We start from the raw sequence: 53230 nt of genomic DNA, 5'->3' as shown, positions 1-53230 counted from the left end.
ACTGCACCAAGGTGAGAGCCACCACGGCCGCCGTATCCGCCCTTAGTATCCGAGGTCCGAGGGATAGCGCGACCGTGTTGGGCCGCGCCGCGATCATTTCCCTCTCCTCTGCCGAGAACCCACCCTCAGGCCCGATCAGAACCGCCAGGGGCGGCGGCATCGCCGGGTCGGCGGCGCCACGCAGGGCCGCGACAGGATCGGCCACCGCGGCCTCCTCGTCGCAGAAGACGAGGAGGCGTTCGGGCGCGAGTTCCGCGAGCGCTACGGGGAGCCGGACCGCATCGGGAAGATCGGGAATCGCCAGGATGCCGCATTGCTCGGCCGCTTCGATGGCGTTGGCGCGCAGGCGATCGAGATTGATACGCTCGCCTTGCGTGTAACGGGTGAAGACCGGCCGGATGGTGCCGGCTCCCATCTCCACGGCCTTCTGCGCCAGATAGTCGAGCCGGGCGGTCTTCAGTGGCGCGAAGAGGTAATGCAGGTCGGCATGCTCGGATTGAGGCCGTACCTGCTCGACGGCGATCAGTTCTGCGCTTTTGCGCCCGCTCTGGGCGATGCAGGTGCGCCATTCGCCGTCGCGGCCGTTGAAGACGAGGACGGGATCGTCCGGGCCACGCCGCAGGACGTTCAGCAGGTAGTTCGCCTGGGCGCGTTCCAGGGGAAGGACAGTGCCTTCACCAAGGTCGGATTCGACGAAAAGGCGGGGGGCGGTAAAGTCGTATGCTGCCATGGCTCAGCGTGGTCGCCCGCGTCCGCAGGCCTGTCAACGCCGGCGCCCGATTGCGGGTGATGCGCCGGGGCAACAGCGCTGGATTTTGTCGAGTTTCCCCAAACGCAAACCTTACCGGCCATTTACGTCTTGAAAGACGCCACATTCCTATGGCGAGACGTCAACGAGGTTCGGCAATCGCTCCGGCAGCCACGGCAAGGCACCGGTGTAGATTGGGGGAGAGGGAAATCCAACTCATGTCATCGAAGATCATCGCGGCCGTCGCCGGAGCTGCATTCGGCTCCGTTCTCATCGCTGGTCCCGCCTTCGCGCAGAACGCGGAATGCGGTGAGATCCAGAAGACGCTCCAGTCGCGTAAGGATCTCGTGGCCAAGGCGAATGCCGCGTCGAACTCCAAGAAGAAGATGACCCCCGCCGAAGCCTGCGCGCTGTTCGGCAAGCTGCAGACCAACGGCAACGAAGGCGTGAAGTGGATCGCCGCCAATAAGGAATGGTGTTCCATTCCCGATTCCTTCGCCGAAGGCTTCAAGGCCGACCATCTGAAGGTCGCCGGCATCCGCACCAAGATCTGCGGCGTCGCCGCCCAGGCCGCGAAGATGGAAGCCCAGGCGCGGGCGCAGGCCCAGAACGGCGGCGGCGGTAGCGGTGGTGGCATGCTCGGCGGGCCAGGCCTGACGGGCAGCTTGAAGATGCCCCAGGGCGCGCTCTAGGCCTTGGCTGCCATTTCGGTCCACGGTTGCGCCCGCCCATGGCGGGCGTGACCTCGCCAGACGGCGCAGACGGGAAGGTCGCGGATGCTGTCGTCGGCCACTGGGTCGATCGTCTCGCCCCGCGCGGCCTCCGTCCCTATCTCCGCCTCGCCCGCATCGACCGGCCGATCGGCTGGTGGCTACTGCTCCTGCCGTGCTGGTGGTCGGCCGCCCTGGCGGCGCTCGCCGGTCACAAGCCGTTTCCGGAGCCGGCGCATCTGCTCCTGTTCCTGATCGGCGCCATCGCCATGCGAGGGGCGGGCTCGACCTACAACGACATCGCCGACCGTGATCTCGACGCGCAGGTGGAGCGCACGCGCTCGCGCCCCCTCCCCTCCGGGCAGGTGAAGACGCGGTCCGCCGCCATCTTCCTCGTGATGCAGGCGCTGGTCGGTCTGGCCGTGCTACTGCAATTCAACCCTACCGCCATCTGGGTCGGCATGGCGTCCCTTCTACCAGTGGCGATCTATCCGTTCATGAAACGGGTGATGTCGATGCCCCAGGCGGTGCTCGGCCTCGCCTTCTCGTGGGGAGCGCTGATGGGCTGGGTCGCCGCCTTCGGCACTCTCGGTGCGCCGGCCTTGGCTCTCTATGTCGGCGCGTTTGCGTGGATCGTCGGCTACGATACGATCTATGCGGTTCAAGACATCGAGGATGACGAGATCGCCGGCATCCGCTCGTCGGCCCGTCTGTTCGGCCGTGGTCTGAAGCCCGCCATCGGCCTGTGCTACGCGGTCTCGGCCGCCGCCATTGCCACAGCTGCGGCACTGGCTGGTGCGGGCCCTGTCGGGTTTCTCGGCGTTGCCTTGTTTGCCACCCATCTCGGATGGCAGGTTTTCCGTCTGAAACCCGGTGACGGGCGCGGGGCATTGCTGCTCTTCCGCTCTAACCGCGATGCCGGGTTGATACTTTTCGCTGGCCTGTCGGCCGATGCCCTGTGGCAGGCCCTCTTCTGAGGCCGGTCCGGCCTCAGGACAGCGCGCCTCCGACGATCTCGCTCTCACCGCGATAGATCAGGGGACGCACCGGCAGCACGCCGGTCTTACGACGGACGAGGAAGCGCGGGCGGCGGCCATTGAGCAGGCCGTGACGACGGCGGGTGCGGGTCGTTCCGAGAGCGACACGGCCGAGCTGACGCGACACGGTTGCGAGGGTGCCGTCCTCCCGCACGATCATCCGCGGCAGGCCGGTCCGGGCCGAGCAATCACGCCAGATCGCGACCACATCGTCATCGCCATAAGGTCCGAGACGACCCAGCGTGGCGCCGGTCTCGTCCACGAGCAAAAGGGCGAAGCGATCCTCGTCGCAGGCATCGGAATCCTCGGAGGCGAAGGCCAGGGCGACACCGACGGCCATGGTACCACCGGCGACGCCGCCGGTGATCGGCAGAACTGAAGCAGTGAACGCCACGGAGCTCAGCGCGACGCCATCCTGCAGGCAGTGATCGGTGGCGATGCCGACGTTTGTCTCGGTTGGATTCATGTTTGAGAAAGTGTTCATTGGTCCGATGCCCTGTTGGTGTGATCGGCCTCTGTCGGGCCGTCTCTTATGACAAGCAGATTTGCGTCTAACCTCCTCAAACCGCCTTAATAGCCACAGTTAAGCGATCGTGGACGGCGGGGAAGCGATTGGGATGCTCAACACTTCCTTGCTTCATTCCTCAGGATCGCGGTGCATCTCCGGATTCTCGATCCTTGTGGGCATGGGATGCCCGCCCTACAACGGTATCAGTCTCTTCCCGCCGCAGGGCGCGGAAAGGCCCGATTCGCATCCCTTCTCGAGAAAACCCGAAGATTCGGAGACGCATGTCCGACACGATGTCGATCGAAGCCGCCAAGGCCCTCGTCCCTGATCTGCGGGCGGCGATCCGCGAAGCTGCCTCCCTCGCCCTTCCCTACTTCCGGGCGGACGGACAGACGACGGCCCGGACATGGTCGAAGGCCGGTGGCTCTCCGGTAACGGAAGCCGATGTGGCGGTGGATACGTTTCTGAAGATCAGGCTGAGTGCTTTGCTGCCAAAAGCCGCCTGGCTTTCGGAGGAAACGAGCGACGATCCAATTCGCCTGGGCTCCGACCTCGTCTGGATCGTCGATCCCATCGACGGCACCCGTGCCTTCCTCACAGGCCATCCCGATTGGTCGATTTCGGTGGCGTTGCTCTCGCAGGGGCAGCCGGTTCTCGGCTTCGTCCATGCTCCCGTCAGCGACAAGTTCTACGAGGCGGTGGCGGGTGCTGGCGCGACGTGCAACGGCGTTTCGCTGTCGGTCTCGCGACAGGCCGGGCTCGCTGGTGCGCGGGTGACAGGACCGAAACCGATGGCCGATAAGCTTGCACGGGGCGGCTCCGTTGACGGAAAAGCGGTCGATTTCGAGATCATCCCGCGTGTGCCGTCCCTTGCTTTGCGGGTGGCCAGGGTCGCGGAGGGATCGATCGATATCGGCCTCGTTTCGTCCGACGCGCGCGACTGGGACCTCGCCGGGGCCGACCTGCTCCTGCGCGAGGCGGGAGGATCGGTGAGCGACCTGCGGGGAAATCGCACGACCTACAATAGACCAGATCCCGTCCACGGGGCCCTGATCGCGATGTCGGACGCCCTGCGCGACGATGTCGTTGCCGCCCTGACGCGGGTCTGAAGCGTTCGCCATCGCGACGACGCGTCATTCCCTTCGCAGCCTGGCGAAGCGTCGATTGCGTGTGGATGCGGCGGTGAAATCGACCGGAATCGAGCCGGGTTTCGACCGCCATCGGCGAGGCTTTCGAGGTCTCCGGGCCGATCGACGAATCCGGCCGCGTTGCGGTGCTCCGTGGCGCCAACGACCGAGCGTTCACCCTGGTAAGCGCGGGCATCCGGCGACGTGCGGGACACCCGATGGTCGAGACGACCGAAGGTGATTCTCCCCCGCCCCCATGCCGGCGCGATGGGCCCGGACACGCAAACGCCGAGCCCTGTGAGGAACTCGGCGCGAAACGTCCATCAGCGCGGGGACGATGCCCTCCACGCAGGATAAGCCCGATCAGGCGTGTTCGCGAACCGCGACCACTTCGGGAGCCACTCCGAGCCGCTCGGCGAGGTGCCAGCGCAGTTCACGGGGCGAATGGTAGTTGTAAGAGGTGTCGATGAGGTGGCTGAGATCGATGTCCTGCGCATCACGCGACGTCGTCTGCTTCAGCTTTCCTACCTTGAATGTCGCCGCATCGGTGATGGGCGAACGGACGCCGCGGCGCCGGGTGTATTCGAACAACATGTTTTCTTGTGATCTTTCAGATTTTCTTGGTGTGCAGAACAACGAGCTTAGCTCCCTGTTCCGTAAGTCAGAGGTTTGAAGGGTGGGAGGGATGCCATCCTCAGCGAACTCGTCTCCCCAGAGGAGATCGTCGGGATGGCGGCGGACACGGCGCTCGATGGCCGATGGTGACGCCAGCCCCGAGGGCTGGCGCCGGGGGCGTCAAGCCGCCTGGAGGTTGCCAGCCGAGTCCTTGCCGCTGCGCTTGTCGGTCTGGATCTCGTAGGAGACCTTCTGACCTTCAATGAGATTGCGCATTCCCGCGCGCTCGACGGCGGAGATGTGAACGAACACGTCCTTGCCGCCGTCATCGGGCTGAATGAAGCCGTAGCCTTTGGTTTCGTTGAACCACTTAACAGTGCCGGTATTCACGAATAGAACCTCGTATCGTTCGTTGACCAAAGACGTGCATCTGCTCGAGATACCCGGCGCCGGTCCTCTTTTACATTTGACGGGATCAGCAGGTCGTGAGACGTGCGATGCACGTTGCGTTCGGCTCACTGATGCCCGCTGTCCTCCATGTAGGCTGATTGTGCGGCGGCAACAAGGCACCCGGCTCGATCTTGCCTGCCGCACCGGCACGCCGCACTCTCAAGGGACTCCGAGCGGACCCCGTGTTTTTCGGTCCGCGACATGCATATATGGGACCTGTTCCAGGCAGTTAGGCGACGCAATCAGGCGGTTCATGGCGGGCATCTCGGTTTCCCTCGAAGGCGCGAACATCCAGCTCTCATTCCAGAAGGACGATCAGGCCACGGCCGTCGTCATGGATGCGCGGGCGGCCCGTGCGCTCGTGCGTGCGGTGGGACAGCTGCTGACCGCGATCGACGAGCCGGACGATGTCGACCTGCCGGACGATCTGAGCGACGAGGATATCGCCATGCTCGAAGTCACCTCGTCCGCCATCGAGGTCGGCACCGACGAGCAGGGACAGGCCGTGGTCGCCTTGCAGGCCGGGGCGCTTCCCCCCTTCCAGCTGCGCCTGACGGACGAAGAGGCCCGCCACGTGGTGACGAGCCTCTCTGAAATCCTCAGTGCGCCCCGGGACGTGCGCGCGTCACACGGGGATCACTAGACCCCTCGATCACATCCTGACGCCGGGGTCGGTCGGTCCGCCCGGCAGATAATCGGGCTCGGAGCCCGGCCCCTTCGGCTCGTCGACGCCGGGATCGTCGACAGGATACGGGGTCCGTGGTCCGGTCGGGCCGATATCCGGCCCTTCATCGGGCGGCAGCGGCGGCGGTGGCAGGTCACCGGGGATTCCGCCCGGCAGCGGCTCGGGGATCGGTAGGCCTGGATTGGCCATTCAGCGTCTCCTTCGCTTCTAGGTGGATCGCGCTCCGACGTTAAGTCGGTCGTCTGTCGGACCAACCCGCCCCGATCGTCGCCAGTTCCAGCAAAGCATGAATTCGAGCCTTGTGCTGCCGCCTTGGCTGCATTGCGCCTCGGCCCGCCCAGGAACCTGCCCCAGCCGCCACCGGTTCTTCCGCTACCTCTTTGAACACATGCGGAGATCTGCCATGGCCGACATCAAGCAGTCGAAGGTTCTCATCGTCGCGACAGACGGTTTCGAGGAAACCGAGCTCACCGTTCCGCTGCAGAATCTCAGGGGGGCCGGAGCGAGCGTCGTCGTCGCATCGCCGAAATCACGCGAATCGCGGGAATCCATTCGCGGCTGGGACAAGACGGATTGGGGCAAGAACGTTGCGGTCGACAAGGATCTCGAAGACATCGACCCGGCCGATTTCGACGCGCTCGTCCTCCCCGGCGGTCAGATCAACCCGGACAAGCTGAGGCTCGAGCCGAAGGCCCTGGAGGTCATCAAGGCCTTTCTGACGTCCGGCAAGGTCGTGGCCGCCATCTGCCACGCGCCCTGGCTGTTGATCGAGGCCGGTGCCGTGAAGGGCCTGAACCTGACCTCATTCTCATCGATCAAGACGGACATCATCAATGCCGGCGGCCAGTGGCACGACGAGGCGGTGGTGACCGACAAGGGGATCGTCACCAGCCGCAATCCGGGCGACCTCGACGCGTTCTGCGCCAAGATCGTCGAAGAGATCCAAGAGGGTAACCACGGCGCTCGCCAATTGGCCGCCTGACACCGGGCTTACGCTCCGCCCGCCCCGAAACGGGCGGGCTGTCCGACTCAGCCGCGCGATGACCCGACTTCGCCGGTGACTTCGAGCACCAGGCCGGAGGAGAGCGGACGACCGTACTCGTCCTCGACATCCACGGTGATGCGGTGACTGCCGGCCGGGATGTCGCCGTCGAGACGTGCCACCCAGATATGGCTCGAGGGCTCCGCCTTCACCCAGGGTTTCTTCGCCTCGGGATAGCGGAGGTAGACCTCGTTCACGAACGGATCGGGGCGTCGCGTCCGCACCATCGCGACGGCCGGGCCGCTGCCGATCCGATAGGAGACCCGCGTGCGCGGGCCACCGTCGAAGACGTTCACCACCAGATTGGTGGCGGAGAGGCTCTCTCGCGGCACCGGCGACCGCAGGGTCTGCATCGGCCGGTAATCGCGCACGACCTCGCCCGCGCCGCCGCGATACTGGCTCTCCAGAACGATCCGCATCCCCTCGTCCGGCTCGCCCTGGGCCGGGCGGTAGCGGGTCGTGTAACCGGCGCCGTCCACCGACAGGACATGGAAGCCATTCGGTGTTCCGTCGCGGCTGTCGGCCGAGGGGATCCCGGTGCGGGAAGAGGGGCCGCTCCACCACGAGCCCGAGACAGCGGTGAGGACGTGGTGATGGTGGCTCCCCGCGCCGCCCGCACGGGGATAATGATGCTCCGTCGTGTGGGTATGGCCGGCGAGGCTCAATACCGGGCGGTCACCCAGAAGGTCCAGCAGGCGCTCGCGGTCCATCACGTTCTGGCGCGGATCGTCCGGGTTGAGGTCGGTGTAGAGCGGGATATGCATCGCGATGACCACGAGGCGATCCTTGGGCGTCTGCGCCAGCATGTTGGCCACGAAGGCGAGCTGGCGTTCGCCGATGCGCCCTTCGTAGCGCCCTACCCCATCGCCCGCCCCCGATGCGGCGCCGAGATAATGGACAGTGTCCAGCATCAGGAACAGCGCCTTGCCGTGGTGGAAGGCGTAGTACGGCGCTCCGTAGACCCGCTTGAAGGTCTCGCGGCTGTAGCGTGCGTCGGGCGCCTCGAAATTGAGATCGTGATTGCCGCCGATATGGAACCAGGGAATGCCGATGCGCCCCATGATGCGGTTCGAGCGGCCGTAGAACGAAAGATCGTCGAACAGGATGTCGCCCGTGGTCATGCCGAAGGCGGCTTTCGTCCCCAGGACGCGCGTCACCGCCGTATCGCGGACATGGCCGAGTTCCACCGGGCTCTCGGGCTGAGGATCAGTGAACAGGATCAACTCGAAGGCATCCGGTTCCGCCTGACGCGACAACGCGAAATCGATGGAGGCGGGAAGCGGTCCCGTCGGGTCGATGCCCCGATAGCGCAGCCGCAATTCGGGGGGCGTCCCTTGCGGTTGGTGGAGGTAGCTGAAGCGCGGGATGTTGTTCTCGTCGCGCGGCAGGGCAAAGCCCGACGGCTTGACCACGAAGACGGTGTCGCCATCCGACACATCGAGGCCGTAGCGGCCCTGACGATCGGTGAGGACCACGTCCCGGCCGTTGGAGACGGCGACATCCGGGATGCCGATCCGTTCGCCGGAGACACTCTCGTAGACCATGCCCGTCGCACGCTCCGACGCCCGGGCGGAACTGGCCGACAGCGCCAGTGCGGCGGCGCCTGCCATGGTCTGGCGGCGGGTCAGAGCGGATCGGTCCATCATGCGAAAGCCTGTTGCAACGGGTCGGCCACACCGAACCACGTGCCTTTGACCATCGCGTGACGCTTCCGGCGAGCGTCGCCCGTTCAGTGCGTGGCGACGGTCTTCTCGACTTTGGGCTTGGTCACGGCGGCCCCCGAGATCAACTCGCCGAGACGCTTCTGGTCGAGCCCGCGTGTGACGTCCACGAGGCGATCACCGGCGGGGGATTCGACGGCTCTCACGGGGATCGACCCCGTCGCCACCGGGTCCTTCATCGCTGCCACCGGCACGGCGGACAGCGCGGGCTCGCGTTGGAGGCGCATGGCCCAATGGGCGGCGGTGGAAAGCGCGGCAATGGCGACGATCGCCTTGGTGCCGTTGGTAAGAAGGCGGCGCATGAGGAGGAGCCCGAGACTACGCGGAGGAACCTGGCCGGTTCCCCGGCCCGTCTCACTTGTGCGTGAAGTCGGTAAACCAATCCGCTCAAGCACTCGTCCGGCACTTGTCCTGAAATGGCTCGACAAGCTGAGCGCGCAATGAGCGTGGGCCATCAGCCACGGCGACGGTTCCTGTTCCCCGCACTCGTGACACACCTGACGCGACCCGGCCCACCAGGCCTCACAGGATCGACGCAGAGAACTGGTCCGCATCGCCCCGTCACGGCAGGCCCTGCAGCCACGCAAGTCCGAGAGGGTTCGCGAAACCGTCGAACGCATTAGCCGCGGGGACCGCCGATGTAGACATCCTACACCGAGCCGGCAACCGATCCGGCTGCATAGGGCCCTTCCGCCGCAGGCTCGTCCGCTGGCGGAACACGGGACAGGATGGGATCGGCCTCGGCGAGGCTCGTCAATGCCGGCATTCCCGGCTCACGCCGGGGATAGTGTCATTGCAGGTCGGAACGGTGAGGATATTCCCACCGCTCCGATCGAAGCGGGTTTCGACCGCGCTGCCTCATGGCACCGGGTTGGTGTTGGTCGTCGCTCGACGTCTCAGCTCAGCGAGCCGCAGAAGCGCTGGATGCGGGTGCAGGCCTCTTCCAGCGCCGTGTTCGACGTGGCGTAGGAGATGCGCAGGTTCGGTCCGAGCCCGAAAGCCGAGCCGTGAACGGCGGCGACACCTTCGGCCTGGAGCAGTTCCAGCACGAAATCCTCGTCCGATTCGATGACTTTGCCCGAAGGCGTCTTGCGCCCGATCGTCTCCGCGCAGGACGGGTAGACGTAGAAGGCGCCTTCCGGCGTCGGGCATTTGAGGCCCTTGGTCTGGTTCAGCATGGAAACCACGAGGTCGCGGCGCTCATGGAAAGCGGCGCGGAAACGGGCGAGATGCTCCTGCGTACCGTCGAGGGCCGCCACCGCCGCCCATTGGGAGATCGAGGAGGCGCCGGAGGTCTGCTGGCCCTGGACGAAATCCATTGCCTTGATGAGGTGCTCGGGACCGGCGGCGTAGCCGATGCGCCAGCCGGTCATCGCATAGGCTTTCGAGACGCCGTTCATGGTCAGCGTGCGGTCGTAGAGGCCGGGCTCGACCTGGGCCGGCGTGACGAACTCGAAATCGCCGTAGCAGAGGTGCTCGTACATATCGTCCGTGAGCACCCAGACATGGGGGTGGCGCATGAGGACGTCGGTGATCTTCTTCAGCTCGTCGCGGGCATAGGCCGCGCCGGAGGGGTTCGACGGCGAGTTGAGGATGATCCACTTGGTCTTCGGCGTGATCACCCGCTCCAGTTCTTCCGGCTGGAGCTTGAAATCATGCTCCATGTCCGTCTCGGCGAAGACCGGCGTGCCGCCGCACAGCACCACCATCTCCGGATATGAGACCCAGTAGGGGCGTGGGATCACTACCTCGTCGCCGGGGTTCAGCGTGGCGAGAAGGGCATTGTAGATGACGTGCTTGCCGCCGGTGCCGACGATGGTCTGCGCCGCTTTATAATCGAGGCCGTTCTCGCGCTTGAACTTCCGCACGATCGCTTCGCGCAGGGGCACGATCCCGGAGACCGGCGTGTACTTGGTCTCGCCGCGACGGATCGCGTCGATCGCCGCTTCCTTGATGTGGTCGGGCGTATCGAAATCCGGCTCGCCCACCGACAGGCTGATCACGTCCATCCCGCCGGCTTTCAGCTCACGGGCCTTCTGCGTCATCGCGATGGTGGCGGACGGCTTCACCTTGGACAGGGCGTCGGCGAGAAAGCCCATGATGGTCTACTCCGATCACGTCAGATGGGCGCCGATACGCGCCTCTTCAAAAAGCGCGCGGACCCTAATCCCGGAGCTGTGAGCCGGCAAGGCTGAGTCGCAGACGGTACTGTGTCGATAACGGCTCGATCTCGCCCTGCGGGTCGAAACGGTCGCTATCCCCCATTCACCACCTCATCCTGAAGTGCTGCGAAGCAGCCTCGAAGGAGAGCTCCAGCATCCACGGCGCCAACTGGAGCCCTCCTTCGAGGCCTCCGCTCCGGCGCCTCAGTATGAGGTGATGGGTGGGAGGAACGGTGTCACCCGTAAGTTTCGCGACCGTCGATCACCGGACCGTCTGTCGTGCGAGGCGAAAGACGCCTTTGAAAACAAAGCCGCCACCCGCCCCGCTCTTGGCGGGCCGGATGGCGGTTCGATTCACTGGTGGTGCGTCCGTTCAGATGCCGCCGAAGACCCACCGGAGCTTCGACAGGAACCCTCCGCCGGATTTCGCAGCGCGGGTCGCCTCCGGCTCGTCCTTCTCCGCTGCGGAGGCCTTGTCCGCATGGATCAGCCCGAGGGCCGCCGTATCGGTGGTCTCGCGATCGATGAGGATGAACCCGCCGGTATCGCGGTTCGCCGCGTAGGCATCGATGGCCACGGCGCGGTCCAGGCTCAGGGTCACGTCCGCGATGTCGTTGGCCACGAGACGGGCGGCCGGAACGGGATTGCCGCTCTCGGGATCGATCCGCGTATGGATGGTCGTGACGGTGGCGTTCACCGTCACGGTGCCGATCTTGGCGAGCAGGGTGGCGCCGGGCAGGAGTTCGGTCTCGGCCGCCCAGAAGAGACGGGCGTCGAAACGGTCGCTCACCCGCATCGGGGCATCGGCCGTGACGATCACCGAACCGCGCGAAGCGTCGATCTCGTCGGCGAGGACCAGGGTGACGGACTGACCTTCCACGGCATGCGGCAGGTCGCCATCGGCGGTGTAGATGCGGGCGATGGTGGAGGTCCGGCCCGAAGGCTCGACGATGATCGCGTCGCCAGGGGCGACGCGGCCGCTTGCGATCAGGCCCGAGAAGCCGCGGAAGTCGGAGTTCGGACGGTTCACCCACTGGACCGGAAGACGGAACGGAGCGGCCTGCTCCTCGACCCGAACCGGCACTTCTTCGAGGTACTGGAGGAGCGGCGTTCCCGTGTACCAGGGCACGGCGGCGCCGGGCAGGACGACGTTGTCGCCGTTCTTGGCGGAAAGCGGGATGGGCCGAATCTCGGTGAAGCCGAGGGGCGCGGCGAACGCGTCGAACGCCGCCGTGATCTCCTCGAACTTGCCCTGCGACCAGCCGACCAGATCCATCTTGTTCACCGCGAGGGCGACGCGCTTGATCCCGAGCAGCGAGACCAGCAGCGCGTGCCGCCTTGTCTGGCGGGTGAGACCCTGCCGAGCGTCCACCAGGATCACAGCGACGTCGGCCGTGGAGGCACCGGTCGCCATGTTGCGGGTGTACTGCTCGTGGCCGGGCGTGTCGGCGACGATGAACGAGCGCTTGTCGGTGGAGAAGAAGCGATAGGCGACATCAATGGTGATGCCCTGCTCGCGCTCGGCCTGGAGACCGTCCACGAGGAGGGCGAGGTCGATCTCGGCGCCCTGGGTGCCGTGCTTGCGCGAATCGCGCTGCAGCGCCGTCACCTGATCGTCGAAGATCTGCTTGGTGTCGTGCAGGAGGCGGCCGATCAGGGTCGACTTGCCGTCGTCGACGGAGCCGCAGGTGATGAAGCGCAGCACTTCCTTGCTCTGGTGAGCGGCGAGGAAGCTGTCATAGCCGAAGGCTTCGGGTGACTGATGGATCGTCATCTTAGAAATACCCCTCCTGCTTCTTGCGCTCCATGGCGCCCGACCCGTCCTTGTCGATCACGCGGCCCTGACGCTCGGAGGTCCGGGCGGCCAGGGTCTCGCCGATGATCTCGGGCAGGGTCGCGGCATCGCTCTCGACGGCGCCGGTGAGCGGGTAGTCGCCCAGCGTCCGGAAACGCACGGACAGGTTCTGCGGGGTCTCGCCGGGGTTCAGGGGCAGGCGGTCGTCGTCGACCAGGATCAGCTGGCCGTCGCGCTCCACGACGGGGCGGGGCTTGGCGAAGTAGAGCGGCACGATCGGGATCTGCTCCTGCTCGATATAGAGCCAGACATCGAGCTCGGTCCAATTCGAGATCGGGAAGACGCGCAGGGATTCGCCGCGCTTCTTCTTGAGATTGTAGAGGTGCCAGGGCTCGGCGCGCTGGCGCTTCGGGTCCCAGCGATGCTGGGCCGTGCGCAGGGAGAAGATGCGCTCCTTGGCGCGGGACGCCTCCTCGTCGCGGCGGGCGCCGCCGAAGGCCGCGTCGAACTTGTGCTTGTCCAGCGCCTGACGCAGGCCCTGCGTCTTCATCACGTCGGTATGGACTTCGGAACCATGGCTGATCGGGCCGATGCCCCGGGCCAGGCCGTCCTGGTTGGTGTGGACGATGAGATCGAGGCCGAGCTCCTTGGCGCGCTGATCGCGGAACGCGATCATCTCCTTGAACTTCCACGTCGTATCGATGTGCATCAGCGGGAACGGCAGACGGCCCGGCGCGAAGGCCTTCAACGCCAGATGCAGGAGCACCGACGAATCCTTGCCGATCGAATAGAGCATCACCGGGTTCTCGGTCTCGGCGACCGTCTCCCGCATGATGTGAATGCTCTCGGCTTCGAGACGCTGCAGGTGAGTCAGACGCTCGGGCAGCGTGGCGGCCAGGGCGGTGGCGGCGCTCATCGGGCCATCTCCAGATTGCTGTTGCGGGGTATGGATTCGAAAGCGGCGGCTTCCTGGCCCGGCTGAACGTTCGCCTCGGGCTGGCGCACGTGAAGGCCGCATTCCTTCTTGGATTCCTGCTCCCACCACCAGCGGCCGGCGCGTTCGGATTCGCCGACCTTGATGGCACGCGTGCACGGGGCGCAGCCGATCGAGGGGAAGCCGCGATCGTGAAGGACGTTGTAGGGGATGTAATTGTCGATCACGAAGCGGTCGACATCGGCTCTGGTCCAATCCGCGAGCGGATTGATCTTGATGAGACCACGCGCCTCGTCCGCCTCCGCCAGGGGCGTATCCGCGCGATTGGCGGATTGGCCAGCCCGCAGGCCCGTCAGCCAACCGGCGGCGCCGTCGAGGGCCCGGCCCAGCGGCTCGACCTTGCGGAAGCCGCAGCAGGCCTGCCGGGCGGCGACCGAATGGCGAAAGCCGTTGATTCCCTCGTCGCGGACGAACGCCTCTTCGGCGAGCCGCTCAGGTGCATAGGCCTGGATGCGGATGCCGTAGGCCGATTCGGTCTCCGCCCATACATCGTAGGTCTCTGGAAAGAGCCGTCCGGTATCGAGCGTGACGATCTCCGTCCGCCCTTTGGCCATAACGAGGGCGTGGGTCAGAGCCTGATCCTCGATGCCGAGGCTGGTCGTGAAGACCAGTCGGCCGGGGATCGCGGCTTCGATCGCGCGGATCCGGCCCCGCAGATCGAGGCCGGCCATCGTGGACGCGAGGTCCCGCGCCGTTCGTTCCAGGGAATTGCTCATCTGCGGTGCTCGATACGACTGCCTGAAAGATGCCTGCTTGTCTGGCGCCTGAAATGTTCGCTATAACGAACGCTGTCAAGGCATAGCGGCCATCGCGGCGCGGCATTCCCACGCGGACGCCGCTATGGTTTGCAAAGGCGCGGCGACCGGATTGGTTGCCTGTCGAAGGAATATCCTTCTCAATTCGCCGGTCGACGTCGTGCCTCCGCGCACCTCGGCGCCGCCGATCGGAACTGCTTAGCGAGGTCAATATGGACGCGATCGATCTGAAGATCCTGGCACTGCTGCAGAACGACGCCACTCTGTCGATCGCGACGATCGGAGAGAAGGTCGGCCTGTCTCAGACGCCCTGCTGGAAGCGTATCCAGCGCCTCGAAGCCGATGGCGTGATCGACCGCAGGGTCGCGGTTCTCGATCCCGTCAAGCTGGGTCTCGGCCTCACCGTCTTCGTGTCCATCGAGACGTCGGACCATTCCCGCGATTGGCTCGAGCGCTTCGCCTCGACCGTCGCAGCCATGCCCGAAGTGCTGGAGTTCTACCGCATGGCAGGGGATGTGGATTACATGTTGCGGGTCGTTGTCGCTGATATGCAGGCTTACGACACATTCTATAAGCAGCTCATCGCCACCTTGCCGCTCAAGAACGTGACGTCGCGCTTCGCCATGGAAAAAGTGAAGTCGACGACGGCACTTCCGCTGCCGGCCGCTCCCTCGAACGGTCGTTTCACGCCAACCCTCTCGGTCGTGGCGGGAGAATAAAATTCTCTATTGCGCTGCAAGGATAGGCAGCTCCTTCTACCCCGACGTCGTTCTGTAAAACGGACATCCCGTTGACAGCCGGCCTCTCAGGACGACATGGCTTACCGATGGCACGACAAGCGATCCTTCCCCAAACCGCCCCGTTCAACGACAGCGAACGCGCGAGCCTCGACTCGGTCCTCGGCGGAGCGACGCCGATCCAACGCGCCTGGCTCGCGGGCTTTCTCGCTGGGTTGGATGCGGCCGGCGGCCAGAATGCCGTGGCACCCTCAGCGCCGCCGAAGGCATCCGAGCCGTTGACGATCATCTACGCGAGCGAATCCGGCAATTGCGAAGCCCTGGCCGGCACCGTCGCCAAGCTCGCCAAGAAAAGCGGCTTCAAGCCGAAGGTCGTGGATTTCGCCGACCTCGACATCGCGACGCTGCCCGGCGCGAAGAACGTGATCGTCATCGCCGCCACCTGGGGCGAGGGTGAGCCTCCGGCACGCGCCACCCGCGCCTATAACGAATTGATGGGCGACGGCGCCCCTCGCCTCGACGGCGTGAATTTCGGCGTGCTGGCGCTCGGCGACACTTCCTATGTGGAGTTCTGCGCCATCGGGAAGGCGCTCGATGCGCGGTTCGAGGCGCTGGGCGGAAAGCGTAGTGTGGACCGCGCCGACCTCGATCTCGATTTCGACAAGCCCGCCGCCGATTGGATCAAGAACACCCTGAAGGCTCTGGCGCCCGCGCCGAGCGCCGACAACGTCGTGGCGGTCGATTTCGCCGGCCGCGCCGCCGTCGAGGACGACGATGCCGAGCCGAGCCGCGAACCGGTCGTGGTCGAGGTGGTGGATCACATCAACCTCAACTCGTCGCTTTCGGACAAGGAGACGATCCACCTCGCGCTCGAATTCCCGGACGGTGCCCCCGCCTACGAGCCCGGCGATTCGCTCGAAATCTACCCGGAGAACGATCCGGCCCTCGTGGAGGAGATCCTAAAGGCGACGAATCTCGCAGGGGACGAGAGCCTGCGCAAGGCGCTCCTCGCGGAGCGCGACATCACCACGTTGTCGGCCACCACGGTGGAGCGATTCGTGAAGGCGACGGGCCATTCCGAGGCGCAGAAGCTCATCGACAGCGGTGAGGTGAAAGCCTGGATCGAAGGTCGCCACCTCATCGATCTCATCGAGACCTTTCCCGCGACGTTCTCGGCCGAGCATCTCAACACCATCACGCGGCCCTTGCCGCCGCGGGCCTATTCCATCGCTTCCTCGCGCAAGGAAGTGGGCGACGAGGTCCATCTCGCCATCGTCGCCGTTCGTTACGACAGCCATGGCCGCTCCCGGTCGGGCGTCGCCTCGGTCCATGTGGCCGACCGGATCAAGAACGGCGCCAAGCTGCGGGTGAAATTGAAGCCGAACCGGCATTTCCGCCTGCCGCAGGACCCGGCCACCGACATCATCATGGTAGGCCCCGGCACCGGCGTCGCCCCGTTCCGCGCCTTCGTGCAGGAGCGCCGCGCCATCGAGGCCACCGGTCGCTCGTGGCTCTTCTTCGGTGACCGCCACTTCACTCACGACTTCCTCTACCAGCTCGAATGGCAGGACGCCCTGGAAGACCGCTCGTTGACGAAGATCGACGTCGCCTTCTCGCGCGACCAGCCAGAGAAGATCTACGTGCAGGACCGCATCCGCCAGCACGCCAAGGAAGTGGTGGAATGGCTCGATGGCGGCGCCAGCTTCTATGTCTGCGGCGACGCGAACCGCATGGCCAAGGACGTGCGCAACGCCGTCGTCCAGGCCTATGCCGAGGTCAAATCGCTGAGCGACACCGATGCCGAAGCCGCGGTGGCGGCGCTGGAGCGGGCCCATCGCTACCAGCAGGACGTCTACTAAGGCGCGTTGTTCCTCCCCCGCTCAAATGGGGATGCGCATGCGGCGCCCAAATATGAATTGAACAAGACCGGATCATCGCCATGGACGACCTGACTCCTCCCCGCACCTACGAGACCCCGCCGACGACCCGTCCGATCGACGAGGCCGACGCGGCCCGCGAGGCGGGCCTCGCGCATAACGAGCACATCAAGATCGCGAGCGGCTTCCTGCGCGGCACCCTGGCGGACGGCCTGCTCAAGCATGCCACGGGGGCGATCTCCGAGGATGATGGCCAGCTCGTGAAGTTCCACGGGATGTACCTGCAGGACGATCGCGACCTGCGCCCCGAGCGGACCAAGAAGAAGCTCGACAAGGCCTACAGCTTCATGATCCGCCTGCGCATTGCCGGCGGCGTCGTCACGCCCAAGCAATGGCTCGTCCTCGACAACATCGCCACCACCTACGCCAACGGCACGTTGCGGGCGACGACCCGCCAGACCTTCCAGTATCACGGCGTCATCAAGTCGAACCTCAAGCGGACCATGGCCGCCATCGACGCGGCCCTGCTCGATACCATCGCGGCGTGCGGCGACGTGAACCGCAACGTCATGGCCTCGACGAATCCGGCCCAATCGGGTGCCCACAAGGCTGCATACGATCTCGGCAAGGCGATCTCCGACACGCTCCTGCCGAAGACCAATGCCTGGCGCGAGATCTGGCTCGATGGCGAGAAGGTGATCGGCGGCGAACCGGAATTCGAGCCCGTCTACGGCAAGACCTACCTGCCGCGTAAGTTCAAGATCGTCATCGCGGTGCCGCCGTCGAACGAAGTCGACGTCTTCGCCCATGATCTCGGCTTCATCGCGATCCTCGACAAGAAGAACAAAGTCACCGGCTGGAACGTCACGGTCGGCGGCGGCATGGGCATGACCCATGGCGAGCCGGACACGTTCCCGCGCACCGCCGATGTGATGCTGTTCTGCAAGCCGGACGAGGCGGTGCGGGTCGCCGAGGCGGTGATGACGGTCCAGCGCGACTGGGGCAACCGCAAGAACCGCAAGAACGCCCGTCTGAAATACACGATCGAGCGCTACGGCCTCGCGGCCTTCCGCGCCGAGGTGGAGAAGCGCTTCGGCAAGCCCCTCTCCGACCCGAAACCCTTCACCTTCACGGGCAACGGCGACCGCTTCGGCTGGACCGAGGGTGACGATGGCCGCCACCACCTGACCCTCTACGTCCCGTCCGGCCGCATCAAGGACGATCTGGGCGACGGGCCGAAGCTTCTGGCGGGCCTGCGCCGGATCGCGGAGATCCACGAGGGCGACTTCCGCCTCACCGGCAACCAGAATGTCATCATCGCCAACGTGCCGTCCGAGAAGCGTGCGGAGATCGAGGCGCTGGTGGACGAATACGGGATGCAGAAGGGCGCCAGTGCCCTGCGTCGCAATTCCATCGCCTGCGTCGCCCTGCCGACCTGCGGATTGGCGCTCGCCGAAAGCGAACGCTACCTGCCGGACCTGATGACGGAACTGGAGGAGAGCCTCGCCTCGCACGGGCTGCAGGACGACGAGATCACGATCCGCATGACCGGCTGCCCGAATGGCTGCGCCCGGCCGTTCATCGCGGAGATCGGCTTCGTCGGTCGCGGCCCGGAGCGCTACCACCTCTATCTCGGTGCCGCCTTCGATGGTTCGCGCCTCGGCAAGCTCTACGCCGAGGATGTGAGCAGCTCCGAGATCAGGACCATCCTCGATCCGCTCTTCGCGGCTTATGCGCAGGGCAAGACGGCTGGCGAGCGCTTTGGCGACTTCCTCATCCGTGCCGGCTATGTCGAGAAAACCTTCAACGGACCGGATTTTCATACGAAGACCGGCGCCCTGAAGGCTATTGCCTGAACCGACCTTCCTCCGTGCATTGCTTCGGCGATGTTGCAGTGCACGGGGGTTTGTCTTTACGGCCAAGCTCAGGTGGGGATCGAATATAAGTTCGAGACGCCTGAACTCTGACGCGGCTTAGCGGTTGATCTGGAGAATCGACCGGAGGCTGCGATGGCCAAGCACGAGATCCTGAATTTCTTCGAACATCGCCGCGACGGCGCCTGGATCTGCGTGAAGCCCTTCACGCTGACGACGAAGCAGACGAGCGTCGATATCCGACAGGGCATGCGGTTCGATTACGGCAAGCGTGTCGGCGGCGTGGACCTGGCCGAGTATCTGGAACAGCTCGGTTCGCAGTTCGGCTCGTAAACGCACGCCCTCTTGCAGTCGGCGTTGTGAGCATCCGCTTCGGCCACGGCCAATGTGTATCGGGAGCCCGACGTCCGTTATTGCAGTCCTCGTCGACTCATTTCTTCGCGGGAACGCCGACGGTCCCGGCCTCCTGTCCGGAATGTCGTATCACTGACGGCGCGTAGGCCGCCCCGCAATCGTGGATCGTCGCCGTCAGCGATCCCTGGGCGGTAAAGACACGAGTGGCTCCGGACATCCCACGCGGTGTCTCGACGTGCGCCGGCCACCACCTCAAATCCATCGTTCATGATGGTCCGATGAGACCTTCCGCCGACCTCACCGTTTCTTGGACGAGCCGCTTCGATTCAGCGCTGGGATCATTCCTGCACCGTTCATCTGTTCCGTGCGATGATCCACTGTTCAACGCCGTGTTTTTGACGGCTGGAGGCAGGAGATTTAGGGTCCGTTTATGACAATCACTGTCGATCCGTTGCAGGCGAGCCTGGAAGACGCGGCCCCCACGACACGATGCAGGATTCTGGCGACGGCCGAGCGTTTCTTTCGCGAGATCGGCTACCAGAAGACCACCGTCTCCGACATCGCCAAGACGCTCCGGATGAGCCCGGCCAATGTCTATCGGTTCTTCGAATCGAAGAAAGCCATCAACGAGGCGGTGGTCGAACGCGTCACCCGTGAGGTCGAGGCACTGATCGCGGGTATCGCCGTGGCTCCCGGCCTCAGCGCGGACCAGCGGGTCGCGGAAATCATCCGGGAGCTTCACCGCGACTGTATCGAACGCTGCAAGGACAACCCGCGCATCCATGAGATGGTGGAAGCCGCCATGACGGAGAGTTGGGGGGTGTGCCGGCACCATATCGACCGGATCGGCGCGGCATTGGAACGGGTGGTGACGGACGGCGTCCGCAGCGGCGAGTTCCAAGTCGAGGATCCAGCGACCACCGCTGCGTGCCTGCACGTGGCGATCACGCGCTATTGCCATCCTGTTCTGGTCAGTCAGTACCCCAATGCGCCGGCGCCACCCATTGATGCGATGATCGCCTTCCTGTTGCGGGCGCTCCACGAACCGGCCGGCACCGCCACCCCGGTCAAGGCCAGGGAACCGGCCGAGCCGCTGTAGCGCGCCGAGATCATCAGCCCATCTGGGCGAGGATCGCATGCGCCGCGGCGCGAGGATCGGCGCTCTGGGTGATCGGCCGGCCGACGACGATGTGATCGATCCCCACCGCCATGGCGGCCGCCGGCGTCAGCACGCGCTTCTGGTCGCCGAGATCGTCACCCGCCGGGCGGATGCCGGGCGTCACGATCAGCCGCGACGGGCCGATGGCGGACCTTACGGAGGCTGCTTCGACGGCACTGCAGACGATGCCGCCGATCCCGGCCTCGGCCGCTTGCCTCGCACGCAGAGCCACCAGATCCGCGATGGGCATGGCATAGCCCGCCTCGTCCGCATCGGCCTGATCGTAGGAGGTGAGCACGGTGACGGCGAGGATCGTCGGCCCGCCCCGGCCGGCACCCCGAACGGCGGCGCGCATGGTCTGCGGATAGGCATGGACGGTGAGGAAGGTCGCGCCGAGGTCGGACAGGGCCCGGACGCCGTCTTCCACGGTATTCCCGATATCGTGCAGCTTCAGGTCGATGAAGACCTTCAGGCCCGCTCTGGAAAGCCGTTGCACCAGGGGAAGGCCGCCGGAATAGGCCAGCCGGTACCCGATCTTGTAGAAGGTCGCGGCATCGCCGATGCGGTCCACCAGCGCCTCGGCCTCGGCCACGCTCGGCAGGTCGAGGGCGACGATGAGGCGGTCTCGCGGGTCGAAGGCGGCGTGGGACATGGAAGGCTCCGGGGGATCGGGTGACGGATCGCCGTCACGGCGCTCCATGTCAACGCGGGCGGCCCTGTCACCCACGCGTCATCACCCGGGAAACCTCCTCCTTCAGCACCGGCAGCAATTCGGCTTCGAACCACGGATTGGTCCGGAGCCAGCCGTTGTTCCGCCAGGACGGGTGCGGCAAGGGAAGCACGCGCGGCCGGCGCGGCTCATCGAGAATGGTTCGCCAGTTGCGCACCATGGCGGTGAGACCACCCTCGACCCGGCCGAGATGCCAGGCTTGCGCGTATTGGCCGATGACCAGGATGAGCTCCATCTCGGGCAGGCCCTCGAACAGCGTGTCCCGCCAGCGTTCGGCGCATTCACGACGCGGCGGCTTATCGCCCCCCTTCGCGTCGAGGCCAGGGAAACACGCGCCCATGGGCACGATGGCCAGCCGGCTGGCGTCGTAGAAATCCGGCTCGGACAGGCCGAGCCATGACCTCAGGCGGATGCCGGACGGATCCATGAACGGGACACCGCTCTTGTGCGCCCGGTTCCCCGGAGCCTGGCTGGCGATGCAGAGACGCGCCGAACTCGAGCCCTGGACGATGGGTTTGGGCTCCTGCGGCAGGGGCGCGCCATAGAGCGGCGCATCGCGGCACAGGCGGCAGGCGCGGAGGGACGCGGCGGTCGATTCGAACGAGGTCATACGTCGTGACAGGTAGTGTGAACAGGGGATCCTGGGAGTACGGGACGTGGGAACGAGAGGCCGCACCCCGCGCTTGAATCGTCGGAGGAGCCCACGACGCCGGCCTCCCCCGCGAGCACGCCCTACCGAGGAACACAGGGAGTACCCCATGGCCTTCATCACCGCGCAGGACGGCACCAGCCTCTACTACAAGGATTGGGGTCACGGGCGGCCCGTCGTGTTCCTTCACGGTTGGCCCCTCGACGCGGATATGTGGGAATATCAGATGGTACCCGTGGCCGAGGCGGGCTTCCGGACCATCGCGTATGACCGCCGTGGGTTTGGCCGCTCGGAGCAGCCGTGGCAGGGCTACGATTACGATACGTTCGCCGACGACCTGAAAGCGGTGCTGGACGCACTCGACCTCACCGACGTGACCCTGGTCGGATTTTCCATGGGGGGCGGAGAGGTGGTGCGCTACCTGTCGCGGCACGGCAGCGCCCGGATCTCACAGGTGGTCCTGATCTCGGCGGTGACGCCGATGATGCTGAAGACCCCGGACCATCCCGATGGCGTGGATGCCAGCGTGTTCGAGGAGATCATCGACGGGCTGAGGATGGACCGGCCGTCTTTCCTCGCCAATTTCAACAAGGGCTTCTTCGGTGCCGGCATGTTCACCTCGCCGGCATCGCCCGAGATGATCGCCTGGGCCGGTCAGGTCGCCATGCTGGCCTCGCCCAAGGCCACCATCGCCTGCGTGAAGGCCTTCTCCGAAACCGATTTCCGTCCCGACATGACGAAGGTGACGGTGCCCTGCCTGATCATCCATGGCGATGCCGACCAGACGGTGCCGATCGACGTCACCGGAAAGGTCGCGGCCTCAGCCGTGCCGAGCGCGGAATTCGAAATCTACGAGGGGGCTCCGCACGCGATCCCGCTCACCCATCACGAGCGTCTGACGACGGACCTCATCGACTTCCTGAGGCGCTGACGCCGCCGCGACTGGCGGAGGCGCGCTCCCGATCGGGCTCAGACCCCCTTCAACCCGCTCAGGTCGAGGGGCAGCGAGCGCAGCCTCTGGCCCGTCGCGGCAAAGATCGCGTTCGAGATCGCCGGGGCGATGACGGGCACGCCCGGCTCGCCGATGCCGGTCGGGGCAACGTCGGAGGCCACGATATGGACCTCCACCACCGGCATCTCGCTCATGCGCGTCGGCTCGTAGGCGTCGAAGTTCTTCTCCTGCACCACCCCGTCCGTCAGCGTGATCCTGTTGCGCAGCACGGACGAGAGCGCGAAGCCCACTGATCCCTCCACCTGGGCGCGGATCACGTCGGGATTGACGGCGATGCCCACATCCACCGCCGCGACGATGCGGTTGACCTTCACATGGCTCCCATCCGCCGTGATGTCGGCCACCATCGCCACGTAGGAGCCGAAGGATTCGTGCGCCGAGATGCCGAGGCCCCGCCCCTTGCCGCTACTGCGCTTGGACCAATCCGCCTTCTCGGCGGCGAGCTTCAGAACGGCGGAGAGGCGCGGCGCGCCGCCGAGCATCCCGAGGCGGTAAGCCAGCGGGTCGGCCCCTGCGGCATGGGCCAGCTCGTCGATGAACACCTCCATCGCCTGCGCCGTATGGGTGTGGCCCACCGAGCGCCACCACAGGACGGGGACGCCCTCACGGGCGTTATGGACCTCGAACCGGTAGGCCGGGATGGCGTAGGGCGTGTCCGATGCGCCCTCGACGGTGGTGGAATCGACGCCGTTCTTGACCAGCATCGCCTCGAAGGGCGAGCCGATCATGATCGATTTGCCCACCATCCGGTGCTGCCAGCCGGTGACGGCGCCCTTGGCGTCGATCCCGGCCTTGAGGGTGTGGAGCACCATCGGGCGGTAATAGCCGCCCGCCATGTCGTCCTCGCGGGTCCAGACCAGATGGACCGGTGCCTTGCCGCCGGTCGCCTTCATGATGGAGGCCGCCTCGGCGATGTAATCGGCCGTCGGCGTCGCCCGTCGCCCGAACGATCCGCCGGCCCATTGGGTGTGCAGCCTGACCTTGTCGGCCGTCACGCCGAGGGTCGCGGCGGCGACCGCCTGTTCGATCGTCTGGAACTGCAGGCCGGCATAGATGTCGTAGCTGCCGTCGGACGCGCGCTCGATCGTGGCGTTCAGCGGCTCCATGGCCGCGTGGGCGAGGTAGGGGAAAGTGAATTCCGCCTCGATGACCTTGGCCGAACCGGCGAGAGCGGCGGCGGGATCGCCCTTCTCCGACGCGACGATTCCGGGGCGCTTGGCCGTCTCGCGATACTCGGCGAGGATCGTGTCCGAGGAGCGCTTCTCCGCAGCGCTCTCATCCCAGGTGACCGAGAGAGCGTCGCGGCCCTTCATGGCCGACCACGTATCCTTGGCGAGAACGGCGACGCCTGTTGGGATCGTCACCACGTCGATGACGCCCGGCACCGCACGCGCGGCCTTGTCGTCGACCTTCGCCACAATGCCGCCGAAACGCGGGGCATGTGCCACCACCGCCGTCACCTGGCCCGGCCGGCGGATGTCCATGGAATAGATCGCGGTGCCGTCGGTCTTGGCAGCGGAGTCGAGGCGCGGACGCTTCTTGCCGATATGAACCCATTGGCTCGGGTCCTTCAGCTTCGGCTGCTGTGGCACGGGCACCGCCGCGGCGGCTTCCGCCAGGGCGCCGAACCGCTCCTCGCGCTTCGAGGCGAGATGGCTGACCGTGCCGTTGGAGACCGTGATCTCGGAGGCCGGGACGGACCATTTCTCGGCCGCCGCGGTGACGAGCATCGCGCGGGCGGCGGCACCGGCCTTGCGAAGCTGGAACCAGGAATTGGCCACCGCGGTCGAACCGCCGGTCCCCTGGATCGGCCCCATCAGCAGGTTGTTGTAGAGCTTCGCATCGGCGGGAGCGAAGGCCACGCGCACGCGCGACCAGTCGGCATCGAGTTCGTCGGCCAGGATGGTGGCGAGACCCGTCGTATTGCCCTGACCCATATCCAGATGCTTGATCAGTACGGTGACGGTGTCGTCGGCGGCGATCCGCACGAAGGCGTTCGGTTGAGCCGGGGCGGAGGAGAGATCGGGCCCGGCCGCCGCGCGCACCGGCTTGGCGGGGTCGAGGGTGAAGCCGATCACCAGGGCGCCGGCCGCGACGCCGGCTCCGCCGAGGAAGGCGCGGCGCGACGGACGGGGGGCGGCCGCCTCGGATTTGGTCTGACGGACCTTCAGCATGGCTTCCTCCAGGGCGACGACGGCGGGCATTGCATGGGTTCAGGAGAGGGCCGGCCCTTGGGGGCCGGCCTTCGGTGCGGATCAGGCGAGAGAGCGCGCGGCCTCGTGGATCGCGGCGCGGACACGCTGATAGGTGCCGCAGCGGCAGATGTTGCCATCCATGGCACTGTCGATCTCGGCGTCGCTCGGCTTCGGCGTGGTCGAAAGCAGACCGATGGCCGACATGATCTGACCCGATTGGCAATAACCGCACTGGACCACATCGAGGCCGCGCCACGCGGTCTGGACCGCCTCCGCCACCCGCCCGGACACACCCTGGATCGTCGTGATCTTCGCCTCGCCCACATCGCCGATGCGGGTCTGGCAGGAGCGGACGGGCTGACCGTCGAGATGCACCGTGCAGGCGCCGCATTGAGCGATGCCGCACCCATATTTCGTACCGGTCTTGCCCAGATGATCGCGCAACGCCCAGAGGAGCGGCATGTCGGGATCGGCATCGACTTCATGCGACGCACCGTCGACATTCAGCTTCAGCATGACATCTCTCCGACTTTAAGTTCGACTACTTCTAAATACTGAATCGATCTGGGAAATGTGCGCTTTCGCACACCAGGCGGGCGGCTGGAGCGGGGCCTGCATGGGTGTCAGCGGAGTGAAGCCACGCGATTTAGAGACAAGTGTTCGGATCGCGGCAGGCCGTTCTTAACGTATCTGGCGCACCTTGGCCTTGTCGCTGCACCGACAGGCCGAGGTCCTTTCGACCTCCGTTTTCCCTCGCAAGATCCCCAAGACGGTGATGTCGGACCTGACAGCGGAGATGGTTCAGCGTGGACGCGGTCCTTCGGCACCGGAATCCGTTCGCCGCCGCAAGGTGGCCCGCGACATCCGTTCGGCACGCGAGCGGCTGACCTCGACGAACGGGCTCGAACGCGCCTTCGATTACGAGCTGCTCCGGATCTACGCCGAGTACCGCTCGGGGGCCGGGCTGACCCATGCCGTTCTGGGCCTCGTCATCGCCGGGGCGTCCTCCCTGTGGGTGCCGATTCCCGTCGCCCTGTCCTGGGCCGTCTGCCTGATCTGCGGCGTCGGCCTCTCGATGGGATTGACCAATCATTTCCTCCGGCAATCGGCGGACACAGTCTCGGTGAGACGCTGGCGCAGCGCCTTCATGCTGAGCGAGATCGTCCAGAGTTCGGCATGGGCCTTGATGATCCTCGTAGCCGCGCCCAGCGCCCGCATTTTCGTTCTGTTCGGCCTCGTCATCGCCGCCGCGGTGGCCGCGATGCTGGCGGCGACCCTGCCCGCCGCCGCCGCCGCCGCGCTGCTTCCGCTGATCCTGGCGGCGCTCTCCCTGCTGGCGTTCTCGCAGGACATGGACACGATCCTGCTCGTCACCATGGTGGTCGGATCGCAGATCTTCTTCCTGGGGCTCGCCCGCCGCGTCTACGCGTCGGCCGTGGGGGCGCTGAAATCGCAGGCGGAAAAGGACGCCATCTTCATCGAACTGGAACAGGCGAAGGGCAATTCCGACGAGGCGCGGCGACGCGCGGAGGAGGCCAATCTCGCCAAGTCGCGCTTTCTCGCGACCATGAGCCACGAATTGCGGACGCCGCTGAACGCCATCCTGGGGTTCTCGGAGGTGATGAAGAACGAGGTTTTCGGCGCCCACGTGGCTCCGTCGTACAAGGAATATGCCGGCGACATCCACGATAGCGGGATGCACCTGCTCAACCTCATCAACGAGATCCTCGACCTGTCGCGCATCGAGGCAGGGCGCTACGAGCTCAACGAGGAGGCGATCCAGCTCGCCCATGCGGTGGACGAGTGCCGTCACATGGTCGCCTTGCGGGCCCGTGGAAAGGGCCAAGCCTTCCACGAATTCATCGATCCCGCCCTCCCCCGCATCTGGGCGGACGAGAGGGCCTTGCGCCAGATCGTGCTCAACCTCCTGTCCAACGCGGTGAAATTCACGCCGCCGGGCGGCGACATCACGATCAAGGTCGGGTGGACCGCGTCGGGCGGGCAATATGTCAGCGTGAAGGATAGCGGGCCGGGCATTCCCGAGGACGAACTCGGCACGGTCATGTCGTCGTTCGGTCGCGGCTCCCTGGCGATCAAGACGGCCGAACAGGGGTCGGGTCTCGGCCTGCCCATCGTGAAGGGGCTGGTCGACCTGCATGGCGGCAACTTCCACCTGAAGTCGAAGCCGCGCGAGGGAACGGAAGTCGTGGTGATCTTCCCCGCGAGCCGCGTCATGGACACGCTGCCCGCCCTCAACCTCCCCGAGGAAGCGGATTCAGGGACGACCCTGCGCGGTCGCCGAAGCGCGGCCCGCGCAGCCTGAACCGGGCTGGAGCCGCGCGAAGTCGAGATCCGCGCGGCGGGTCGCGCCGGTTTATGACTCGCTGCGCCCCGATACCCCCGCCTGGGCGAAGGTCGCCATGTCGCGGTGGCAGGCGAGCGCGCCTTTCAGGAGACCGATGGCGAGGGCGGCGCCCGACGCTTCGCCAAGCCGCATGCCGAGAGCCAGCAGCGGCACCAGTCCGAGGCGTTCCAGAACCTCCGCATGGGCCCCCTCCGCCGAGACATGGCCGGCGAGGCAATGGTCCAGCATCGTGGGATCGATGGCGTGGAGGATCGCTGCGGCCGACGTCGCCACATAGCCGTCGATGACCACGGGGATGCGTTGCATCCGCGCCGCCAGGATGGCGCCGGCCATCGCGGCGATCTCGCGGCCTCCGAGGCGCGACAGCACCTGAAGCGGGTCGTCGAGATGGCCGGCATGGAAGGCCAAGGCGGCCTCCACGGCCGCGACCTTGCGCTCGATCCCAGCCGCATCGACGCCGGTGCCACGCCCGACCCAATGCGCCGCCTCGCCACCGTAAAGCGCCGCGTAGATGGCCGCCGCGATGGTGGTGTTGCCGATCCCCATCTCGCCGAGGCCGAGGCAATCCGTGCCTGCGGCGATGGCCTCCATCCCGAAGGCCATGGTGGCGACGCATTCCTTCTCGGTGAAGGCCGGGCCTTCGCAGATGTCGCCGGTAGGAAGGTCGATGGCGAGATCGAAGACCTTGAAGCCGAGGCCGTAGGCGGCACAGAGCTGATTGATCGCGCCGCCGCCCGCCGCGAAATTGTCGAGCATCTGGCGGTTCACCTCCGCCGGGAAGGCGGAGACGCCACGCTTGGTGACTCCGTGACTGGCGGCGAAGACGCAGACGAGAGGGCGGTCGAGGCTGGGCTGGCCCTTGCCCTGCCAAGCCGCGAGCCATTCGACGAGGTTCTCGAGGCGACCCAGCGCACCGGCCGGCTTCGTCAGCAGCGCATCCCGCTCGCGCACCATCGCGACGGCATCCCGGTCCGCGCCCGGCACGGAGGCGATCAGGCGGCGGATGTCGGAGAACGGCGTCTGGTCGGAATGTTCGTGGGTCGGGGGTGTCTGGGTCATCGCGCGAAACTTGCCTTGGGTCTCGGCGCGTCCGGTATGGCGGCCTGCCTGTGGGGCGAGCTATAACCAACGGGGCGCGAGCGGTGAAGGCAGGCCTCCATGACACAAGGCCGGGATCTGGAACCGGACGAGACGTTTCCCGGCGCTTCGTTGGCCTACGATCTCGCTATGTGCCTGCGGTTCTATTCGAGGCTACCGGTGCCGCGCCTTCCCGGCGAGGGCGACCCGCATCGCTTGCCCGACTTCCGCACCCTGCCGCGGCTGCTGCCCGTGGCGGGTCTCATCCTCGCCCTGCCCTCCGCGCTGATCCTGCTCGTCGCCTGGGGGCTGGATCTCGGGCCGTTCCTGGCGGCGACCCTCGCCGTGGCGGCGGGGACGCTGGTGACGGGGGCGCTGCACGAGGACGGTCTCGCGGACGTGGCGGACGGGTTCGGCGGCGGCACGACGCGCGAGCGCCGCATCGAGATCATGCGCGACAGCCGGATCGGCGCCTATGGCGGCGTCGCCCTCGTGCTGACCCTCGCCCTGAGGATCGGCGCATTCGCGACCCTTCTCGATCGCACCGGGGCCATGGCGGCGATGGCTCTCCTGCTGGCCGCGTCCCTTTCGCGCAGCGCCGCGCTCTCGCCGATGGTGCTGCTCGGCCCCGCCCGTCCCGGCGGGGCGGGCGCGTCGGTGGGCGTGCCCGATCGCCGGACCATCGCAATCGTCGTGTCCCTCACCCTCGTCTTCGTCGCGATTGGCTGGATCGCCGGCTTGCCTGTCCTCGGCATGGTGCTGATGCCCGCCCTGGCGCTGGGAGCATCCCTCGGCCTCACCGCCCTGGCCCGCGCCAAGATCGGCGGCCAGACCGGCGACGTCATCGGAGCCTGCCAGCAGGTGGCGGAGATCGCGGCGCTTCTCGGCCTAGTGGCGACGGTCCCGCGCTGACCATGGCACTTTGGCGCTTGATCGCGACCCACGCCTGAGGGCATGGAACGGCCATGACCCAGCCTGTCGCCCCGAGGGCTTCGAGCCCCTGCACGAAGCTCTGCATTCTCGACGCGGCGACCGGGCTCTGCGAGGGCTGCGGACGCACGCGCGAAGAGATCGGGATGTGGGGCTCGCTGTCGGAGACGAAGCGGCAAGCCATCATGGCGACCCTCGGACATCGCCTCCGCTCCGCTTATCCCCTGCGTGGGAAGGCCGTGGCCGTGCCATGATCTACGCCGCCCTCGCGATCCTTCTCGGCATCGTCGCCTTTCTCGTCCTCTCGGATGGTGAGAGCACGGTGGCCGGGCTGGACAAGGACCAGCTCGCACGCCTCGCCTTCAGTGGAACCCTGCTGACGATCTTCCTCGCCGGGTTCTGGCATCGGTTCAGCCAACAGATCGGCACCAACCTGAAGGCGCTGCTGTTCTGGGCCGCCCTCACCGTCGCCCTGGTCGCGGGCTACGCCTACAAGGAGGAGGCCGGGGATGTCGGCAATCGCCTTGTCGGGACGCTGCGGCCCGGCAGCGCCGTCACATCCGGCGATGGAAGCGTCACGATCAACCGCCGGGTGGACGGGGCCTTCTCCGTGCGGGCAGAGGTGAACGGCCGCGCCCAGGTCTTCCAGTTCGATACGGGCGCGAGTTCCGTCGTGCTCACGGCGGAGAACGCGGCCGCCATCGGGATCGCGCCGCCGGACTCCGACTTCTCGATCCGAGTGTCGACCGCGAACGGCACCGCGATGGCCGCCCCCGTCTATCTCGACAGCCTCACCGTGGGCACGATCACCGAACGGCGCGTCTCGGCCCTGGTGAGCCGCCGCGGCGCATTGTCGGGCAACCTCCTCGGGATGAGCTTTCTCGACAGGCTCGGCTCCTACGAGGTGCGGGGCGACCGGCTGGTCCTGCGCCCGGTGCGATAGGGCGGCCCGCGCGATATCGACTCCAGCCCTGGCTTTGCGTCAGTCGTTCGAGGATGCGGACGCGCTCGGCGGCGGGAATGCGTATCGAAGGTAAGCCTGGACGAAGTCGGGCATCGACCCGGGGTCGATCTCGTCGCTGGACGCGACCGTGATGAAACCAGCCAGTTCCGGCTCGATCTCGGCGAGGCGATGGCGCTCCATGTCCTGCCGCAGCGTATTTGCCTGATCGGGGAACGTCACGGGCCGCAGAAATGCCGCCTGACTCTTTCCGCGAAGCAGAAGCCATCGGTTCGGCGCATCGGCCGGGAGTGCCATGCCGGTCTCCTCGACGAACTCGCGCTCCGCGCTGCCGGCCAGATCGACCGTATCGCCGTCACGCACGTCGTCGAGATCCGGCGTGCCGCAGGGGAAATAAGCCTGCCCGGCATTGGCCGTGTGAGCGCCCATGACACCGAGAAGCACGGCGCCATCCGACCCGTGAGGGGCAATGGCCGCGAAGGCGTTCAGAACGGTCGGGTCGGGCGAGCCGAGATCCTTGTGGGTGATGAAGCTCGCGTAGGACGTCTCGAACAGTTCGACGGAACAGGATGCCCCTTCGAGCCGGCACGACCTCGCGAGGAGGACGCGTCCGTCGAACAGCCCGGACCGCGCGGCGCAGCGGCGACGCCAGTTCTCGGAGATGAGAGCCGCGTTGGCCTGCGCCCATTCCCATGCGAACGGCACCAGACGCGCCGTCACCCCCTCGATCCGCGTGAGGGTGAAGCCGTCAGACAAGCAAGTTCCCCTCGCTCATCACCACGGCCGAACCACCGATCTCGACGGATTGGAGGGCTCCGGATTCGATGACCAGCTGAAGCGCGATCTCGCTCGGTCGGCCCATGGCGACCCCCTGACGGATCAGGACATCGTGCTCGCCGTCACCGAGAGGCTCGAACTCCATCATCACGCCGGCGAAGGCCGCGGCGGCGGACCCCGTCGCCGGGTCCTCCATCACGCCGAGATGCGGCGCGAACATCCGGGTCTGGAAGCGGAGGCCGAGGCCCTCCGGGTCCACGGCGTAGAGGTAGAGCGCCGTCTGAGGATCCAGGGTGGAGAAGGCGGCGAGGTCCATACGCGCCGCGTCGAGTTTCGCCCGCGTATTGACCGGCACGAACAGGAAAGCCGGCCCTGCCGTGTGCCGGCTCGGCACGTGGCGCCCGAAGCCGATATCCTGCGTCTCCAACCCGATCATCTGCGCGAGGAGCGTCGCGTCCGGTCCCTCGCCATCGTATTGCGGCAGGATCGGGAGCTTGAAGCGACCACGGCCGCGCCCCTCGCCCGCTTCGACGACGCAGGCCACGGTGCCGATCGTCTCTTCGAGACCGAAGGCGGTGGCGTCGGTGAGGCCGGATTTCGCATCGTGCAATGCCAGCAGGATCGCCGCCCCGAGCGTCGGGTGGCCGGCGAACGGAAGCTCGCGCGTGGGCGTGAAGATGCGGAGGCGGGCCTTGTGGCGTGCCTCCGTCGGCGGCAGCACGAACACCGTCTCGGACAGGTTGAACTCACCCGCGATCCTCTGCATCGCCGCGTCGTCGAGCCATTCCGAATCCAGCACCACGGCCAGCGGATTCCCGGCAAAGGGCGTGTCGGTGAAGACGTCGAGGGTGACGAAGCGGCGGCTCATCGGCTTTTCCTTTTCGTTGACCATCAGATCGGCTCTACGGGAAACGTCTCGCTGGGTGCCACGAACTCGTCCTGCGCGTCGACGGTGAGGATCTCGCGCGAGCCTGCCTCCGCCGTGCGGCGCAGGAGGCCGTAGACCGAAGCACCGGCCATGCCCAAAGCCAAAGCCGCCGAGCCGGTGCGGGCGTAATGGACGAGAAACAGGGCCGCGATGGCGTCGCCCGCTCCGTTCACGTCGAGGGCGAGGCGCGGCGTGCGCAGGCGCCAGAACAGGCCGCCCTCCCCCGCCATCAGGTCGATGGACTCGGACGGGGTGTCCTCGGTGACCAGGGACGTCACCAGCACGACGCGCGGCCCCAAAGCCTGGATCGCCGCCACCGCGGCCTTGGCCTCGCCGAGTGTGCCGGTAGGCAGGCCCGACAGGAAGTTCAGCTCGAACTGGTTCGGAGTGACGATATCGGCGGCGGGCAGGGCCTGATCCCGCAGGAATTCAGGGATGCCGGGGCGGACATAGATGCCTCGCCCGGTATCGCCCATCACCGGATCGCAGCAATACAGCGCCTTCGGGTTGGCGCTCCGCACCGCCGCCACGGCCCGCACGATGGCGGTGCCGATATCGGCCGAGCCCATATAGCCGGACAGGACGCCGTCGCATTGCCCGAGCATGCCGCGCTCCGCGATGCCGAGCACGAGGTCCTCGATCATCGGCCCGTCGAACACACGGCCGCGCCAGGCGCCATAACCGGTATGGTTGGAGAACTGCACGGTATGGATCGGCCAGACCTCGACGCCGAGCCGCTGCATCGGGAACACCGCCGAGGCATTGCCCACATGGCCGAAGGCGACGTGCGACTGGATCGATAGAATTCTCATCGGCGTATTCGGCCTTGCTTCGACGGGTGCGAGCGCGACGGGCTGCGTCGTAGCCGGTTTTGTCCCACGGTGCATTCACAACCGACGTGAGGCCCCCCTCGTGACGAGATCGACCCTTGCCGGAATCGCGGCCTTCCCGCACATCGGGCGCGACGAGCAGGGGCATCCATGGATTTCGAAGCGCTGAAGACCACGATCCTGACCTTCGTGGAGACGCATAAGGAATGGGCACCCCTCATCATCGCGGTGCTCGCCTTCTGCGAATCGCTGGCCTTCCTATCGATCCTGGTCCCCGCCACGGTGCTGCTGGTGGCCATCGGCGCGCTGATCGGTGCGAGCGGCATCCCGTTCTGGCCGATGGTGATCGCGGGCGGTATCGGCGCCGGGCTCGGGGATTGGGTGTCCTACGAGATCGGCCGCTACTTCCAGCACGGCGCCAAGTCGATCTGGCCAATGAGCCGCTATCCGCAGATGGTCGCCAAGGGCGAGGATTTCTGCCGGCGCTACGGCGCCTGGGGCATCGTCATCGGCCGGTTCATCGGCCCGGCCCGCGCGGTGGTGCCGCTCATCGCCGGGATGTTCGAGGTACCGCGCCTGCCGTTCCAGCTGGCCAATTGGAGTTCGGCCTTCGTCTGGGCCTTCGTCTGGCTCGCGCCGGGCGCGGGCGTCATCAGCTTCTTCAACTCCTGACGCCGCATGCGCCGGTTCCCGCCCGAACGCATCGTCTGCCTGACCGAGGAAACCGTCGAGACCCTCTATCTGCTGGGTGAGGAGGACAGGATCGTCGGCGTGTCCGGCTATGCCGTGCGGCCTGCCCGCGTCCGCAAGGAGAAGCCGCGTGTCTCGGCCTTCACCAGCGCCGACCTGCCCAAGATCCTCGCCCTGCAGCCGGATCTCGTCCTCGCCTTTTCCGACATGCAGGCCGAGATCGTCGCCGACCTCGCCCGCGCCGGAATCTCGGTCCATCTCTTCAACCAGCGCGACGTCGCCGGCTGCCTCGCCATGATCCGCACCGTGGGCGCTCTGGTCGGGGCCAGCGAGAAGGCCGACGCGCTGGCCCAGGGTTACGCCCACCGCCTCGGCGCCGCCGCCCTCGACAATGCCGGCCCGCCCCGGCTGAAGGTCTATTTCGAGGAATGGGACGAGCCGATGATCTCGGGGATCGGCTGGGTCTCCGAACTCATCGGCTATGCCGGCGGCGACGACGTCTTTCCCGATTTTGCCCGCCAGCCGGCGGCCAAGGACAGGATCGTCACATCCGAACAGGTGATCGCCGCGCAGCCGAACGTCATCCTCGCCTCTTGGTGCGGCAAGCGGGTGAACAGGGCGCGGATCCGCGAGCGGCCGGGCTGGGATGCGATCCCGGCCGTGGCGGCGGGGCGTATCCACGAGATCAAGTCGCCTCTGATCCTGCAGCCCGGGCCGGCAGCGCTGACCGACGGGTTCGACGCGATCCGCGCCGCACTGGCGAGCGGGCAGGCTGCCGCAGGTGACAAGGGCGGGCCGACCTGATTCCCTGGCGGACCAGTCGATTCGAGACCGCACTCTCCCCAAGCGACGCCATCCCCAAGCGAAGCCATTCCCAAGCGAAGCCATTCCCAAGCGAAGCCATTCCCAAGCGAAGCAATGTCAGCAGCCCTCGCCCATCTCGTCCTGCCGCCGGACCGCCGGCAATCGGCGACCGCGCTCCAGGTCCAGCGCGGGGTCCGCCGGCTGTTCGCCGACCTCGGCCATGTGACGATCCCGGAATTCTCCCTCGCCAATGGCAGACGGGCGGACATCATCGCCCTGTGCCCGGCCGGCCGGCTGACCATCGTGGAGATCAAGTCCAGCGTCGCCGACTTCCGCGCCGACAAGAAGTGGCCGGATTACCGGGACTATTGCGACCGCTTCTATTTCGCCGTTCCCGATTCCCTCCCCGAAGGACTGACGCCCGACGAGGCCGGGCTGATCATCGCCGACGGCTACAGCGCCGCGATCCTGCGCGACCCGGTCGACCATGTGCTGAGCGGCGCCCGCCGCAAGGCGGTGACACTGCGCTTCGCTCATTCCGCCGCGCGGCTGCTTCACTCGCTCGCCGATCCTGGCGCGGTGCGGGAGGGGGCGCTTTAACCAAGCAGGAAGCTGCCCCGGTCTTGTAACCCGGCCGCCCCCGGGATCGGCCTACCGCCCGCTTCGCCGCGCCGAGACCAGCGCCAGGGCGGCGAGATCCTTGTCGCCGTCGCCGTGGCTGACGGCGTCGATGAGGTTGTCGCGCAGCACGCTGGCGAAAGGCATCGGTACGCCGGCCTGACCCGATGCCGCGAGGGCGAGGCCGATATCCTTGAGCCCGAGCCTCAGACCGAAGCCCGGCGGCTCGTAACGCCCGGCGGCGATGGATGCGCCGTAGCCCTTGTAGACCGGGGAGGCGAACAGCGTGTTGGTGAGAAGGTCGAGGAGTTCGGCACCGGCGACGCCATGTCCCTCGGCGAAGGCGGCGGCTTCGCCCATGGCCTCGATGGCCGCGATCAGCATGAAGTTGCCCGCGAGCTTCACCGCATTGGCCCGATACGGCTCGGTTCCGAAGGGCCAGGTCTTCCTGCCGAGGGTGTCGAGCAGCGGTTGCGCCGTCGCGATGACGGCCGGGTCTCCGGCGACGACGATGTTCAGGGCACCGTTCTGCGCCACGTCCGGCCTGCCGAAGACGGGGGCGGCGATATAGGGCACGCCGGCCCGCTCGTGGATCGCGGTGAGCTCCTGCGCGAGCGCCACCGAGATCGTGCTCATGCTGAGATGCAGGCCGGGCCGCGTGCCGGAATCGAGCAGTCCGCCCTCCACGATCACCGAACGCAGGGCCGCATCGTCGGCGAGCATGGTGATCGCCGCGTCCCCGGTGAAGGCGTCCGCCGCGCTATGCGCGACCGTCACCCCGTCGAGACCGTCGGCGGCGGATGCCGTCCGGTTCCAGACTCTCACCCGATGACCGCCCCGGACAAGGCTCTGCACCATGCCCCGGCCCATCCGGCCCAACCCGATCACTCCGACATCCATCCGAGGGCTCCCTGTGTTCGTCCCGGTTCAATGGCCGTTGAGAAATTCGAGCGTCGTGGCGTTGAAACGATCGGTCGCTTCCATATGGACGAGGTGGCCGACGCCCTCGAAGACGACCGCACGCCCGTCCGGCATCCGGGCCGCCAGGCTCTTGGCATGGCCGGCATTGTCGCCCATGGCGGCACGCAGGTTCTCGGGTGCGAAGGGCTTGCCCGGTGCGTTACGATCGTTTGCGCCCATGATGAACAGGGTCGGCGCGGTGATCAGCGGGATTTCGTGCACCACCGGCTGGCCCCAGATGATCTGGTAGGAATTGACGAAGGATTGGAGCCAGCGCGGATATTCGCCCGAACCCTTCACGCGCTCGCGGATCGCCACGAAGGGCTCGATCGCCGTGGAGGGAAGCGACAGCGCGTAATTCGTCATCAGCTGGCGCCGGTAGACGTCCGCGGTGACACCGCCTTCGATGCGGAGAAGCGTGTCGTTGGAAACGGGCGGGACGGTGAAGCGATAATCCTCGAGACCGATCGGCGCTTCGAGGACGAGGCTGTTCACCCGGTTCGGCGCGTTTCGGGCAAGTCTGGTGGCCAGCATACCGCCCATGGAATGCGCGACGACATCGACGCGCGGGAGATTGAGCGCATCGAGAAGCGATACGGTTTCCGCCGCCATCACGTCGAAGCTGAACGGTCCCACCGGTTTCGACGATTTGCCGAAGCCGAGCTGGTCGGGAACGACCACGCGGTAGCCCGCCCCCGCCAGGGCACCGATCACCGGCTCCCAGTAACTCGACGGGAAATTACGGCCGTGCAGCAGCAGAACGGTACGTCCGTTCGGTGTCCCGGTCGGTGTGACGTCCATGTAGGCGAGGCGCTGCCGCTCGTTGTCCCGCGTCAGGTCGAGAAACCAGACGGGGTGGGGATAGGCAAAGCCCTCCAGGCCAATCCCCAGAGGCCCGGCATCGTCGGCCCTCGTGAGAGAGGGCGTGACCGCGAGAAGGAAGCCGAGCAGGAAGGTCGCCAGACGCATGTGATCCCCGGTGGAACGCCTCGATGATGTCTTTGCGATCGATGGGTGACATAGGGCACTTGCCGAAGCGAGCAGGGATCGTTCACGGCTCTGTGCGATGACGCACGAGGCAGACCCTCTCAATAACGGTGGAGCCGTACCGCGGCCCGGCGCGAAACCCATGGATGGTCTGCCGGTGCGAGAGCGCATGCTTGCGCTTCTCGCCATCGGACTCGCCATGACCATGGCGGTACTGGACGGGGCCATCGTCAACGTGGCGCTGCCGGCCATGGCGAAGGATCTCGGGGTCAGCCCCGCTTCCGCGATCTTCGTGGTCAACGCCTTTCAGATCGCCGTGACCGCGTCGCTGCTGCCACTTGCCTCCCTCGGCGACATCCTGGGCTATCGGAAGGTCTATCTCGCCGGACTCGTCGTGTTCGTCGCGGCCTCCCTGGCCTGTGCGCTGTCGACATCCCTGCCCGGGCTCATCGTCGCCCGGATCGCCCAGGGGCTCGGTGCGGCCGGCATCATGAGTGTGAACATCGCCCTGGTGCGCTTCATCTATCCGCATCGCATGATCGGCCGGGGCGTCGGCAACGTCGCTCTCATCGTCGCCATGGCCTCCGCCACTGGCCCCACCGTGGCCGCCGCGATCCTCTCGGTGGCGACCTGGCCCTGGCTGTTCCTGGTCAACCTGCCCGTCGGCCTCGTGGCCCTGGCGGTGGCCGCGCGAACCTTGCCGGTGACGCCGGTGAGCGGGGCCCGGTTCGACGTCCCGAGCGCGCTCCTCAACGCCCTCACCTTCGGCCTACTCATCATCGGACTCGATGGAATCGGCGAAGCGAACGGGCGCTGGCTCGCCCTTGCCGAGATCGCCGCCGGGCTCGCGGTCGGCACCGTCTTCGTCCTGTATCAGGCCCGGCTCGCGACACCGCTACTGCCGGTGGACCTGCTGCGCATTCCCGCCTTCGCCCTGTCGATGGTGACCTCCATCGCCTCGTTCGGGGCGCAGATGATGGCCTATGTCGCCCTGCCCTTCTATTTCCAGGACGCGTTGCACCTCTCCGCCACCGAGACCGGTTTCCTGATGACGCCCTGGCCCATCGCCATCGCGATCACGGCGCCGATCTCCGGCCGCCTCGCCGACCGGTACGCGCCGGGTGTTCTCGGCGGAATCGGCTTGGCGCTCATGGCCGGCGGCATCGCGACGCTGGCTTTGCTCCCCGCCGCCCCAACGCTGGTGGATATCGCTTGGCGGCTGACCGTCTGCGGCATCGGCTTCGGATTGTTCCAGGCACCGAACAACAAGGTGATCGTCACGAGCGCGCCGCGTTCGCGCAGCGGTGGAGCCAGCGGCATGCAATCGACGGCGCGGCTGACGGGGCAATCGCTCGGCGCGGCCCTCGTCGCCGTCATCTTCGGGCTGACCCATGCCAGCGGAACGGCCGTCTCCATCGGGGCAGCGCTCTGGTGCGCCTGCGCCCTGTCAGCGGCCGGTGCCGTCTCCAGCATCATGCGGCGCCAGCCGACGGGCTGATCCCCCGAACGCAGCCACCCATCGCCTGAGGCGTTGATCGACGAGGCTGCCAACGGAGGAGGACATTCATGGACATGAATCTGAAGGGGCGACGTGCCCTGGTGACCGGCTCGACCGGCGGCATCGGCTACGGCATCGCAAAGGCCCTCGCCGGAATGGGCGCCACCGTCGCCGTCAACGGGCGCACACCGGACCGGGTCCGGGCGGCGATCGGGCGCTTGACGGAGGAGACCGGCACGACGGCGTTCATCGCGGCCCCCGGCGATATCGCCACGGCGAGCGGCGCGGATGCGGTAGTGAAGGGTTTGCCGGAGGTCGATATCCTGGTGAACAACACCGGCATCTTCGAACCGAAGCCGTTCTTCGAGATACAAGACGACGATTGGCTTCGCTTCTTCGAGACCAACGTGATGAGCGGCATACGCCTCTCGCGGGCCTACACGCCGGGTATGGTCGAGGCCGGATGGGGGCGGGTCGTCTTCATTTCCAGCGAGTCGGGCCTGAACATCCCGGTCGAGATGGTCCATTACGGCATGACGAAGACGGCGCAGCTCGCCGTGTCACGGGGCCTCGCCGAGACGGTGGCCGGAAGCGGAGTGACCGTGAACAGCGTACTGCCCGGGCCGACCCTGTCGGAGGGTGTCGCCGACTTCATGGCGAAAATGGCGAAGGATACCGGCGAGGTCGATCTCGACAAGCTGGGACGGGACTTCGTCGCCGAGCACCGCTCGACCTCGCTCATTCGTCGCTTGGCGACGGTCGAGGAGGTCGCCAGCATGGTCGCCTACATCTGCAGTCCGGCCGCCAGCGCCACCAGCGGTGCGGCCCTACGCGTCGATGGGGGAGTGATCCGTCACATCGCCTGAGCGCAACGCTCTCGGGTCGCTAGCGGACGTACCGAAACTGGAGAAAGAGCCTGCCCGGCGCCACTCGAGCGCCGGGCCGCACCGGCATCAGGCCGACTTGAGATGGGCAGCGAGGTGCTTGTTCATCTCGAACATCGTGCATTTGTCTTTGCCGAAGACCTTCTTCAGCTTGTCGTCGGCCAGGATCTCGCGCTTGTTCTCGGGATTCTGGAGATTGTGCTTCTTGATGTATTCCCAAACCTTGCTGACGACCTCACCGCGCGGAAGCGCTGCGGAGCCGACGACGGCCGCGAGTTCCTCGGAGGGCTTCAGCGGCTGCTGCAGCGCGTTGGGCTTAGCGGCGCCTTCAGCCTTCGGAGCAGCGGTCTTCTTGGCAGCGGCCGGCTTGTCGGCTGCCTTGGTGGTGGTCTTGGTTGCCATGAGTTCCTCCGGTTTTTGGCTTTGAGCGCCGTCACGCCCACGGCCAAGGGCCTCGGAGCGCATAGCTGCAACAACTAAGCGGTGCTGAGAGCGTTCCAAGAGGGAATCACGTACACCCACCGCCCATCCACAGAAGGGACGGGGATAGCGGGGATATTGCAAGCCCACGAAGGCGGGAGCACGGACTTCCGTCCCGACGCGATCCGATCCGCATGACGGCCGCTCCCTCTATGATCGTCATCTGGGACGACAGAGCGGCCCGGCGGCATCGAGACGGGCATCGTCCGAAAAACCTGTCGTCCGACAATGCGTTAGGAAGACAACCGAGTCGTTTCGAGGCCTTCGCTGTGCGGTTCGCGAGAGAAGCGCCGCATGATCCAGTGGTAAGGAGAGGATCGGGTCTGCGCCGGGTGGCAGGACGGTACGTCGCCGGACGACGCCGCATCGCGGGAGCGTGCAATCTTTTTTCGTTCCTCCCCCGGAATCGCCGCATCTGCGCGATCTCGGAACACCGCCCAGACCCGACAGAGAACGATCCCTTAAGCGCGATGAGGAACACTGAGGGTATGTTCATCGCAGCCATTGCCCTCGCCCTCGTCGCTTCCGGCGCGCTCCTCGCTGGCCTGACGGGACTCGTTGCCGCCGAAGGTCGGGTCGACACCGACACGCGTGGTGCCGATCTCGTGTGACCGGCATCGTTGCCAGCACATACGACAACGCCGCCGATGGGGGCTCCATCGGCGGCGCTTTTAGAATCCGTCAGTCGCGTCGCGCGGTTCTAGAACTTCCCGCCGAGGCCGACACTGCCGCCCGACCCCATCTGCGGGGCGAGCCCGCCGGAGCTCGAACGGCTGGTCGTTTCGCCCTCGATGTCCTCACGGCGAATCCGGCGCTCCGCCTCCGCCTCCGCCTGGGAGCGGGTCTGGCCGCCGGCCGATTTCGGCAGGTCCAGGCGCCGCGTCGGAGCCGTCTGGAGCGGCGCCCCATCGGGATCGACCTCGGCCGCCCGTGCGCGCTGAGCGCCGGGCACGGCACCGCGCATGGAGGGCGGAGGACCGACTTCGCTCTCAGGCATGACGCCACCGCCGCCGGACAATGCCTGGCAACCGCCCAAAGACGCTGCAAGAAGCGCCAGAGCGCAGGCTTTCGACGGGATACGCATCGACGAGTTCCTCAAAAGTATTCCACCTCAGTTCGCGCGGGTGGTTCGGCACGCTTGCGCGCATCTCTACGATGCACAAAAGGCGAAAACCAGACGATCACAGGGCTTTCGTCATACCTCACGCGGCGGAAAGGGAAAAATTCCGTGTCGGCGGGCGCCGGTTCGCCTGGACAGCTTCCGCGCTGCACGCCACCATGACCGCCACGGTCCGGTTCTTGCCAATCCGTGATCGGGACGAGCCGCTCCTCTGCCGATCGGTTCGCCGTCATCCACAACTTCGCCTTGGTCCGCTCTCATACGCCTTCCCACTCCATGCCAGGCGAGAACGTCTCGGGATGGCCGAGGTCGAGCGGGAGCCGGCGACATGCTTCTTCGGGGAACGCACGTGTTCAGAACTGTCCGGCTGGTTGCCGCCGCGTCGATCACCCTTTGGGCCGCAGGAGCCGCAGCAGAGGGAACCGCTCCGGCTACCGGCGCGGCGAGCGACGCGTCTCCGGCCGCGCCCGCGGCACCCGCAACCCCTGTCTCGCCGCCGGTGCCGCCACCGCAGATCACCGCGCCGGCACAGCCGGCGGCTGCCCCGCCCGTACCGGCCACAGGGACACCCGCGACTGTTCTGGATACCCAGGATTACGAGGGTGTGCTCGGCAAAGCCGTGCGCAGTTCCACCGGCGAGGATATGGGTCGGATCATCGACATCATCCTCGACAAGGATGGTCGGCCACGCGCCGCCATCATCGATTTCGGCGGCTTTCTCGGCGTAGGCTCGCGCAAGATCGCGGTGGACTGGCGCGCCATGCGTTTCTCGCCGGATGGCAAGCCGAGCCGCCTCGTCCTTCAGCTGAGCCGGAACCAGGTTCGCGTCTCGCCGGAATACAAGCCGGGCGATCCCATCGTCGTCCTCGGCCCGGCGAGCCCGAGCGTTCCGCCCGACGGCGACGCGGCGGCCGGCCAAGCGCCTCCGCCCGCTCAGGTGGCTCCTGCACAAGTCGCTCCCGCGCAAGTTCCGGCAGCGCAAGGCCCGGCAGCGCCAGTCCCGGCAGCGCAGCTCCCTGCGGTTCAGCCCCCCGCCGCACCGACTCCGGCGGCTCCGGTCCAGGCTCCCGTCACGCCGCCGTCGACCCCTGCGGCCACTCCCATGCCAGATAAGCCGGCTGAGAAATCGCCGGACAAATGACGGCATCCCGCTCGCAGAATCGACGCGTCATCAAACCCCGCGAAGTGCCCCGGTCGGAATTTCGACCGCGAGGGGTTCCCCGGCGTGACGCCTATGCCGAGATGCCCGGAGAGGCTTCGACCGACATGCAGGCCGTTTCGGTGAGAAGCAGCCGCGGGCTCGACGCCTTCGCGTTCTTCGTCGCGAACCTCCAGACCGGGTTCGGTCCGTTCCTCGCCGTGTACTTCACGCAGGCGCAATGGACGCAATCCGACATCGGTTTCGCCCTCACGGTGGGCAGCCTCGTCAGCCTGCTCGGTCAGGTGCCGGGCGGTGCTTTCGTCGATGCGGTTCGTTCGCGACGCTTCGCGGCGGGGCTCTCGGTCGTGGCGATCTCGCTCAGCGCCTTCGCCCTCGCCATGTGGCCGAGCTTCCTTATCGTTCTGCTCGCCATGGCGGCCCATTCGGCCGCGAGCTGCATCCTGACGCCGGCCATCGCGGCCATCAGCATCGGATTGGTAGGTCATAAACGTGCCGGTGAACGGCTGGGGCGCAACGCGAGCTTCTCGGCGCTCGGCAATGCGGTCGCGGCGGCGTTGATGGGAGCCTGCGGCTACTACCTGTCGAACGACGCTGTGTTCTACCTCACCGCCTTCCTCATGATCCCGACCCTGATCGCGCTCTCGTTCATCCGTCCGGGCGCGGCACCGCTGCAGGCCCGCCAAGCCGAGGCGGTGGAGTCGGGGCCGAAGGAAAGCGCGCTGAAGGCCATCGTCACCAATCGCCCCCTCCTGTGCTTTGCCGCCTGCATGACCCTTTTCTTCCTGGCCAACGCGGCCATGCTGCCTCTCGTGGGCAGCATGTTGACCCTGCGGGCCAGCGAAACCGCCACGGCGCTCATCGCAGCCTGCATCGTGGTGCCCCAGGTCGTCCTGGCGATTTCCGGCCCGGCGGTCGGGCGGGCCGCCGAGAAATGGGGCCGCCGCCCGCTCCTTCTCATCGGCTTTGCCGCCCTCCCGATCCGCGGCCTGCTCTTCGCCTACACCGACAGCCCGGAACTCCTCGTGGCGATCCAGGTCTTCGACGGCGTCTCGGCGGCGGTGTTCGGGGTCATGGTTCCCCTCGTGGTCTCTGATGTCACGCGCGGCACCGGCCGGTTCAACCTCGCCCTCGGTGCGGTCGGAACCGCCATGGGGATCGGCGCCGCCCTGTCGACGTCGCTGGCCGGAATCATGGCCGATCACCTCGGCAGCCACAGCGCCTTCCTTGGCCTCGCCATCGTGGGTCTGGCGGGCTTCGCCCTCCTCGCCCTGATCATGCCGGAGACCCGTCAGGTGGAGGCGACCTGATGGGGGTACGGCATCGAATTCGCTTGCCGCTCAAGACCCGTTCAGGTTTCCTCGGTATAAGAGCGCAAGCTTGACGGCAGCCTGCAACGCTTGGACGAGATTTGCGTTGCGACCTATAGGTTCACGGTTCCGTGCTGCCTGCTTGCAGGGTCACGTCAGAATCCGACAGTTAAGAATGAGCACCGGGATGGTCACCCATATGGAAGACCTCTGCGTCTATGCCGACAGGCCCTTCGCCTTCGTCTCCCGTTACCTGAAGCGGCGGGCCCTTCCCCATCTGGTCATCCTCTGCGCTGTCCTCGGAGCCGTCGCTTTCTCCGTGAGCACGGATTACGCGCTGAAGGGCGTCGTCGATGCCCTGAGCAAGGGGCCGGATGCAGGCCTGATCTGGGGCGCACTGGCCGTCCTCATCGCCTTCATCGCCGCCGACAACATGCTCTGGCGCGTGGCGAGCCTCGTCGGATCCTTCACTTTCGTCGGTGTCACGGGTGATATCCGCCGCGACCTGTTCCGGCACATGACCGGGCATTCGCCGTCCTTCTTCGCCGACCGGCAGCCCGGAACTCTCGCCTCGCGCATCACCGCAACCTCGAACGCGATCTTCACGGTCGAGAACATGTTCGTGTTCAACGTGATGCCGCCCTGCGTCGCGGCCTTCCTGTCGATCGTCTATATCGGCACCGTCAACCTCACCATGGCGGGCGTCCTGGCCGGCATCTTCGCCGCCGTCGTCATCCTGATGTTCAAGATGGCGGCTGCGGGAAAGCCGCTCCACCACGACTTCGCGGCCAAAGCCGCGAGCGTGGATGGCGAGATGGTGGATCTCGTCGGCAACATGCCGCTGGTCCGCGCCTTCTCGGCGTTCAAGCGGGAATACAAGCGCTTCGACGGTACCATCGGCGTCGAGATGCGGTCGCGCCGCTCCTCGCTGCTCTACCTCGAGAAGCTTCGGATCGTTCACGCGATCCTCACGGTCTTCGCGGTGCTCGGCCTGCTCTATTGGGCCATCACCATGTGGGAAGCGGGCCAAGCCACGAACGGACAGGTGGTCCTCGTCTGCACCCTCGGCATCCGTATCCTCGCCGCCACGCGCGACCTCGCCGTCGCCTTAGTGGATGCGACCCAGCATACGGCCCGGCTGTCGGAGGCCCTGCATACCCTGCTTCAGCCGCACGACCTGATCGACCATCCCGAAGCGATGCCGCTTTCGGGCACCGGCGCCGAGATCGAGTTCGATCACGTCGCCTTCTCGTATCCCGACGGTCGCGCGGTCTTCACGGATTTCAACGTCAAGATCGAGGCGGGGCAGCGCATCGGTCTCGTGGGCAAGTCGGGTGGGGGCAAATCGACCCTCTTCTCGCTGCTCCAGCGCTTCTACGAGGTCCAGAGCGGGAAGATCCTGCTCAATGGTCAGGACATCAACCGGGTGACGCAGGATTCCCTGCGCGAAGCCATCACGGTGGTGCCCCAGGACGTGTCGATGTTCCACCGGACGCTGCGCGAGAACATCCGCTACGGCCGGCCGGACGCGTCGGACGAGGATGTCTGGAAGGCCGCTGCGGCGGCGCATTGCACCGACTTCATCGAGGCGTTGCCGGAGGGCTTCGACACGATCGTGGGCGACCGGGGTGTGAAGCTGTCCGGCGGTCAGCGCCAGCGCATCGCCATAGCCCGCGCCATCCTGAAGGATTCCCCGATCCTTCTGCTCGACGAGGCGACCTCGGCGCTGGACGCCGATTCCGAGGAGGCGATCCGGCACGCCCTGGCCAATCTGATGAAGGGGCGGACCGTCATCGCAATCGCGCACCGTCTCTCGACGCTGAAGGATTTCGACCGGATCGTGGTGCTCGAAGGCGGGCGCGTCATCCAGGACGGCTCGCCGGACAAGCTCACGCATCTCGATGGGTTCTACCGCGAGTTGATGAAGAAGGAATCGATGTCGATGGCGCTCGCCGCCGCCTGACCGATCAGGCGGGTGGCGACACACCGAACCCTTTGATCGCGCGGATAACCGCCACCGCGCGATAGGGCTTCTGGAAGAAGACCGCGCCGCCTACCATCCGGGGCGGGGTGTGAGAGAAGCCGGTGGCGTAGATCACCGGCAGGGCCGGACGGATGTCCCGCGCGGCTTCGGCGAGTTGCCATCCATCCATCGCACCCGGCAGACGGATGTCCGTGAACAGGATGTCCACCGGGTCGCCACGCTGCAGAATATCGAGGGCGATTTCTGCGGTGACCGCCGGGATCACGTCATATCCGACCTCTTCGAGATGGGCGGTGATGACGTCGAGAAGCATCACCTCGTCCTCCACGATGAGAATACGGACAGCGGACGCTGGATGGTGCATCGACGACTCCGTTCGGATGAGACTCGGTTAGGATGCCCATGATGGCCACGTTCGCCGCCACCGGTCGAACCGTTGGCGTTCCCCGAGCGTCGCGGCGGGCCTGACGATCAGCCTGAACGACCCGGGTGGAATCGGGAATCACCACAACGTGGTCCGGCATCGAACTGCCAGACCGCAACCGTGTTTCGCTACTCGACGACGAGCTTGTAGCTTTGGCCCGCCCGGATGACGGCACCCCGCTCCAGCTCGTTGAGGACGAGGAAGCGGTCCAGCGGACGATCGGGCACCACCATCCTGCGCGCCATCTCGTCGGCCGTATCGGCCGGCCCGGCGACGACGACCTGGATGCGCAGCGGGCGCAGGGACTTCACTTCGTCGGGGCCGACGCCGGACAGGCTCTCGGTCCAGCGACGGAACGCGCCGTCGGGATCCGTGCTGCCCTTGGCAGCCATGATCATGCGGAAGGTGGTCTCCCCGACCCGGACAGCGGCGAGGCGGAAGGTCCAGTCCTTGCCGCGCGACATCGCCGTGACCGCCGAGTTGCCGGCGATCATCCGATTCTCCACCGAACTCGCCTCGATGCTGTCGCTCCAGGTTGCGCGCAGCACCTCCTCCAGGCTCTGGCCGACATGGCTTTCGACCTGATCGAACAAAAGGCGACGGCTCCCCTCCCCGGTGGCGCCGAGGACGGCGTTCCGCGTGTTCTCGATCGTGAATCCCTCCGGTACCTCGAAGGCGATGCCGAGGCTGGGATGGAGGAAGCGGCGGCCCTTGACGATCCCGTCGCCCGGATTGTCGCCATAGGCGATGCCGTCGATGGCCGCGAGGTAGCGGGCACGCTCATCGACGCCGAGGCCGGGCGCGCCGATCAGGCGGGCGGCACGGGTGACGAGGTTGATCCGCTCGCTGGTACCGGGGTGGGTGGCGAGCATGTCGGGCTCGCCGGCCATGCCCGTCCCGGTCTTCATGTTGGTGGTGCGATTGAGCGAGTTGAGGAACCGGCCCGCACCGAACGGATCGTAGCCGGCCCGCGCCAGGGTCCGGACACCGATCCCGTCCGCCTCGAGCTCCTGATCGCGGGAGAACCGGGCCAGGGCGAATTTCGACTGGTTCTGCAATTGGGCGCCGGTGGCTGGATCGTTGAGCACGTCGGCGACGACCCGGCTTACCAACTGCGAGCGCAAGGCCAGTTCGGTGCGCGCCGTGGCATGGCGCAGGGTGACGTGGGCGATCTCATGCGCCAGCACGGCGGCGATCTCGGACGTATCGCTGGCCAGCGCCAGCAACCCCCTGGTCACGTAGAGGCGGCCATTGGGCAGGGCGAAGGCGTTGATGACCGGCGAGTCGAGAAGCGTGACCGCGTAGGTCTCCTCCGGACGGTCGGTGGCCTTCACCAGACGGTCGGTCACCTCCGTCAGCAGGCGCAGAGCCGCCGGCGAACGGTATTCCCCCCCGAAGGAAGCCACGAGCTTGGCATGGTCGGCATCCGACGCGGTCCGCTCCCGGCCCGTGGTGCGGGGAGCCTCCACCGGGACCTTGATCGCGGCCGGCTGCAACAGGGCGCCGGTCTGGTCGGCGCCGCAGCCCACCAACAGCGGCAGGATGAGCGTCGATATGAGCAGGCCGCTTCGGCCAGCCCAGAATCCGCGATGTCGAGTGTGCCCCCCGCTCATTCGGTTCAGCGCCGAAGCGCCCGCTCCTCATCCAAAACTTCGATCATGTCTGCGCTTGCGATGTCGAGGGTGGGTCCGCGCCAAGACTCGACGACACCGCGAACGCGGACGAGGCGCCCGCGTAGCGTCGCCGCACTCAGACCACGTTCACGCAACTGGCGCCAAGTGCGCTTCGACACGGTGACCGTCAAGCCGTCTTCACCCCGCTTGGCGAAATCCACGTAGGTCCGGGCCGACCGCTCGCCGACATTCACGACCCTCCCTTGCGCCACGATGAAACGACCGGTCGCTTCGCGCAACGCGCCACCCTCCCGGCCTTCACGCACGCCCGTGCGCCAAAGCCCCCTCGCCGCTCCGCGAGCCTCGGTTTCGAGGCTCAGCAGCGCCGGTCTGCACAGCGTGTCGCGTTCGCCGGCATCCACATAGGCAAGTCCCTCCGCGATCAGCCCACCGGCAAGGTCCACCGCCTCGTCGAGAACGGCCGCATCGACCTGCGTGCGTCCCCAACGGTCGGCCTCGCCGCGCGGCACGAGCTCCAGCGGACGGTCCCGATGCCGGAGAAGCCAGGCACGGGCCGCGCCATCATCTTCCACCGGCCAGCGAATGCCGCCCAGAATCGCGCGACTGCCCGATGCCAGGATCAACTCGCCGCGCTCGCCGACTCCCGTGAGCGCATCCTGTCGCGTCGACCCTGCCCGGCATTCAGGGGCGACGAAGCGCGTCGCCTCGGCCTGCGCCGAACCGGCCAGGACCAGCGCGAAGTTCGCCCATCCAAGGATGCGTCCGATCCTCACGTGCTGAACCCTCACACCGCCCGGCTCCGAACCGCACGCCATTGTGGGGCGTCGCGGTGCAGCAAAACAAGGAAGCGATCGATGGCGACGAGCGGTTTGCCCCGTTCTGCGGCCGGTTGGCCACACCGGTAGAGCTCTCGGAACCTGCGCTCGGCGTGAACGCGACGGCGCCGCCATGCCGTCTCTTGATTACCGTCCCGGCGGTTCCCAGCTAACGGCAATCGGCTGCGGGCCCCTCTGGCGGATGCGCGTTGACGCCTTCCGTGATGTCGGAGCCGATGCTTTCCTGCGTCTCGCAAAGCATCGACGGTCCCACATGGTCGACTTTCTTTTCATCGAATGGCTCGGTAAGCCTGTCTGGATGTGGCTCGGGTTCCACGCCCTGGTCGCCGGGCTGCTCGCCTTCGACCTCGGGCTGCTACATCGGGACAAGGACCACGAGATCGGGGTGAAGGAGAGCCTCCTTCTCACCGCGTTCTATTTCAGCCTCGGCCTCGCCTTCGGCGGTTGGATCTGGTGGTATTTCGGGGCACAGCCCGCCCAGGAATACGTGGCCGGCCTCGTGGTCGAGAAGTCGCTGTCCATGGACAACGTCTTCGTCATTGCGGTCATTCTCACCTCCCTGGGAATTCCCCGCGCGGCTCAGCACCGCGTTCTCGTCTGGGGCATTCTCGCCGCGGTGGTCCTGCGCGGGTTGATGATCGGGCTCGGCGCCGCGCTCGTGCACCAAGCCGCCTGGGTCTTGTCGATCTTCGCTGCTTTTCTGATTTTCGCCGGGCTGAAGATGCTGTTCGGCAAGGAGGAAGAGGCCGGCGACATTCAGGACAACGCCATGGTTCGGATGCTGCGCAAGGTGATGCGCATCACGCCCGAGATGCACGGCCAACGTTTCGTCGTTCGGAAGCCGGATCCGCAGAGCGGCAAGTCCGTCCTCTGGTTCACCCCCCTGGCGCTCGGCCTGATCCTCGTGAACGGCGCGGACGTGATCTTCGCCGTCGACAGTGTCCCGGCGATTTTCGCGATCACCACCGATACGTTCGTCGTCTACACCTCCAACATCTTTGCGATCCTGGGCCTACGTGCGCTCTACTTCGCTCTGGCGGCCATGGTCGATCGCTTCGCCTATCTGAAGACCGCGCTTGCCTTCATCCTCATCTTCATCGGGACGAAGATCGTCGTGGCCGACACGTTCGACCTCGTTCATGTGCCGCCATGGGTGTCGCTTGTCGTGACGCTGGTGCTGCTGGCGGGCGGCGTCGCTTACAGCCTGTGGCGCACGCGGGACGCAGCCAAAGATGCAGCGAAGGACGAGAACAGGGACGCCGTGTCGCAACGCGCCTGAGAGTGGTCCTGAATTCCGTCACCGGCGCCTGTGCCGGTGACGTCATCGATGACTGCGAAGTCGACCCGTCTTCAAACTATGGGGCCGGACCGCTCACGTGCAGCGACGGATGCGGCGTCGAGCAATCACCGCGACGGTAATGCGGCCAGCAAGTCGCGCAAGGTCGTGATCGTCGAGGCATCGGCGACTCCATCCACGCGCGCCTGACGAAATCTGCGCTGAAATGCCGTGACGACCGCCTTGGTTCGACGATCGAAAACTCCGGTCACGGGTATGTCGTAGCCGTAGAGGGCGAACATGGCCTGGAGCGCTTCGATCGGCTGTCCGGTATCGCCCTCTGCGAAGAAGCGCCCGTCGCGGATGGGTGACGCCGGCACGTGATGTCCGATTCCGGCCGCGGCCAGTCGGTGCCAGGGAAAATGCTCGCCTGGATCTTCCTTGCGTTCCGGCGCCACGTCCGAATGGCCGAGAACATGCCACGGCGCGATGTGCCAACGGGTAACGAGATCCTGGGACAATGCGATCACCGCGTCGATCTGCTCTGGCGGATAGGGGGGTAATCCGCCGACATGCCCGCCATTGACGATCTCTATGCCGATGGAGCGCGAGTTGATGTCTCGCTCGATTCCCGTTGTGGCGCGGCCCCATGTACCGGCCCCAGCGTGCCAGGCGCGGCGTGATTCCGGCACCATCTGGATCACCCGGCCATCTTCCAGCACCACGTAATGCGCCGAGACCTCGGAGATCGGGTTAGCGAGGCGCTGCAATGCGGCGGCCGCACTCTCCATTCCGGTATAGTGCAGGATCAGCATGGTCGGCGGCCCGTCGCGGCGCTCCCCATGGTTGGGCGATGGCATCACACTGGTCGCCACCGGGCTTTCCGGTTTGGGCTTCATGCGGCAGTTCCTCCGTTCCGCCTCAACGCAAACGTCGTTCGGCGGCGATCCGGTCATAGGCGGCATTGATCGCCGCGAGCCTTTCGGTCGCGATAGTCACGGCTTCGGGGGGGACGCCTCGAGCGATGGCGCGATCGGGATGGTTCTCCATCACCAGGGCGCGATGCCGGGCCTTTACCTCGGCGTCGCTCGCCTCGTGGTCTAGATCGAGGACCAGATACGGATCGTCGGCGAGCCGTACATGCCGCGCGGCGATCCGTCGGAAGGCGACATCGTCGAAGCCGAAGGTCTCGGCCACGGCACGCAGGTAGCGCTCCTCTGCTTCATGGATCGCACCATCGGCCTTCGCGATGTGGAACAGGCCGTCGAGGACATCCTCCAGCAAAGCCGGTTCGTCGCGAAACGCCGTCGCCATCTGTCGCGCATAGGCCTCGAACCCGGCCGAGGTGCCCTTGGCGAGGTCGAACAGCCGTTGGACGCCGGGCCGCTCCCGCTCGCTGACCTGGATGACCTTGGCGAAGGCCTCGACCTCGGAAGGCGTCACAACGCCGTCCGATTTCGCCATCTTGGCGGCCAGCGCCACGAGGCCGGTGGTGAAGACGACATCCCTCGGCGTCGCGCCGAAGATCGCACCCTCCCGATCCACCAGGAAGTGACCGGCGACCCCGCCGACCAGACCGCCGATCGGTCCACCGATGGCCAGTCCGATTCCGGCGCCGCCGAGCTTGCCCCAGATCCCGACGGTCATGCGGAACCGCCTTGATGGGCGTGGAGGGCGCATTCGAGGGGCGAAACGAGAAAAGCGTGAGACAGCATCGGCATCGCAGAGGATCGTCGGCCGGTCATTCGCCGGCGCAGACCCGCATACGGCAAATGCCCCCGGCCCGTCTTGTCTCCACGTCATGAAAAAGGGCCGAGGCATGCGCCTCGACCCCGATGTTCTTCCCGTATGGAAAGATCTCAGCGGCAGTACACGTCGCCGTAGGCGTCGCGATAGGTGCCGTAGGGGCAGCGCGGGGCCGTGCCGGCGCCGATGATCGCGCCGCTGGCGCCACCGATGGCCGCACCGGCAAGAGCGCCGCCAGCCCGACCGGTGGCTGCACCGCCGATGGCAGCACCGGCCAAAGCGCCGAGGCCGGCGCCGCCGAGTGCACGATCCTGCGGCGTATTGCAGGCGCCGAGGGAGAGGGCGAGAGCCCCGGCGAGGGTAGCGGCAATGAGCTTCTTCATGGTCCCGAGACTCCCTTGTGCGTTTTCTGGCCCGGCTTATCGCCGTGGTGACCTTGCGCAACGTAGCTTAGCCATTCCTTTCGTGGAATGCACGTGATGGGAGAACGGTTCCGGCCAAGCTTTCCGTTCCGGCGAAAAACCCGTTAGTGATGCACGCCAGACACCTTGGGCCGCCCTCGCCGGATGCCCAGATGAGTTTAAACCGTTCGAGGAAGCCATGCTGCGAGCCACCGCCATCGTCCGCAAAGCCGCCATCCGCCCCGATTCCGTTGCCGATAGCGTCACGCTCGATCACGATGGTCGCCAGGGGGCGGCTGCGATCCTCAACGGCGCGGGAGGCTTGAGCTTCACCCTGGCCTTGTCGAAGCCGGCGCCCGTCGAGGACGGCGATGCCTTTCGTCTCGAAGATGGACGCTTGGTGACGGTTCGCGCCGCAGCCGAACCTTTGCTCGAAGTACGTGCCGAGAATCCGGCACGCTTGATGCGGCTTTCCTGGCAGCTCGGCGGCAGTCACGTCCCGGCGGAGATCGGCGCCGACGTGCTCTATATTCCCGCGACTCCGGCGAATGCGGAACTCGTCCGTGGCCAGGGCTGCGCCGCGAACCCGGTCTCACGGGCTTTCAAGCCCGAGCGCGAGGCCCACGACCATAGCCGGTGCGGGCACGATCACCATCACGATCATTCTCATGCGCACGATCATTCGCATGCGCACGATCATGGTCTTGACCATGCAGATCACGGGCACGCGCACGCTCATGATCATGGGAATGACGGCCACGCTCATGTGCATGGGCCGGATTGCAAGCACGATCATTGATTGGAACAGCCGAGGCAGACGTCACTCCGGCAAAGCCGGAGCCAGTCTCTTTGATGCGGACATGATGAAACCTGACGATATCCGTTTCTCGGTCGCGCCGATGATGGATTGGACCGACAGATACTGCCGGTCGTTCCACCGCGTCCTGTCGCGCCGTGCACGTCTCTATACCGAAATGGTAACGAGCAACGCCGTTTTGCACGGAGATAGGGAGCGTCTGCTCGGATTCTCGGATGCGGAACATCCTGTAGCGGTCCAGCTTGGCGGTTCGGTGCCTGCGGATCTCGCTGCGGCGGCCCGTATCGCGGAAAGCTTCGGCTACGATGAGATCAACCTGAATGTCGGCTGCCCGTCGGATCGGGTCCAGGATGGACGCTTCGGCGCTTGCCTGATGCGGGATCCGACTCTCGTGGGGGAATGCGTGGCCACAATGAAGGCCGCGGTTTCGGTGCCGGTCACGGTGAAATGCCGGATTGGGGTGGACGATCAGGATACCGAGGTCGCGCTCGATTCCCTGGTCGATGCCGTGGAACGCGCGGGTGTCGATGGGCTCATCGTTCACGCCCGCAAGGCGTGGCTGCAAGGTTTGTCGCCAAAGGAGAACCGTGATGTCCCCCCCCTCGATTACGAGCGTGTGGCACGGCTGAAACGGAACCGTCCTTCCCTGCCGATCGCCATCAATGGCGGCATCGCCACGATCGAGAAGACGCTGAACCAACTGAATGCGGTCGACGGCGTGATGATGGGCCGCGCGGCTTATCACGAACCCGCACTTCTGTTGGATGTGGATCGCCTGGTCTTCGGCGAGGAGGCCCC

Annotated in this window: 56 protein-coding genes (2 of these 56 only partly in view); 27 read left to right on the top strand and 29 right to left on the bottom strand. The window is 66.3% G+C overall.

The window, feature by feature from the left end; genetic code table 11:
* A protein-coding gene (locus tag ACYQOP_RS12745) for a 16S rRNA (uracil(1498)-N(3))-methyltransferase (protein WP_461222585.1) crosses the window boundary here: on the bottom strand, positions 1-730 show its 5' portion. Its footprint begins 23 nt before the window's first position; 730 of the gene's 753 nt are visible here — the first part of the coding sequence; its start codon is at positions 728-730; its stop codon lies beyond the left edge, outside the window.
* A gap of 236 nt (positions 731-966) precedes the next feature.
* Here ACYQOP_RS12745 and ACYQOP_RS12740 point away from each other — a divergent pair, with 236 nt between their 5' ends.
* Both ACYQOP_RS12740 and ubiA read left to right on the top strand, forming a co-directional pair.
* Positions 967-1440 (top strand): hypothetical protein, encoded by a 474-nt coding sequence (locus ACYQOP_RS12740; RefSeq protein WP_056428862.1) that lies wholly within the window; start codon positions 967-969, stop codon positions 1438-1440.
* A 38-nt stretch (positions 1441-1478) separates the two neighbouring features.
* Positions 1479-2435, top strand: coding sequence for a 4-hydroxybenzoate octaprenyltransferase (gene ubiA / locus ACYQOP_RS12735; RefSeq protein ID WP_461222584.1), 957 nt, complete (start codon positions 1479-1481; stop codon positions 2433-2435).
* Between the two features lie 13 nt (positions 2436-2448).
* Here the strand turns inward: ubiA and ACYQOP_RS12730 are convergent, their stop codons facing one another.
* A complete protein-coding gene (locus ACYQOP_RS12730; RefSeq protein WP_461225301.1) occupies positions 2449-2961 on the bottom strand; it encodes a DUF6101 family protein in 513 nt (170 codons plus the stop codon).
* Between the two features lie 323 nt (positions 2962-3284).
* Between ACYQOP_RS12730 and ACYQOP_RS12725 the strand changes: the two genes are divergently transcribed.
* Positions 3285-4112, top strand: a complete 828-nt coding sequence (locus tag ACYQOP_RS12725) for a 3'(2'),5'-bisphosphate nucleotidase CysQ (RefSeq protein WP_461222583.1) — start codon at positions 3285-3287, stop codon at positions 4110-4112.
* Positions 4113-4493: 381 nt separating this feature from the next.
* On the opposite strand, the gene ACYQOP_RS12720 is transcribed toward ACYQOP_RS12725, so the two are convergent.
* On the bottom strand, positions 4494-4724 hold the full coding sequence (locus ACYQOP_RS12720; RefSeq protein WP_056428857.1) for a hypothetical protein: 231 nt from the start codon (positions 4722-4724) through the stop codon (positions 4494-4496).
* A gap of 201 nt (positions 4725-4925) precedes the next feature.
* Positions 4926-5135 (bottom strand): cold-shock protein, encoded by a 210-nt coding sequence (locus ACYQOP_RS12715; protein ID WP_026175704.1) that lies wholly within the window; start codon positions 5133-5135, stop codon positions 4926-4928.
* A gap of 313 nt (positions 5136-5448) precedes the next feature.
* On the opposite strand from ACYQOP_RS12715, the gene ACYQOP_RS12710 reads away from it, so the two are divergent.
* Complete coding sequence (locus tag ACYQOP_RS12710) at positions 5449-5838, top strand: hypothetical protein (protein WP_056428856.1); 390 nt, start codon at positions 5449-5451, stop codon at positions 5836-5838.
* Positions 5839-5847: 9 nt separating this feature from the next.
* Here the strand turns inward: ACYQOP_RS12710 and ACYQOP_RS12705 are convergent, their stop codons facing one another.
* Positions 5848-6069, bottom strand: coding sequence for a hypothetical protein (locus tag ACYQOP_RS12705; protein WP_056428854.1), 222 nt, complete (start codon positions 6067-6069; stop codon positions 5848-5850).
* Positions 6070-6283: 214 nt separating this feature from the next.
* Here ACYQOP_RS12705 and ACYQOP_RS12700 point away from each other — a divergent pair, with 214 nt between their 5' ends.
* Positions 6284-6862, top strand: a complete 579-nt coding sequence (locus ACYQOP_RS12700; RefSeq protein WP_461222582.1) for a type 1 glutamine amidotransferase domain-containing protein — start codon at positions 6284-6286, stop codon at positions 6860-6862.
* Positions 6863-6909: 47 nt separating this feature from the next.
* Here the strand turns inward: ACYQOP_RS12700 and ACYQOP_RS12695 are convergent, their stop codons facing one another.
* The 6 genes from ACYQOP_RS12695 to ACYQOP_RS12670 all read right to left on the bottom strand — a co-directional run bounded on the left by ACYQOP_RS12695 (position 6910) and on the right by ACYQOP_RS12670 (position 14310).
* The gene (locus ACYQOP_RS12695; protein WP_461222581.1) at positions 6910-8568 is read right to left on the bottom strand and encodes a calcineurin-like phosphoesterase C-terminal domain-containing protein; all 1659 of its coding nucleotides are present in this window, start codon (positions 8566-8568) and stop codon (positions 6910-6912) included.
* Between the two features lie 83 nt (positions 8569-8651).
* Complete coding sequence (locus ACYQOP_RS12690; protein ID WP_056428847.1) at positions 8652-8945, bottom strand: hypothetical protein; 294 nt, start codon at positions 8943-8945, stop codon at positions 8652-8654.
* 594 nt (positions 8946-9539) lie between these two features.
* Positions 9540-10742 carry a pyridoxal phosphate-dependent aminotransferase gene (locus ACYQOP_RS12685; protein ID WP_461222580.1) on the bottom strand — a complete coding sequence of 401 codons (1203 nt, stop codon included), beginning with the start codon at positions 10740-10742 and terminating at the stop codon, positions 9540-9542.
* A 436-nt stretch (positions 10743-11178) separates the two neighbouring features.
* The gene (gene cysN / locus ACYQOP_RS12680) at positions 11179-12579 is read right to left on the bottom strand and encodes a sulfate adenylyltransferase subunit CysN (RefSeq protein WP_207412545.1); all 1401 of its coding nucleotides are present in this window, start codon (positions 12577-12579) and stop codon (positions 11179-11181) included.
* 1 nt (position 12580) lies between these two features.
* Positions 12581-13516 carry a sulfate adenylyltransferase subunit CysD gene (gene cysD, locus ACYQOP_RS12675; RefSeq protein WP_056428839.1) on the bottom strand — a complete coding sequence of 312 codons (936 nt, stop codon included), beginning with the start codon at positions 13514-13516 and terminating at the stop codon, positions 12581-12583.
* Positions 13513-14310, bottom strand: coding sequence for a phosphoadenylyl-sulfate reductase (locus ACYQOP_RS12670; protein WP_461222579.1), 798 nt, complete (start codon positions 14308-14310; stop codon positions 13513-13515). The genes cysD and ACYQOP_RS12670 overlap by 4 nt, the downstream gene beginning before the upstream one ends.
* A 251-nt stretch (positions 14311-14561) precedes the next feature.
* On the opposite strand from ACYQOP_RS12670, the gene ACYQOP_RS12665 reads away from it, so the two are divergent.
* From ACYQOP_RS12665 to ACYQOP_RS12645, 5 genes are all read left to right on the top strand, one after another.
* Positions 14562-15068, top strand: coding sequence for an Lrp/AsnC family transcriptional regulator (locus tag ACYQOP_RS12665; protein ID WP_018042510.1), 507 nt, complete (start codon positions 14562-14564; stop codon positions 15066-15068).
* Positions 15069-15175: 107 nt separating this feature from the next.
* On the top strand, positions 15176-16945 hold the full coding sequence (locus ACYQOP_RS12660) for a diflavin oxidoreductase (protein ID WP_461222578.1): 1770 nt from the start codon (positions 15176-15178) through the stop codon (positions 16943-16945).
* 80 nt (positions 16946-17025) lie between these two features.
* Positions 17026-18819, top strand: a complete 1794-nt coding sequence (locus tag ACYQOP_RS12655; RefSeq protein WP_461222577.1) for an NADPH-dependent assimilatory sulfite reductase hemoprotein subunit — start codon at positions 17026-17028, stop codon at positions 18817-18819.
* A 153-nt stretch (positions 18820-18972) separates the two neighbouring features.
* Positions 18973-19170, top strand: coding sequence for a hypothetical protein (locus ACYQOP_RS12650; protein WP_056428824.1), 198 nt, complete (start codon positions 18973-18975; stop codon positions 19168-19170).
* Positions 19171-19621: 451 nt separating this feature from the next.
* Positions 19622-20290 carry a TetR/AcrR family transcriptional regulator gene (locus ACYQOP_RS12645; RefSeq protein WP_419952346.1) on the top strand — a complete coding sequence of 223 codons (669 nt, stop codon included), beginning with the start codon at positions 19622-19624 and terminating at the stop codon, positions 20288-20290.
* A gap of 13 nt (positions 20291-20303) precedes the next feature.
* On the opposite strand, the gene pyrF is transcribed toward ACYQOP_RS12645, so the two are convergent.
* A complete protein-coding gene (gene pyrF, locus ACYQOP_RS12640; protein ID WP_461222576.1) occupies positions 20304-21002 on the bottom strand; it encodes an orotidine-5'-phosphate decarboxylase in 699 nt (232 codons plus the stop codon).
* Positions 21003-21069: 67 nt separating this feature from the next.
* Positions 21070-21690 (bottom strand): uracil-DNA glycosylase family protein, encoded by a 621-nt coding sequence (locus ACYQOP_RS12635; RefSeq protein ID WP_461222575.1) that lies wholly within the window; start codon positions 21688-21690, stop codon positions 21070-21072.
* Positions 21691-21838: 148 nt separating this feature from the next.
* Here ACYQOP_RS12635 and ACYQOP_RS12630 point away from each other — a divergent pair, with 148 nt between their 5' ends.
* Positions 21839-22660, top strand: coding sequence for an alpha/beta fold hydrolase (locus ACYQOP_RS12630; protein ID WP_461222574.1), 822 nt, complete (start codon positions 21839-21841; stop codon positions 22658-22660).
* A 38-nt stretch (positions 22661-22698) separates the two neighbouring features.
* On the opposite strand, the gene ACYQOP_RS12625 is transcribed toward ACYQOP_RS12630, so the two are convergent.
* Both ACYQOP_RS12625 and ACYQOP_RS12620 read right to left on the bottom strand, forming a co-directional pair.
* Entirely contained in the window at positions 22699-24915 is a 2217-nt protein-coding gene (locus ACYQOP_RS12625; RefSeq protein ID WP_461225299.1) for a xanthine dehydrogenase family protein molybdopterin-binding subunit, read from the bottom strand.
* Between the two features lie 81 nt (positions 24916-24996).
* Positions 24997-25452, bottom strand: a complete 456-nt coding sequence (locus tag ACYQOP_RS12620; protein ID WP_056428807.1) for a (2Fe-2S)-binding protein — start codon at positions 25450-25452, stop codon at positions 24997-24999.
* Positions 25453-25711: 259 nt separating this feature from the next.
* On the opposite strand from ACYQOP_RS12620, the gene ACYQOP_RS12615 reads away from it, so the two are divergent.
* Positions 25712-27259 (top strand): sensor histidine kinase, encoded by a 1548-nt coding sequence (locus tag ACYQOP_RS12615; protein WP_056428966.1) that lies wholly within the window; start codon positions 25712-25714, stop codon positions 27257-27259.
* Between the two features lie 51 nt (positions 27260-27310).
* Here the strand turns inward: ACYQOP_RS12615 and cobT are convergent, their stop codons facing one another.
* Positions 27311-28360 (bottom strand): nicotinate-nucleotide--dimethylbenzimidazole phosphoribosyltransferase, encoded by a 1050-nt coding sequence (cobT, locus tag ACYQOP_RS12610; RefSeq protein ID WP_461222573.1) that lies wholly within the window; start codon positions 28358-28360, stop codon positions 27311-27313.
* A 99-nt stretch (positions 28361-28459) separates the two neighbouring features.
* On the opposite strand from cobT, the gene cobS reads away from it, so the two are divergent.
* Genes cobS through ACYQOP_RS12595 form a run of 3 tightly spaced genes read left to right on the top strand, consistent with a single transcriptional unit; the run spans position 28460 to position 30251 of the window.
* Positions 28460-29290, top strand: a complete 831-nt coding sequence (gene cobS / locus ACYQOP_RS12605; protein WP_461222572.1) for an adenosylcobinamide-GDP ribazoletransferase — start codon at positions 28460-28462, stop codon at positions 29288-29290.
* Positions 29291-29343: 53 nt separating this feature from the next.
* On the top strand, positions 29344-29562 hold the full coding sequence (locus ACYQOP_RS12600; protein ID WP_461222571.1) for a DUF1289 domain-containing protein: 219 nt from the start codon (positions 29344-29346) through the stop codon (positions 29560-29562).
* A complete protein-coding gene (locus tag ACYQOP_RS12595) occupies positions 29559-30251 on the top strand; it encodes a retropepsin-like aspartic protease family protein (RefSeq protein ID WP_419952352.1) in 693 nt (230 codons plus the stop codon). Before ACYQOP_RS12600 ends, ACYQOP_RS12595 begins: the two co-directional genes overlap by 4 nt.
* A 39-nt stretch (positions 30252-30290) precedes the next feature.
* Here the strand turns inward: ACYQOP_RS12595 and ACYQOP_RS12590 are convergent, their stop codons facing one another.
* From ACYQOP_RS12590 to pdxY, 3 genes are read right to left on the bottom strand one after another with little or no spacing between them, the layout of a single operon-like run.
* Complete coding sequence (locus ACYQOP_RS12590; RefSeq protein WP_461222570.1) at positions 30291-31025, bottom strand: NUDIX hydrolase; 735 nt, start codon at positions 31023-31025, stop codon at positions 30291-30293.
* Positions 31018-31914 (bottom strand): PhzF family phenazine biosynthesis protein, encoded by an 897-nt coding sequence (locus ACYQOP_RS12585; RefSeq protein ID WP_461222569.1) that lies wholly within the window; start codon positions 31912-31914, stop codon positions 31018-31020. Before ACYQOP_RS12585 ends, ACYQOP_RS12590 begins: the two co-directional genes overlap by 8 nt.
* 23 nt (positions 31915-31937) lie before the next feature.
* A complete protein-coding gene (pdxY, locus tag ACYQOP_RS12580) occupies positions 31938-32786 on the bottom strand; it encodes a pyridoxal kinase PdxY (protein ID WP_056428789.1) in 849 nt (282 codons plus the stop codon).
* A gap of 168 nt (positions 32787-32954) precedes the next feature.
* Here pdxY and ACYQOP_RS12575 point away from each other — a divergent pair, with 168 nt between their 5' ends.
* The 3 genes from ACYQOP_RS12575 to ACYQOP_RS12565 all read left to right on the top strand — a co-directional run bounded on the left by ACYQOP_RS12575 (position 32955) and on the right by ACYQOP_RS12565 (position 34898).
* Positions 32955-33476: a DedA family protein gene (locus ACYQOP_RS12575; RefSeq protein ID WP_056257668.1), complete on the top strand. Its 522-nt coding sequence runs from the start codon at positions 32955-32957 to the stop codon at positions 33474-33476.
* 6 nt (positions 33477-33482) lie between these two features.
* Positions 33483-34298 carry a cobalamin-binding protein gene (locus tag ACYQOP_RS12570; protein WP_461222568.1) on the top strand — a complete coding sequence of 272 codons (816 nt, stop codon included), beginning with the start codon at positions 33483-33485 and terminating at the stop codon, positions 34296-34298.
* Between the two features lie 114 nt (positions 34299-34412).
* A complete protein-coding gene (locus ACYQOP_RS12565; RefSeq protein WP_056143956.1) occupies positions 34413-34898 on the top strand; it encodes an MmcB family DNA repair protein in 486 nt (161 codons plus the stop codon).
* Between the two features lie 51 nt (positions 34899-34949).
* Here ACYQOP_RS12565 and ACYQOP_RS12560 read toward each other — a convergent pair whose 3' ends face one another.
* Both ACYQOP_RS12560 and ACYQOP_RS12555 read right to left on the bottom strand, forming a co-directional pair.
* Positions 34950-35816, bottom strand: coding sequence for an NAD(P)-dependent oxidoreductase (locus tag ACYQOP_RS12560; RefSeq protein WP_461222567.1), 867 nt, complete (start codon positions 35814-35816; stop codon positions 34950-34952).
* Between the two features lie 27 nt (positions 35817-35843).
* Positions 35844-36845: an alpha/beta fold hydrolase gene (locus ACYQOP_RS12555; protein WP_461222566.1), complete on the bottom strand. Its 1002-nt coding sequence runs from the start codon at positions 36843-36845 to the stop codon at positions 35844-35846.
* A 187-nt stretch (positions 36846-37032) separates the two neighbouring features.
* Between ACYQOP_RS12555 and ACYQOP_RS12550 the strand changes: the two genes are divergently transcribed.
* Together ACYQOP_RS12550 and ACYQOP_RS12545 are read left to right on the top strand one after the other, a co-directional pair.
* Positions 37033-38361: an MFS transporter gene (locus ACYQOP_RS12550; protein ID WP_461222565.1), complete on the top strand. Its 1329-nt coding sequence runs from the start codon at positions 37033-37035 to the stop codon at positions 38359-38361.
* A gap of 68 nt (positions 38362-38429) precedes the next feature.
* Complete coding sequence (locus tag ACYQOP_RS12545) at positions 38430-39227, top strand: SDR family NAD(P)-dependent oxidoreductase (protein ID WP_461222564.1); 798 nt, start codon at positions 38430-38432, stop codon at positions 39225-39227.
* A gap of 87 nt (positions 39228-39314) precedes the next feature.
* Here the strand turns inward: ACYQOP_RS12545 and ACYQOP_RS12540 are convergent, their stop codons facing one another.
* Complete coding sequence (locus ACYQOP_RS12540) at positions 39315-39647, bottom strand: SWIB/MDM2 domain-containing protein (protein WP_056428766.1); 333 nt, start codon at positions 39645-39647, stop codon at positions 39315-39317.
* 566 nt (positions 39648-40213) lie between these two features.
* Here ACYQOP_RS12540 and ACYQOP_RS12535 point away from each other — a divergent pair.
* Complete coding sequence (locus ACYQOP_RS12535; protein WP_311276195.1) at positions 40214-40336, top strand: hypothetical protein; 123 nt, start codon at positions 40214-40216, stop codon at positions 40334-40336.
* Positions 40337-40425: 89 nt separating this feature from the next.
* Here ACYQOP_RS12535 and ACYQOP_RS12530 read toward each other — a convergent pair whose 3' ends face one another.
* Positions 40426-40809: a hypothetical protein gene (locus ACYQOP_RS12530; protein ID WP_461222563.1), complete on the bottom strand. Its 384-nt coding sequence runs from the start codon at positions 40807-40809 to the stop codon at positions 40426-40428.
* A gap of 385 nt (positions 40810-41194) precedes the next feature.
* Here ACYQOP_RS12530 and ACYQOP_RS12525 point away from each other — a divergent pair, with 385 nt between their 5' ends.
* From ACYQOP_RS12525 to ACYQOP_RS12515, 3 genes are all read left to right on the top strand, one after another.
* The gene (locus ACYQOP_RS12525; RefSeq protein WP_461222562.1) at positions 41195-41986 is read left to right on the top strand and encodes a PRC-barrel domain-containing protein; all 792 of its coding nucleotides are present in this window, start codon (positions 41195-41197) and stop codon (positions 41984-41986) included.
* On the top strand, positions 41983-43314 hold the full coding sequence (locus ACYQOP_RS12520; protein ID WP_056428759.1) for an MFS transporter: 1332 nt from the start codon (positions 41983-41985) through the stop codon (positions 43312-43314). The genes ACYQOP_RS12525 and ACYQOP_RS12520 overlap by 4 nt, the downstream gene beginning before the upstream one ends.
* Before the next feature lie 199 nt (positions 43315-43513).
* Entirely contained in the window at positions 43514-45277 is a 1764-nt protein-coding gene (locus ACYQOP_RS12515; RefSeq protein WP_056428957.1) for an ABC transporter ATP-binding protein, read from the top strand.
* Between the two features lie 4 nt (positions 45278-45281).
* On the opposite strand, the gene ACYQOP_RS12510 is transcribed toward ACYQOP_RS12515, so the two are convergent.
* The 3 genes from ACYQOP_RS12510 to ACYQOP_RS12500 form a co-directional block, all read right to left on the bottom strand.
* A complete protein-coding gene (locus ACYQOP_RS12510) occupies positions 45282-45662 on the bottom strand; it encodes a response regulator (protein ID WP_461222561.1) in 381 nt (126 codons plus the stop codon).
* Between the two features lie 188 nt (positions 45663-45850).
* Positions 45851-47335 (bottom strand): M48 family metalloprotease, encoded by a 1485-nt coding sequence (locus ACYQOP_RS12505; protein WP_461222560.1) that lies wholly within the window; start codon positions 47333-47335, stop codon positions 45851-45853.
* A 5-nt stretch (positions 47336-47340) separates the two neighbouring features.
* Positions 47341-48144, bottom strand: coding sequence for a DNA-binding protein (locus tag ACYQOP_RS12500; RefSeq protein ID WP_461222559.1), 804 nt, complete (start codon positions 48142-48144; stop codon positions 47341-47343).
* Between the two features lie 301 nt (positions 48145-48445).
* Here ACYQOP_RS12500 and ACYQOP_RS12495 point away from each other — a divergent pair, with 301 nt between their 5' ends.
* Entirely contained in the window at positions 48446-49471 is a 1026-nt protein-coding gene (locus tag ACYQOP_RS12495; RefSeq protein WP_056428954.1) for a TerC family protein, read from the top strand.
* A gap of 125 nt (positions 49472-49596) precedes the next feature.
* Here ACYQOP_RS12495 and ACYQOP_RS12490 read toward each other — a convergent pair whose 3' ends face one another.
* The 3 genes from ACYQOP_RS12490 to ACYQOP_RS12480 form a co-directional block, all read right to left on the bottom strand.
* Positions 49597-50367, bottom strand: coding sequence for an N-acetylmuramoyl-L-alanine amidase (locus ACYQOP_RS12490; protein WP_461222558.1), 771 nt, complete (start codon positions 50365-50367; stop codon positions 49597-49599).
* Positions 50368-50389: 22 nt separating this feature from the next.
* Positions 50390-51115: a TerB family tellurite resistance protein gene (locus ACYQOP_RS12485; RefSeq protein ID WP_056428741.1), complete on the bottom strand. Its 726-nt coding sequence runs from the start codon at positions 51113-51115 to the stop codon at positions 50390-50392.
* A gap of 212 nt (positions 51116-51327) precedes the next feature.
* Entirely contained in the window at positions 51328-51597 is a 270-nt protein-coding gene (locus ACYQOP_RS12480) for a hypothetical protein (protein ID WP_018042474.1), read from the bottom strand.
* A gap of 217 nt (positions 51598-51814) precedes the next feature.
* On the opposite strand from ACYQOP_RS12480, the gene ACYQOP_RS12475 reads away from it, so the two are divergent.
* Together ACYQOP_RS12475 and dusA are read left to right on the top strand one after the other, a co-directional pair.
* Positions 51815-52414: an urease accessory protein UreE gene (locus ACYQOP_RS12475; RefSeq protein WP_461222557.1), complete on the top strand. Its 600-nt coding sequence runs from the start codon at positions 51815-51817 to the stop codon at positions 52412-52414.
* 61 nt (positions 52415-52475) lie between these two features.
* A protein-coding gene (dusA, locus tag ACYQOP_RS12470; RefSeq protein WP_461222556.1) for a tRNA dihydrouridine(20/20a) synthase DusA crosses the window boundary here: on the top strand, positions 52476-53230 show its 5' portion. The gene runs 256 nt beyond the window's last position; 755 of the gene's 1011 nt are visible here — the first part of the coding sequence; its start codon is at positions 52476-52478; its stop codon lies beyond the right edge, outside the window.

This window comes from Methylobacterium sp. CM6247, from assembly GCF_054817925.1.
Note: the sequence above shows the minus strand (reverse complement) of the source record. Positions and strands in the feature narration are given on the sequence as shown.

What these genes read in the sequence shown, in the direction of transcription:
- ACYQOP_RS12740 (WP_056428862.1), top strand. Translation starts at nt 967, where the DNA reads ATGTCATCGAAGATCATCGCGGCCGTCGCCGGAGCTGCATTCGGCTCC.
- ubiA (WP_461222584.1), top strand. Translation starts at nt 1,479, where the DNA reads ATGGCGGGCGTGACCTCGCCAGACGGCGCAGACGGGAAGGTCGCGGAT.
- ACYQOP_RS12730 (WP_461225301.1), bottom strand. Translation starts at nt 2,961, where the DNA reads ATGAATCCAACCGAGACAAACGTCGGCATCGCCACCGATCACTGCCTG.
- ACYQOP_RS12725 (WP_461222583.1), top strand. Translation starts at nt 3,285, where the DNA reads ATGTCCGACACGATGTCGATCGAAGCCGCCAAGGCCCTCGTCCCTGAT.
- ACYQOP_RS12720 (WP_056428857.1), bottom strand. Translation starts at nt 4,724, where the DNA reads ATGTTGTTCGAATACACCCGGCGCCGCGGCGTCCGTTCGCCCATCACC.
- ACYQOP_RS12710 (WP_056428856.1), top strand. Translation starts at nt 5,449, where the DNA reads ATGGCGGGCATCTCGGTTTCCCTCGAAGGCGCGAACATCCAGCTCTCA.
- ACYQOP_RS12705 (WP_056428854.1), bottom strand. Translation starts at nt 6,069, where the DNA reads ATGGCCAATCCAGGCCTACCGATCCCCGAGCCGCTGCCGGGCGGAATC.
- ACYQOP_RS12700 (WP_461222582.1), top strand. Translation starts at nt 6,284, where the DNA reads ATGGCCGACATCAAGCAGTCGAAGGTTCTCATCGTCGCGACAGACGGT.
- ACYQOP_RS12695 (WP_461222581.1), bottom strand. Translation starts at nt 8,568, where the DNA reads ATGATGGACCGATCCGCTCTGACCCGCCGCCAGACCATGGCAGGCGCC.
- ACYQOP_RS12690 (WP_056428847.1), bottom strand. Translation starts at nt 8,945, where the DNA reads ATGCGCCGCCTTCTTACCAACGGCACCAAGGCGATCGTCGCCATTGCC.
- ACYQOP_RS12685 (WP_461222580.1), bottom strand. Translation starts at nt 10,742, where the DNA reads ATGGGCTTTCTCGCCGACGCCCTGTCCAAGGTGAAGCCGTCCGCCACC.
- cysN (WP_207412545.1), bottom strand. Translation starts at nt 12,579, where the DNA reads ATGACGATCCATCAGTCACCCGAAGCCTTCGGCTATGACAGCTTCCTC.
- cysD (WP_056428839.1), bottom strand. Translation starts at nt 13,516, where the DNA reads ATGAGCGCCGCCACCGCCCTGGCCGCCACGCTGCCCGAGCGTCTGACT.
- ACYQOP_RS12670 (WP_461222579.1), bottom strand. Translation starts at nt 14,310, where the DNA reads ATGAGCAATTCCCTGGAACGAACGGCGCGGGACCTCGCGTCCACGATG.
- ACYQOP_RS12665 (WP_018042510.1), top strand. Translation starts at nt 14,562, where the DNA reads ATGGACGCGATCGATCTGAAGATCCTGGCACTGCTGCAGAACGACGCC.
- ACYQOP_RS12660 (WP_461222578.1), top strand. Translation starts at nt 15,176, where the DNA reads ATGGCACGACAAGCGATCCTTCCCCAAACCGCCCCGTTCAACGACAGC.
- ACYQOP_RS12655 (WP_461222577.1), top strand. Translation starts at nt 17,026, where the DNA reads ATGGACGACCTGACTCCTCCCCGCACCTACGAGACCCCGCCGACGACC.
- ACYQOP_RS12650 (WP_056428824.1), top strand. Translation starts at nt 18,973, where the DNA reads ATGGCCAAGCACGAGATCCTGAATTTCTTCGAACATCGCCGCGACGGC.
- ACYQOP_RS12645 (WP_419952346.1), top strand. Translation starts at nt 19,622, where the DNA reads ATGACAATCACTGTCGATCCGTTGCAGGCGAGCCTGGAAGACGCGGCC.
- pyrF (WP_461222576.1), bottom strand. Translation starts at nt 21,002, where the DNA reads ATGTCCCACGCCGCCTTCGACCCGCGAGACCGCCTCATCGTCGCCCTC.
- ACYQOP_RS12635 (WP_461222575.1), bottom strand. Translation starts at nt 21,690, where the DNA reads ATGACCTCGTTCGAATCGACCGCCGCGTCCCTCCGCGCCTGCCGCCTG.
- ACYQOP_RS12630 (WP_461222574.1), top strand. Translation starts at nt 21,839, where the DNA reads ATGGCCTTCATCACCGCGCAGGACGGCACCAGCCTCTACTACAAGGAT.
- ACYQOP_RS12625 (WP_461225299.1), bottom strand. Translation starts at nt 24,915, where the DNA reads ATGCTGAAGGTCCGTCAGACCAAATCCGAGGCGGCCGCCCCCCGTCCG.
- ACYQOP_RS12620 (WP_056428807.1), bottom strand. Translation starts at nt 25,452, where the DNA reads ATGCTGAAGCTGAATGTCGACGGTGCGTCGCATGAAGTCGATGCCGAT.
- ACYQOP_RS12615 (WP_056428966.1), top strand. Translation starts at nt 25,712, where the DNA reads ATGTCGGACCTGACAGCGGAGATGGTTCAGCGTGGACGCGGTCCTTCG.
- cobT (WP_461222573.1), bottom strand. Translation starts at nt 28,360, where the DNA reads ATGACCCAGACACCCCCGACCCACGAACATTCCGACCAGACGCCGTTC.
- cobS (WP_461222572.1), top strand. Translation starts at nt 28,460, where the DNA reads ATGACACAAGGCCGGGATCTGGAACCGGACGAGACGTTTCCCGGCGCT.
- ACYQOP_RS12600 (WP_461222571.1), top strand. Translation starts at nt 29,344, where the DNA reads ATGACCCAGCCTGTCGCCCCGAGGGCTTCGAGCCCCTGCACGAAGCTC.
- ACYQOP_RS12595 (WP_419952352.1), top strand. Translation starts at nt 29,559, where the DNA reads ATGATCTACGCCGCCCTCGCGATCCTTCTCGGCATCGTCGCCTTTCTC.
- ACYQOP_RS12585 (WP_461222569.1), bottom strand. Translation starts at nt 31,914, where the DNA reads ATGAGCCGCCGCTTCGTCACCCTCGACGTCTTCACCGACACGCCCTTT.
- pdxY (WP_056428789.1), bottom strand. Translation starts at nt 32,786, where the DNA reads ATGAGAATTCTATCGATCCAGTCGCACGTCGCCTTCGGCCATGTGGGC.
- ACYQOP_RS12575 (WP_056257668.1), top strand. Translation starts at nt 32,955, where the DNA reads ATGGATTTCGAAGCGCTGAAGACCACGATCCTGACCTTCGTGGAGACG.
- ACYQOP_RS12570 (WP_461222568.1), top strand. Translation starts at nt 33,483, where the DNA reads ATGCGCCGGTTCCCGCCCGAACGCATCGTCTGCCTGACCGAGGAAACC.
- ACYQOP_RS12565 (WP_056143956.1), top strand. Translation starts at nt 34,413, where the DNA reads ATGTCAGCAGCCCTCGCCCATCTCGTCCTGCCGCCGGACCGCCGGCAA.
- ACYQOP_RS12560 (WP_461222567.1), bottom strand. Translation starts at nt 35,816, where the DNA reads ATGGATGTCGGAGTGATCGGGTTGGGCCGGATGGGCCGGGGCATGGTG.
- ACYQOP_RS12555 (WP_461222566.1), bottom strand. Translation starts at nt 36,845, where the DNA reads ATGCGTCTGGCGACCTTCCTGCTCGGCTTCCTTCTCGCGGTCACGCCC.
- ACYQOP_RS12550 (WP_461222565.1), top strand. Translation starts at nt 37,033, where the DNA reads ATGCTTGCGCTTCTCGCCATCGGACTCGCCATGACCATGGCGGTACTG.
- ACYQOP_RS12545 (WP_461222564.1), top strand. Translation starts at nt 38,430, where the DNA reads ATGGACATGAATCTGAAGGGGCGACGTGCCCTGGTGACCGGCTCGACC.
- ACYQOP_RS12540 (WP_056428766.1), bottom strand. Translation starts at nt 39,647, where the DNA reads ATGGCAACCAAGACCACCACCAAGGCAGCCGACAAGCCGGCCGCTGCC.
- ACYQOP_RS12535 (WP_311276195.1), top strand. Translation starts at nt 40,214, where the DNA reads ATGTTCATCGCAGCCATTGCCCTCGCCCTCGTCGCTTCCGGCGCGCTC.
- ACYQOP_RS12530 (WP_461222563.1), bottom strand. Translation starts at nt 40,809, where the DNA reads ATGCGTATCCCGTCGAAAGCCTGCGCTCTGGCGCTTCTTGCAGCGTCT.
- ACYQOP_RS12520 (WP_056428759.1), top strand. Translation starts at nt 41,983, where the DNA reads ATGACGGCATCCCGCTCGCAGAATCGACGCGTCATCAAACCCCGCGAA.
- ACYQOP_RS12515 (WP_056428957.1), top strand. Translation starts at nt 43,514, where the DNA reads ATGGAAGACCTCTGCGTCTATGCCGACAGGCCCTTCGCCTTCGTCTCC.
- ACYQOP_RS12510 (WP_461222561.1), bottom strand. Translation starts at nt 45,662, where the DNA reads ATGCACCATCCAGCGTCCGCTGTCCGTATTCTCATCGTGGAGGACGAG.
- ACYQOP_RS12505 (WP_461222560.1), bottom strand. Translation starts at nt 47,335, where the DNA reads ATGAGCGGGGGGCACACTCGACATCGCGGATTCTGGGCTGGCCGAAGC.
- ACYQOP_RS12495 (WP_056428954.1), top strand. Translation starts at nt 48,446, where the DNA reads ATGGTCGACTTTCTTTTCATCGAATGGCTCGGTAAGCCTGTCTGGATG.
- ACYQOP_RS12490 (WP_461222558.1), bottom strand. Translation starts at nt 50,367, where the DNA reads ATGAAGCCCAAACCGGAAAGCCCGGTGGCGACCAGTGTGATGCCATCG.
- ACYQOP_RS12485 (WP_056428741.1), bottom strand. Translation starts at nt 51,115, where the DNA reads ATGACCGTCGGGATCTGGGGCAAGCTCGGCGGCGCCGGAATCGGACTG.
- ACYQOP_RS12480 (WP_018042474.1), bottom strand. Translation starts at nt 51,597, where the DNA reads ATGAAGAAGCTCATTGCCGCTACCCTCGCCGGGGCTCTCGCCCTCTCC.
- ACYQOP_RS12475 (WP_461222557.1), top strand. Translation starts at nt 51,815, where the DNA reads ATGCTGCGAGCCACCGCCATCGTCCGCAAAGCCGCCATCCGCCCCGAT.